The sequence below is a fragment of the Pantoea sp. At-9b genome, from assembly GCF_000175935.2.
In the GTDB taxonomy this organism is placed as follows: Bacteria; Pseudomonadota; Gammaproteobacteria; order Enterobacterales; family Enterobacteriaceae; genus Pantoea.
Genome location: NC_014837.1, coordinates 2528472 through 2586142, shown reverse-complemented (window position 1 = coordinate 2586142; position 57671 = coordinate 2528472). Strand labels below are relative to the sequence as shown.

At 54.1% G+C, this 57671-nt stretch carries 48 protein-coding genes and 1 tRNA gene (1 of these 49 only partly in view); 28 read left to right on the top strand and 21 right to left on the bottom strand.

The annotated features are described in order from the left end of the window. Both PAT9B_RS11980 and PAT9B_RS11975 read left to right on the top strand, forming a co-directional pair. Positions 1-2821, top strand: partial view of a glycosyltransferase family 2 protein gene (locus PAT9B_RS11980; RefSeq protein WP_013509530.1) — the 3' portion only. Its footprint begins 608 nt before the window's first position; 2821 of the gene's 3429 nt are visible here — the last part of the coding sequence; its start codon lies off the left edge, out of view; it ends in the stop codon at positions 2819-2821. Between the two features lie 34 nt (positions 2822-2855). Continuing rightward, positions 2856-4007, top strand: coding sequence for a DegT/DnrJ/EryC1/StrS aminotransferase family protein (locus tag PAT9B_RS11975; protein WP_013509529.1), 1152 nt, complete (start codon positions 2856-2858; stop codon positions 4005-4007). Between the two features lie 80 nt (positions 4008-4087). Here PAT9B_RS11975 and PAT9B_RS11970 read toward each other — a convergent pair whose 3' ends face one another. Beyond that, positions 4088-4690 (bottom strand): acyltransferase, encoded by a 603-nt coding sequence (locus tag PAT9B_RS11970; RefSeq protein ID WP_013509528.1) that lies wholly within the window; start codon positions 4688-4690, stop codon positions 4088-4090. 319 nt (positions 4691-5009) lie between these two features. On the opposite strand from PAT9B_RS11970, the gene PAT9B_RS11965 reads away from it, so the two are divergent. The 9 genes from PAT9B_RS11965 (at position 5010) to PAT9B_RS11925 (ending at position 13650) form a co-directional block, all read left to right on the top strand. Then, a complete protein-coding gene (locus PAT9B_RS11965; protein ID WP_013509527.1) occupies positions 5010-5978 on the top strand; it encodes an HNH endonuclease signature motif containing protein in 969 nt (322 codons plus the stop codon). Positions 5979-6121: 143 nt separating this feature from the next. Further along, positions 6122-6844 carry an RNA polymerase sigma factor FliA gene (locus PAT9B_RS11960; protein WP_013509526.1) on the top strand — a complete coding sequence of 241 codons (723 nt, stop codon included), beginning with the start codon at positions 6122-6124 and terminating at the stop codon, positions 6842-6844. Positions 6845-6893: 49 nt separating this feature from the next. Continuing rightward, entirely contained in the window at positions 6894-7397 is a 504-nt protein-coding gene (fliZ, locus tag PAT9B_RS11955; protein ID WP_013509525.1) for a flagella biosynthesis regulatory protein FliZ, read from the top strand. 131 nt (positions 7398-7528) lie between these two features. After that, a complete protein-coding gene (locus tag PAT9B_RS11950; RefSeq protein WP_013509524.1) occupies positions 7529-8515 on the top strand; it encodes a D-cysteine desulfhydrase in 987 nt (328 codons plus the stop codon). A 101-nt stretch (positions 8516-8616) separates the two neighbouring features. Beyond that, positions 8617-9417 (top strand): cystine ABC transporter substrate-binding protein, encoded by an 801-nt coding sequence (gene tcyJ / locus PAT9B_RS11945; RefSeq protein ID WP_013509523.1) that lies wholly within the window; start codon positions 8617-8619, stop codon positions 9415-9417. After that, complete coding sequence (gene tcyL, locus PAT9B_RS11940) at positions 9417-10085, top strand: cystine ABC transporter permease (protein ID WP_013509522.1); 669 nt, start codon at positions 9417-9419, stop codon at positions 10083-10085. The genes tcyJ and tcyL overlap by 1 nt, the downstream gene beginning before the upstream one ends. Next, positions 10082-10834: an L-cystine ABC transporter ATP-binding protein TcyN gene (gene tcyN, locus PAT9B_RS11935; RefSeq protein WP_013509521.1), complete on the top strand. Its 753-nt coding sequence runs from the start codon at positions 10082-10084 to the stop codon at positions 10832-10834. Before tcyL ends, tcyN begins: the two co-directional genes overlap by 4 nt. 226 nt (positions 10835-11060) lie before the next feature. After that, a complete protein-coding gene (locus PAT9B_RS11930; protein ID WP_013509520.1) occupies positions 11061-12152 on the top strand; it encodes an acyltransferase family protein in 1092 nt (363 codons plus the stop codon). A 415-nt stretch (positions 12153-12567) separates the two neighbouring features. After that, positions 12568-13650 carry an acyltransferase family protein gene (locus tag PAT9B_RS11925; protein WP_013509519.1) on the top strand — a complete coding sequence of 361 codons (1083 nt, stop codon included), beginning with the start codon at positions 12568-12570 and terminating at the stop codon, positions 13648-13650. A gap of 34 nt (positions 13651-13684) precedes the next feature. Here PAT9B_RS11925 and putA read toward each other — a convergent pair whose 3' ends face one another. Further along, positions 13685-17629, bottom strand: a complete 3945-nt coding sequence (putA, locus tag PAT9B_RS11920) for a trifunctional transcriptional regulator/proline dehydrogenase/L-glutamate gamma-semialdehyde dehydrogenase (RefSeq protein ID WP_013509518.1) — start codon at positions 17627-17629, stop codon at positions 13685-13687. A gap of 299 nt (positions 17630-17928) precedes the next feature. On the opposite strand from putA, the gene putP reads away from it, so the two are divergent. Both putP and phoH read left to right on the top strand, forming a co-directional pair. Further along, on the top strand, positions 17929-19413 hold the full coding sequence (gene putP, locus PAT9B_RS11915; RefSeq protein WP_013509517.1) for a sodium/proline symporter PutP: 1485 nt from the start codon (positions 17929-17931) through the stop codon (positions 19411-19413). A 705-nt stretch (positions 19414-20118) separates the two neighbouring features. Further along, the gene (phoH, locus tag PAT9B_RS11910) at positions 20119-20907 is read left to right on the top strand and encodes a phosphate starvation-inducible protein PhoH (protein ID WP_013509516.1); all 789 of its coding nucleotides are present in this window, start codon (positions 20119-20121) and stop codon (positions 20905-20907) included. A 302-nt stretch (positions 20908-21209) separates the two neighbouring features. On the opposite strand, the gene PAT9B_RS11905 is transcribed toward phoH, so the two are convergent. Continuing rightward, positions 21210-21297 (bottom strand) — tRNA-Ser (locus tag PAT9B_RS11905). 245 nt (positions 21298-21542) lie between these two features. On the opposite strand from PAT9B_RS11905, the gene phoA reads away from it, so the two are divergent. Further along, on the top strand, positions 21543-22949 hold the full coding sequence (gene phoA, locus PAT9B_RS11900; RefSeq protein WP_013509515.1) for an alkaline phosphatase: 1407 nt from the start codon (positions 21543-21545) through the stop codon (positions 22947-22949). Positions 22950-23020: 71 nt separating this feature from the next. Here phoA and PAT9B_RS11895 read toward each other — a convergent pair whose 3' ends face one another. Continuing rightward, the gene (locus PAT9B_RS11895) at positions 23021-23443 is read right to left on the bottom strand and encodes an NUDIX domain-containing protein (protein ID WP_013509514.1); all 423 of its coding nucleotides are present in this window, start codon (positions 23441-23443) and stop codon (positions 23021-23023) included. A gap of 648 nt (positions 23444-24091) precedes the next feature. Between PAT9B_RS11895 and PAT9B_RS11890 the strand changes: the two genes are divergently transcribed. Next, positions 24092-25303 carry a YaaW family protein gene (locus PAT9B_RS11890; protein ID WP_013509513.1) on the top strand — a complete coding sequence of 404 codons (1212 nt, stop codon included), beginning with the start codon at positions 24092-24094 and terminating at the stop codon, positions 25301-25303. A 10-nt stretch (positions 25304-25313) separates the two neighbouring features. Then, positions 25314-26900: a hypothetical protein gene (locus PAT9B_RS11885; RefSeq protein ID WP_013509512.1), complete on the top strand. Its 1587-nt coding sequence runs from the start codon at positions 25314-25316 to the stop codon at positions 26898-26900. 112 nt (positions 26901-27012) lie between these two features. Here PAT9B_RS11885 and ychF read toward each other — a convergent pair whose 3' ends face one another. Together ychF and pth are read right to left on the bottom strand one after the other, a co-directional pair. Next, positions 27013-28104, bottom strand: coding sequence for a redox-regulated ATPase YchF (ychF, locus tag PAT9B_RS11880; RefSeq protein ID WP_013509511.1), 1092 nt, complete (start codon positions 28102-28104; stop codon positions 27013-27015). A 112-nt stretch (positions 28105-28216) separates the two neighbouring features. Further along, entirely contained in the window at positions 28217-28804 is a 588-nt protein-coding gene (gene pth, locus PAT9B_RS11875; protein WP_013509510.1) for an aminoacyl-tRNA hydrolase, read from the bottom strand. Positions 28805-29065: 261 nt separating this feature from the next. On the opposite strand from pth, the gene ychH reads away from it, so the two are divergent. Continuing rightward, the gene (ychH, locus tag PAT9B_RS11870) at positions 29066-29341 is read left to right on the top strand and encodes a stress-induced protein YchH (protein ID WP_013509509.1); all 276 of its coding nucleotides are present in this window, start codon (positions 29066-29068) and stop codon (positions 29339-29341) included. Position 29342: 1 nt separating this feature from the next. Here ychH and PAT9B_RS11865 read toward each other — a convergent pair whose 3' ends face one another. From PAT9B_RS11865 to lolB, 4 genes are all read right to left on the bottom strand, one after another. Further along, complete coding sequence (locus PAT9B_RS11865) at positions 29343-30512, bottom strand: GGDEF domain-containing protein (protein ID WP_013509508.1); 1170 nt, start codon at positions 30510-30512, stop codon at positions 29343-29345. Between the two features lie 224 nt (positions 30513-30736). Then, positions 30737-31684: a ribose-phosphate diphosphokinase gene (gene prs / locus PAT9B_RS11860; RefSeq protein WP_013509507.1), complete on the bottom strand. Its 948-nt coding sequence runs from the start codon at positions 31682-31684 to the stop codon at positions 30737-30739. A 139-nt stretch (positions 31685-31823) separates the two neighbouring features. Continuing rightward, positions 31824-32681 carry a 4-(cytidine 5'-diphospho)-2-C-methyl-D-erythritol kinase gene (ispE, locus tag PAT9B_RS11855; protein ID WP_013509506.1) on the bottom strand — a complete coding sequence of 286 codons (858 nt, stop codon included), beginning with the start codon at positions 32679-32681 and terminating at the stop codon, positions 31824-31826. Then, positions 32678-33301: a lipoprotein insertase outer membrane protein LolB gene (gene lolB / locus PAT9B_RS11850; protein WP_013509505.1), complete on the bottom strand. Its 624-nt coding sequence runs from the start codon at positions 33299-33301 to the stop codon at positions 32678-32680. The genes ispE and lolB overlap by 4 nt, the downstream gene beginning before the upstream one ends. Positions 33302-33518: 217 nt before the next feature. On the opposite strand from lolB, the gene hemA reads away from it, so the two are divergent. The 6 genes from hemA to kdsA are packed head-to-tail and all read left to right on the top strand — an operon-like array spanning position 33519 to position 38821. After that, positions 33519-34775 (top strand): glutamyl-tRNA reductase, encoded by a 1257-nt coding sequence (hemA, locus tag PAT9B_RS11845; RefSeq protein ID WP_041525806.1) that lies wholly within the window; start codon positions 33519-33521, stop codon positions 34773-34775. A 35-nt stretch (positions 34776-34810) separates the two neighbouring features. Then, positions 34811-35893: a peptide chain release factor 1 gene (gene prfA, locus PAT9B_RS11840; RefSeq protein ID WP_013509503.1), complete on the top strand. Its 1083-nt coding sequence runs from the start codon at positions 34811-34813 to the stop codon at positions 35891-35893. Further along, complete coding sequence (prmC, locus tag PAT9B_RS11835; protein WP_013509502.1) at positions 35893-36723, top strand: peptide chain release factor N(5)-glutamine methyltransferase; 831 nt, start codon at positions 35893-35895, stop codon at positions 36721-36723. Before prfA ends, prmC begins: the two co-directional genes overlap by 1 nt. 13 nt (positions 36724-36736) lie before the next feature. Next, positions 36737-37135, top strand: coding sequence for a SirB2 family protein (locus tag PAT9B_RS11830; protein ID WP_013509501.1), 399 nt, complete (start codon positions 36737-36739; stop codon positions 37133-37135). Further along, entirely contained in the window at positions 37132-37941 is an 810-nt protein-coding gene (gene sirB1 / locus PAT9B_RS11825) for an invasion regulator SirB1 (RefSeq protein ID WP_013509500.1), read from the top strand. Before PAT9B_RS11830 ends, sirB1 begins: the two co-directional genes overlap by 4 nt. A gap of 25 nt (positions 37942-37966) precedes the next feature. Next, the gene (kdsA, locus tag PAT9B_RS11820; protein ID WP_013509499.1) at positions 37967-38821 is read left to right on the top strand and encodes a 3-deoxy-8-phosphooctulonate synthase; all 855 of its coding nucleotides are present in this window, start codon (positions 37967-37969) and stop codon (positions 38819-38821) included. A 460-nt stretch (positions 38822-39281) separates the two neighbouring features. On the opposite strand, the gene chaA is transcribed toward kdsA, so the two are convergent. After that, a complete protein-coding gene (chaA, locus tag PAT9B_RS11815; RefSeq protein ID WP_013509498.1) occupies positions 39282-40373 on the bottom strand; it encodes a sodium-potassium/proton antiporter ChaA in 1092 nt (363 codons plus the stop codon). Between the two features lie 368 nt (positions 40374-40741). Here chaA and chaB point away from each other — a divergent pair, with 368 nt between their 5' ends. Then, the gene (chaB, locus tag PAT9B_RS11810) at positions 40742-40972 is read left to right on the top strand and encodes a putative cation transport regulator ChaB (protein WP_013509497.1); all 231 of its coding nucleotides are present in this window, start codon (positions 40742-40744) and stop codon (positions 40970-40972) included. A 236-nt stretch (positions 40973-41208) separates the two neighbouring features. Continuing rightward, complete coding sequence (locus PAT9B_RS11805) at positions 41209-41886, top strand: gamma-glutamylcyclotransferase (protein WP_190274633.1); 678 nt, start codon at positions 41209-41211, stop codon at positions 41884-41886. On the opposite strand, the gene PAT9B_RS11800 is transcribed toward PAT9B_RS11805, so the two are convergent. The 8 genes from PAT9B_RS11800 to PAT9B_RS11765 all read right to left on the bottom strand — a co-directional run bounded on the left by PAT9B_RS11800 (position 41883) and on the right by PAT9B_RS11765 (position 50868). After that, positions 41883-43298: a serine/threonine-protein kinase gene (locus PAT9B_RS11800; protein ID WP_013509494.1), complete on the bottom strand. Its 1416-nt coding sequence runs from the start codon at positions 43296-43298 to the stop codon at positions 41883-41885. The genes PAT9B_RS11805 and PAT9B_RS11800 overlap by 4 nt on opposite strands. A gap of 62 nt (positions 43299-43360) precedes the next feature. Continuing rightward, positions 43361-44311 carry a hypothetical protein gene (locus PAT9B_RS11795; RefSeq protein WP_013509493.1) on the bottom strand — a complete coding sequence of 317 codons (951 nt, stop codon included), beginning with the start codon at positions 44309-44311 and terminating at the stop codon, positions 43361-43363. 12 nt (positions 44312-44323) lie between these two features. Beyond that, on the bottom strand, positions 44324-45100 hold the full coding sequence (locus tag PAT9B_RS11790; RefSeq protein ID WP_013509492.1) for a PP2C family serine/threonine-protein phosphatase: 777 nt from the start codon (positions 45098-45100) through the stop codon (positions 44324-44326). Continuing rightward, complete coding sequence (gene tagH / locus PAT9B_RS11785; protein WP_013509491.1) at positions 45097-46215, bottom strand: type VI secretion system-associated FHA domain protein TagH; 1119 nt, start codon at positions 46213-46215, stop codon at positions 45097-45099. Before tagH ends, PAT9B_RS11790 begins: the two co-directional genes overlap by 4 nt. Before the next feature lie 35 nt (positions 46216-46250). After that, positions 46251-46949: a type VI secretion system-associated protein TagF gene (tagF, locus tag PAT9B_RS11780; RefSeq protein ID WP_013509490.1), complete on the bottom strand. Its 699-nt coding sequence runs from the start codon at positions 46947-46949 to the stop codon at positions 46251-46253. Positions 46950-46962: 13 nt separating this feature from the next. Beyond that, complete coding sequence (tssM, locus tag PAT9B_RS11775) at positions 46963-49077, bottom strand: type VI secretion system membrane subunit TssM (protein ID WP_013509489.1); 2115 nt, start codon at positions 49075-49077, stop codon at positions 46963-46965. Next, positions 49077-50291: a type IVB secretion system protein IcmH/DotU gene (icmH, locus tag PAT9B_RS11770; protein WP_013509488.1), complete on the bottom strand. Its 1215-nt coding sequence runs from the start codon at positions 50289-50291 to the stop codon at positions 49077-49079. Before icmH ends, tssM begins: the two co-directional genes overlap by 1 nt. Before the next feature lie 85 nt (positions 50292-50376). Further along, positions 50377-50868, bottom strand: a complete 492-nt coding sequence (locus PAT9B_RS11765) for an SH3 domain-containing protein (RefSeq protein WP_190274632.1) — start codon at positions 50866-50868, stop codon at positions 50377-50379. A gap of 892 nt (positions 50869-51760) precedes the next feature. Between PAT9B_RS11765 and flhB the strand changes: the two genes are divergently transcribed. From flhB to PAT9B_RS11750, 3 genes are read left to right on the top strand one after another with little or no spacing between them, the layout of a single operon-like run. Continuing rightward, positions 51761-52915, top strand: a complete 1155-nt coding sequence (flhB, locus tag PAT9B_RS11760; protein WP_013509486.1) for a flagellar biosynthesis protein FlhB — start codon at positions 51761-51763, stop codon at positions 52913-52915. Beyond that, positions 52908-54995, top strand: coding sequence for a flagellar biosynthesis protein FlhA (gene flhA / locus PAT9B_RS11755; protein WP_013509485.1), 2088 nt, complete (start codon positions 52908-52910; stop codon positions 54993-54995). Before flhB ends, flhA begins: the two co-directional genes overlap by 8 nt. Position 54996: 1 nt before the next feature. Next, the gene (locus tag PAT9B_RS11750; RefSeq protein WP_013509484.1) at positions 54997-55392 is read left to right on the top strand and encodes a flagellar protein FlhE; all 396 of its coding nucleotides are present in this window, start codon (positions 54997-54999) and stop codon (positions 55390-55392) included. 36 nt (positions 55393-55428) lie between these two features. Here PAT9B_RS11750 and argS read toward each other — a convergent pair whose 3' ends face one another. Together argS and PAT9B_RS31350 are read right to left on the bottom strand one after the other, a co-directional pair. Further along, on the bottom strand, positions 55429-57159 hold the full coding sequence (gene argS / locus PAT9B_RS11745) for an arginine--tRNA ligase (RefSeq protein ID WP_013509483.1): 1731 nt from the start codon (positions 57157-57159) through the stop codon (positions 55429-55431). 178 nt (positions 57160-57337) lie between these two features. Further along, positions 57338-57460, bottom strand: a complete 123-nt coding sequence (locus tag PAT9B_RS31350; RefSeq protein WP_013509482.1) for a hypothetical protein — start codon at positions 57458-57460, stop codon at positions 57338-57340. Between the last annotated feature and the right edge of the window lie 211 nt (positions 57461-57671).

The following is a 57671-nucleotide window of genomic DNA, read 5'->3' as shown; positions in this document are numbered from 1 at the left end:
TGGCACGGCGTTGTTGGCGATTTTGTGTGGCTGCCCAGTAGTCGGCCTGACGGCACCGGGTTACGAAAAATATGCTATGACAGCAACAACCCTGGCTGAATACGGGGGTGTCGGCTTCTGTTGGGATGATCATCCAGCCACGCTTGAGGCGGCACGGACCAATCTGTGGCAAATGCGTGACACCTTACTGGCGCGCCGCGAACAGACACAGGAGCAGATACAGCAACTGGTTGATATGACGCAGCAAAAATTGCGTCAGCACCAGCAGGCATTGCGGCAGGGGCGTCTGGAAAACTGGTTGGTGCAGCGCCATCTGACCCCCAACCTGCGTGACCGGCTGACCTTAGCCAGTCCGCCGCGCATGCTGGTGGCGGTGTTTGACGATCCTGCGCAGCCTGATCATCTGTTGCTGACGCTCGACACCCTGGCACAACGGCCTGCCTTCGTTCAGGTGGTGGTGATTGCGGCGCAAAACATGGCCGTTCCCGCAGACATGCTGGTGATGCCTGCTGATGAATGGCACAGCTGGTTGCAACAGGCGACTGCCGAATGCGCATTCGACTGGTTACAGTGCATTCCCGCAGGCAGTTTTTACAGCGCGGAAAGCTGGCCAGTACTGGCCCATTTTCTCAGCAAACAGACGGATGCCCTGGCGGTATACAGCGACGAGCTGTGGCTGAACGCGGCAGGTGATGCGGTGCCGCATCTGAAGCCACACTGGGACTGGGATCTGTTCAGCGCAGCGCCTGCGTCCTATCTGAAGCGTTGTTTGTTGTCACGTCAGGCACTGCAACGCTGGTCTGGCGAGGCGCAGCAATATCCTCAGGCACTGGAAGTGGCTCTGATGCAGCGGATTGCGTTGCATGGAGGCGCAGAGGCAATCCGGCACTATCCAGATATGTTATGTATTTTGCCGGAACCGCAGTTGAGTGAGGACGAGAGCCTGGAGACGGCGCAGGTGCTGGAACATAGTTTGCAATTGATGGGATATCCCGCTGCGTCGGTGCAAATCCAGCCAGGTATGACCATGCAGTTGTTATATGGTCACGCCGCGTTACCCCGGGTTTCGTTGATCCTGCTGGCGGGCAGTTCACTGGCAACGCTGGAGCGTGCTATCACCAGTTTGTTGCAACATAACAACTGGCCGCATACCGAACTGCTGGTGGTCAATCATCGACATGACGATAGCACGCTGAATAGCTGGCTGGCGGGACTGGCAACTATCGATCCGACACGTATTCGCGTGATTGACGTGGTGGTTGACTGGCAGCCGGTGGCACTGCGCAACGCCGCAGCCGCACAGGCCACTGGCGAATACCTGTGCTTTATCGAACCACAGCTGATTTTTTTGTTGGATAACTGGCTGGCAGCGTTGATGAACCATGCGCTGCGCCCGGAAGTCGTGTTGGTGGGGCCGAAACTGATCCACACCGAACAGCATATTCTCTCGGCGGGCCTGATTGCCGGTTATCGTGGGCTGGCGGGTCATATCGGTCAAGGTGAGCGCTGGGATTCTCTGATCAGAGGTGGTTATCTGCAAAGCGATCGCCAGTCGCGGCTGTTAAACGGACAGTGCTTGTTGGTGCGTAAAGATTGCTGGCAGCAGTTGGGCGGATTGGATGAACGCTATGCCGATCTTGCCGTGGCGGAGATCGACTTTGCGCTGAAAGTCGCTCGGGCTGGCCATCGTGCTATCTGGACCCCTCATAGCGTGGTGGCAACGGATGGCAAGGCACGCGTATTGAATGCTATGTCAGCAGAAGCCAGTAAGCTGTTACAGCACTGGGGACGTGATTTGCTGTGTGATCCCGGTTATCCCCTGAATTACTCGTTGTACGGTGATGCTTTCAGCGTAGACGAAAGCCTGAAACAAATCTGGCCAGCGTTTAGCGAGGCGCAGGTACCCCGCGTGGTGTTTGTGCATGGCGATAAAAGTCAGCCGAACAGCGCGCGTCTGTTGCAGATACTGAATGCGATGGCAGAGCAACAACAGATTGCACTGTTGTCCTATGACGCTCTGGCACCGTGGGTGGTCATGCGCCTGCAACCGGATGTGTTGATCTTCGCCGCCGACGTCGCTGAACGACAGCGGGAAAACATTGCAACGATGGTGAGCATGCATGGCTGTCGCTGCTATTGCCTGCCAGAGGCCCGTTTCAGCCAGCAATCTGGCTCAGATCTGTTGCAGGCCAGCTGGCTCAACGGCTGGCTGGTATGGAGCGAAGAGTTACAGCAATGGTTGCAGAAGCGTAAACAAACCACTTTCCCGTTGCCACCGTTGGTCGCGATGCCGGACATGCCGCCGGTTCGTGCACCGCGTCATTCACGTTTACGGGTGTTGTGCGAAACCAGCCAACTCAGTGCGGCTGATGTGCGCTTTTTTGCCCGGGTTGTCAGTGAAACCGCCACATTTATCGATTGGGTGATCCGTGGAGCCGCACCGGCCAGCTGGATCGAATCGATCAGCGAAATCCATCGTACTGAATCGGGAGCGGTTACGGCCAATGAACTCATCAGCCTTAACGTGGATATGGCAGTGCTGTTCCGGCTCAATCAGGACGAAAACCGTGGCAAAGATGATTTGTCTTTACTTGATTATCAGGCTGCGGGTCTGCCGGTGCTGTGTAGCGATATTACGTCACTTCGGCACCGTGGGACAGCCAGCTATGTCCGTAACAAAGAGCATCTCTGGGTAACCGCACTTCTCGACTGGCATCAGCAGGCAGAATGGCCGCCGGTTCTGGCACCCGATCCCGTGCATCAGTTAACCGCTGACGAGCTTGCGACCTTCTGGCAGCAAGCTGGTATCCATTTTTCCTGACCGTGACACATAACACCGCCCACAGGGGGTTTTGATGAAAAAGATCGCGCCACAGTACGACAATAAAAACATTCTGGTGACCTGCCCGTTATTACCACCGCTTGAGGAGTTTATTCCTTATCTGGAGGATATCTGGCAGAGCAAATATCTCACCAATGGGGGGCCTTATCATCAGGCACTGGAAGCGGCGCTGGCGGAGTACCTGGGGGTCAAACATATCTGCTTGTTCTCTAACGGTACGCTGGCATTAATGACCGCATTGCAGGCATTGCGCGTGGGTGGGGAGGTGATCACCACACCTTACTCCTTCGTCGCGACGTCGCACTCGCTGTTGTGGAATGGGATCAAACCGGTGTTTGTCGATATCGATCCGGTAACCTGTAACCTTGATCCGGCCAAAATTGAGGCGGCTATCACGCCGCAAACCAGCGCGATCCTGCCGGTACATTGTTATGGCATTCCTTGCGATACTGACGCAATTGCACGCATTGCCGATACCTACGGGCTGCGGGTGATTTATGATGCCGCCCATGCCTTTGCGGTGAAGCGTGAGGGGGTCAGCATCCTGAATCACGGTGATTTATCGGTTCTGAGCTTCCATGCAACCAAGGTCTTCAACACCTTTGAGGGCGGGGCGATCATCTGTCCAGATGAGAAAATTAAGCGACGTATCGATTATCTCAAGAACTTCGGCTTCGCCGATGAAACCACCGTGGTGGCGGCGGGTATCAACGGCAAAATGAGCGAGTTTCAGGCAGCGTTTGGCATGTTACAACTCAAACACGTTGATGCGGCATTTGCGGTGCGTCGGCGGATATATCAACGCTACGTTGAAGCGTTGTCTGCCGTCCCTGGTATATCGTTGTTACACAGCGATGCGCAAACTGAGTGGAACTACGCCTATTGCCCGCTGTTTATCCAGCCAGACCGCTTCCCGCTGTCGCGCGATGAACTCTACCAGCGCATGAAGGATGAGGGGATCTACGCGCGGCGTTACTTCTATCCGCTGATTTCAGAGTTCCCGATGTATAAAGGCTATGATTCATCTCATTCCGATAATCTGCCGGTGGCGACTGAAACCTCGCAACAGGTGCTGTGCCTACCAATCCATCCTACTCTGACCGATGCGGAGCAGACGCGGATCATTGATATTGTGTTGGCCGCCAGCCAGTTCGCGGCAGCCTGAAGCTAATATCTCCCCTGACAGGGGAGATATAACTAATACATCCCCTTGGTTTGGTCCAGGTATTAGCTGCGCAACATTTATCAGGAGGAAGACCTGGTTTTTGCCTGTTGTGATAAAAATTCACGCTCCAGTTCAAGCAGGTTTTTCTTCCGGTTTTTTATTTTGCTTACCGGTGCGCCAAAATAGACTCCCCATTCTGGCAGGTTCTTGGTGACAAGAGATAATGCACCTACGGACGAACCCTCCCCGATCGTCACGCCAGGAAGAATAACCGTGCCTGAGCCAACAATGACATGGCGACTTAAAATAACCTCTCCGCAAACAACCCCCGTATATTGGGGATCGACTGTCGGATTAGTTAAGTGCTGACCCGTGTAATCATCTGTTTTACTGTAAATTTTAACACCTTGAGATATACCACTAAAATCATCCATTGTGATGCCAGCACCTGCGGATAATAAAGAGTATCCTCCTATATGAATAAATGATCCTAAATTCAAAAAGCCATTGCCATTGGCAACTATGGTTGTGTATCCGTCAATCCTGACATTATCACCAATCGAAATATTACCCAACCCTATGATTGTGCAATTTTTGGCAATGGCGATGTTTTTTCCTAGCGCTTTGAAACCGAAATCTTTTAATTCATGTTCAGTGTAAAAACCAACGTCAAATGGATTCATTTTTAACCTACGTCAGCAAGTGAAAAAGTCCTGGGATTAAAGCAGATTGTTTACATTAACTCACAGATTCTGAAAACGATTCTCCAACGAGTGACGTTTCAGTGGGCTTGTCAGAAGCATAAATGATCACAGGGTATGCCTTTGTGGAGTGGTCAATCGAACGAATAGCCGTCTGGAAAGGGATGTATCGTTGACATTGATGAGCAAAATCTGTCTTGCAACTGACAGATGAATCCATTACAGAACGCGCCAGCGCTGCCGATAATGATGAAAAAGCAAAGTTGCCAGTTTGTTACTTTTTCCATTTTCTGGGGTGTCTATGCGCTTCAATTATGACTTGTTACCGGGTGAGCTACTGACTTTCGAAGAGATCGCGTTGCGTTACATGCAGCAGCATCCTGACGAGAAAGAGCTTACCGCACGTGGGTTGCTGAGCCCGTCAACCAGCTATCGCAATTTAGTGATCCGCGCGGTGTTTGCCCAGCAGGAGATTAATAGCCCGATCGAGGATCTGCTGTTTGTCTCGGACGACAATGAACGCAAAAACTATCTGCGTCGCTTTGAACATTACCTGAAAAACCAGCAAGCCTTCCTGTATTTCCGCCGCACGGATGAAATCAAGAAGGAGAACCGCTGGAAGGTGGTGGGGGAAACCCGTGTCTACGCCATGCTCGATCCCCATTCGGCGGAAGCACAAAACCTGCTGGCGAGCCGTGGCTTTAAACTGGTGTTGATGCGCCAGAATGAAGAGGATGAATACTGGCAGTTGTTCGATCCCCAGGCGCACCCCTGTTTCCCGTTATCACGCAAGGTGCAATTTCTGGTGGTACTGAGCACGCCGCAACATAAGGTGCCGAGTGCGGTGATGCCGGGTACCGAAGTGGGCAGGCGTGTGAAAGCCCGCGTGTTCCAGCGTGCCAGCCAGGCCGAATTTAGCGCGGCGGTGAAAGCGCGCTACGGTGCCTGCGTGATCACCGGTACGCGGCTGACTGAGCGACACAGTTGGCCGTGGGTGGAAGCCTGCCATATTGATACTCAGGAAAATGAAGAAGGATTTCTCGCCGATAATAGCGTGGATAACGGTTTGTTCCTGCGCAGCGACTTACAGCGGCTATTTATTAATCGCATGTTGAGCATTAATGCTGAAACCGGTCAGGTGGTGTTCAATACCCAGTTGGAGAGCGATGAGAACATAAGTCCTTTCTATCAGTCGCTTGAGGGGAAAACCTGCGTGTTATGGGACAATGTCCCCCCCGGCACACGCCAACGCCTGCGTAATCTGCGCTAACCGGTGGTTTGTATGGCGGCGTATCGCGCCGCCATCAATTACAAATTGAAATAACCGCGCTTTGCCCGCCTATTCCTCCAATCAAAACGCCCTACAGAATTAGATAATCATGCCGATAACTTTATTAACGCAGGGTAGTCAACGTGAACGATCTCTATACCGCCGATGGCGTGATGGATAAACATTCGCTCTGGCAGCGCTACGTTCCTCTGGTGCGGCATGAAGCGTTGCGCCTGCAGGTACGGTTGCCCGCCAGCGTTGAGCTTGACGATCTGCTGCAGGCCGGTGGCATTGGTTTACTGAACGCCGTGGAGCGCTACGACGCGTTACAGGGTACCGCCTTTACCACTTACGCCGTGCAGCGTATCCGGGGAGCAATGCTGGATGAATTGCGCAGTCGCGACTGGGCACCTCGTAGCGTGCGCCGTAATGCGCGTGAGGTGGCTGGCGCCATGCATCAGGTAGAGCAAGCGATGGGGCGCGCGGCTACCGAGCAGGAAGTGGCTGATCAATTGAATGTTTCGCTGGAGGAGTATCGGCAGATTCTGCTGGATACCAACAACAGCCAACTCTTCTCCTACGACGAGTATCGGGAAGAACACGGTGACAGCGCAGAGCTGGTGACGGAAGGGCATGAAGAAGCCAACCCGCTTCATCAACTGATGGAAGGGAATCTGCGTGAGCGCGTAATTGAAGCGATCGAGGCCTTGCCCGAGCGTGAAAAATTGGTGCTGACACTGTACTACCAGGAAGAACTGAACCTGAAGGAGATTGGCGCGGTGCTGGAAGTGGGCGAATCCCGCGTCAGTCAACTGCACAGTCAGGCGATCAAACGCCTGCGTGCCCGTTTAACGGGAGCGCGCTGACAGACTCAGTTCCTGGCGATCCAAAAATAATAAAACCGGGGACTCAGCAATGGGAGCCAAATCCAAAGCCAGACCTTTAAGTCGCTACCTTAAAGACTACAAGCACAGCCAAAGCAATTGTTCACATTGTGGCAAAGTTCTTGACCGAATGGCGTTAGTATTCCGTGGCCAGATCATCAATAAAGAGGCCATCGCACGGATGGACCAAATGATTGATGATCAGGTGTGGATGAAACTCCAGCCGGAATTGACTGCGTTGTGCCGTTTTTGCAGCGATATTTTTTGTAATACTCATCCGAATTACTTCGATATCATGGCGTTCAAGCAATACCTCTTTGAACAGACTGAGATGAGTCACAGCACCATTCGTGAGTATGTGGTGCGGTTACGTCGACTCGATGACATGCTCAAGGCGAAAAATTTCCCGGCAGAACGTTTGCGGGGCAACAGCTGGCATGAGTGTCTGGAGAACGATTTACCTGATGCCGGTAATAACAACTACCGCATCGCTTTGCGCAAATATGACCAGTTTTTAGGCTGGCAGCGCAGCTAACTGTGATCCTCCCCTTGTTGTTGTCGAAGACGCCAGCAACAAGGGCTGCACCCGGTGAATTCCGGGTGCGACTTTTCTCATCTTCTGCAACACTGTAAGAATAATTGCAATTTGCCCGAATGGAGGCTGCATTGTCCTTACATCTATTGCACCAATTCCCTCGTCTTGAGTTGTTGGGTGCACCCACACCGCTAGAACATTTGCCCCGTCTTTCTGACTATCTTGGCCGTGATATTTTCATCAAACGCGATGATTTCACCCCGGTGGCACTTGGCGGTAACAAACTGCGTAAACTTGAATTTCTTGCCGCTGACGCGCTGCGTGAAGGCGCTGATGTGCTGCTGACTGCCGGGGCGATTCAATCAAATCATGTGCGCCAGACGGCGGCGGTGGCGGCGCGTCTCGGCCTGAAGTGCGTGGCGTTGCTGGAAAATCCGATTGGCACCGATGCGCCCAATTACCTCAGCAACGGCAACCGCCTGCTGTTGGATTTGATGGATGTTGAGGTGGTGATGGTGGCGGCGTTGCATAATCCGGCGGCGCAGTTGGCGGAGCAGGCTGAACGCCTCGAAGCGCAGGGTTTTCGTCCTTATGTGGTGCCGGTCGGCGGCTCCAATGCGCTGGGTGCGCTCGGTTATGTGGAATGCGCTCAGGAGATCGCTCACCAAAGCGAAGGGGTGGTGGATTTTGCTGCTGTGGTGGTGGCATCTGGTAGTGCTGGCACCCATGCCGGTCTGGCGATTGGTCTGGAGCAGTTGCTGCCGGACAGCGAGCTGGTTGGCGTGACGGTGTCGCGTAAAGTGGCGGATCAATTGCCGGTGGTTGAGCGCATTCGCACTGCACTGGCACAGCAGCTGGAAGTGGAGGCGCATGCGCCGATTACGCTGTGGGATGATTATTTTGCCCCACGCTACGGCGAGCCGAATGAAGAGGGTATGGAAGCCGTAAAACTGCTGGCGCGCCTGGAAGGCATTATGCTTGATCCGGTATATACCGGAAAAGCCATGGCGGGCTTGATCGACGGCGTCAGTCAGCAACGTTTCCGGCGCGAAGGTCCGCTATTGTTTGTGCACACCGGCGGATCGCCAGCGTTATTTGCTTATCATCCTTCGGTCTGAGACACGGGTAAAAAAAGGTTTATAATCCGGCCGTTATTTACCTGACCCGGTGGAATAACGCACACAACACACACAACTCACAAATAATAAATGGGGTAATTATGGCTTTCTCACAAGTTCGTCGCCAACTGGTGATGGGAGTGATGGCGGTGGCGCTGGTCGCCGGTTTCAACGTGAAAACCTTTGCGGCAGAAAATCTGCTGAATAAAGTGAAAGAACGCGGCACGCTGCTGGTGGGCCTGGAAGGCACCTATCCGCCGTTCAGCTTCCAGGACGAAAACGGCAAGCTGACCGGTTTCGAAGTGGAGTTTGCTCAGGAGCTGGCACAGCATCTGGGCGTGAAAGCCAGCCTGAAGCCGACCAAATGGGACGGCATGCTGGCGTCACTGGATTCAAAACGTATCGATGTGGTGATCAATCAGGTCACGATTTCGGATGAGCGCAAAAAGAAATATGACTTCTCCACCCCGTACACCATTTCCGGTGTCCAGGCGCTGACGCTGAAGAAAAATGCGGGCAGCATCAATAAGCCGGAAGACCTCTCTGGCAAGAAAGTGGGTGTGGGCCTCGGTTCCAACTACGAGCAGTGGCTGCGTGATAACGTGAAGGGCGTGGACATTCGTACCTATGATGATGACCCGACCAAATACCAGGATCTGCGCTCTGGCCGTCTGGATGCCATCCTGGTAGACCGTCTGGCCGCGTTGGATTTAGTGAAGAAAACCGGCGATACCATGGCGGTAGCTGGCCCGGCCTTCTCTCGTCTGGAATCCGGTGTCGCACTGCGTAAAGGTAATGATGATCTGCTGAAAGCGATTGATGCCGCGATTGCCGATATGCAGAAAGATGGCTCCCTGAGCAAACTTTCTGAGAAATGGTTTGGCGCGGACGTTACGAAATAATGCAGGAAAGCCTACAACTGGTGCTGGATTCAGCACCATTTTTACTCAAAGGCGCGGTGTTTACGCTGCAACTGAGTATCGGCGGGATGTTCTTTGGCCTGATACTCGGTTTTGTGCTGGCATTAATGCGCCTGTCACACTTCTGGCCGGTCAACTGGCTGGCGCGCTTCTATGTGTCGATCTTCCGTGGCACGCCACTTATCGCGCAGCTGTTTATGATTTACTACGGTCTGCCGCAGTTTGGTATTGAGCTGGATCCCATTCCTTCCGCCATGATCGGCCTGTCGCTAAACACCGCCGCTTATGCTTCGGAATCGCTGCGTGGCGCAATCGCCGCTATCGAACGTGGTCAGTGGGAAGCCGCAGCCAGTATCGGTATGACACCGTGGCAGACATTGCGCCGGGTGATCCTGCCGCAGGCGGCCCGTACCGCGCTGCCGCCGCTGGGCAATAGCTTTATCAGCCTGGTGAAAGATACCTCGCTGGCTGCCACCATTCAGGTACCGGAGCTGTTCCGTCAGGCGCAGCTGATCACCTCACGTACCCTGGAGGTGTTTACCATGTATCTGGCCGCCTCGGTGATTTACTGGGTGATGGCGACGGTGCTCTCCGCCTTGCAGAATCGCCTGGAAGCGCATGTTAATCGTCAGGATCGGGAGGCGAAATGAGTGCCATTGAAGTACGTCAGCTGGTGAAGCAATTTCACGGCCAGACGGTGTTGCACGGCATCGACCTGGACGTGGCTTCCGGCGAAGTGGTAGCCATTATCGGGCCGAGCGGCTCCGGTAAAACCACCTTATTGCGCAGTATCAACCTGCTGGAAGTGCCAGATAGCGGCACCATCCGCGTGGGGGACATTACGGTCGATGCTGCGTTGGGTATCAATAAGCAGAAAGACCTTGTGCGCCGGTTACGTCAGCAGGTCGGCTTTGTGTTCCAGAACTTCAATCTGTTCCCTCATCGATCGGTGCTGGAAAACATTATTGAAGGACCGGTGATCGTCAAGGGTGAACCGAAAGCAGAAGCCATTGCGCGAGCGCGTTCACTGCTGGAGAAAGTGGGGCTGCACGGGAAGGAAGAGAGTTTTCCACGCCGTTTGTCCGGCGGGCAGCAGCAACGTGTCGCCATTGCGCGTGCGCTGGCGATGCGGCCGCAGGTGATCCTGTTTGATGAACCCACTTCAGCGCTGGACCCGGAACTGGTGGGCGAGGTATTGAACACCATCCGAGCTTTAGCGGAAGAGAAGCGCACCATGGTGATCGTTACCCACGAGATGAGCTTTGCCCGTGACGTCGCCGATCGTGCCATCTTTATGGATCAGGGGCGTATTGTGGAGCAAGGCGTTGCGAAAGCGCTGTTCAGCAATCCGCAGCATGCCCGAACCCGACAATTTCTCGATAAATTCCTTAATCAATAATCTTAAGCGCCGCAGATGATTTGCGGCGTTTCTTCTGCATTCTCCTCATCAGTTTCTTCCGAAAATAATTTGCTGTGCATCTCTATTGCATTGATTCAATGAGCTTAATTTTATTGTCTCTGATACGACCAGGATCTTAAGGTCTTTTTAAGAGTCAGTCTGATTGTGATGAATTTATAAATAAAAATAATTATTTACAAATTCATGACACAATCAGGACTTGATAATGACGTCAGCCAGGCAAGAGGTACTTTGGATCAACACGCTAAAAGGCGGATGTATTTTACTGGTGGTGCTACACCATTCGATCATCACCACCTTTGCCCCATCGTTGCAGTATCTGTCCGCCGGCATCATCCCTGCTGAAGGCTGGGTGACCTTCAATAAATACCTCTCTCCGTTACGTATGCCCGCCTTCTTCTTTGTCTCCGGCCTGTTAGCGGCCAGTGCCGTCAGCAAAAAAAGCTGGCAGGAGGTGTTTACGAAGAAGTTCAGCAACATTCTGTACCTCTATCTGCTGTGGGGCGTGATTCAGTGGCTGACTATCCACTATATATCGACGCAATTGATCGGTGACCGCTTATCAACGGCGAAAAACGCCGCCTACGCGGATTCGCCGGTGCAGTTCATCAAGCTGCTGCTGCTGTCGATGACCAGCTTGTGGTATCTCTATGCGCTGGCGGGTTTTTTCCTGTTCACCAAACTGTTTCATCGCCAGAAAGTGGCACTGGTGCTGCTGGCGATCGCGGCGAACTATGCGGCACAACTCAATTTAATCCCCGGCTGGGGACCCGCCAGCGTGGCGCAGAACTATCTTTACTTCCTGCTGGGCGTTTTCTTTAGCGAGAGATTGATCGCCATCAGCAGCCTTCAGCGTCAGCACTGGCTGCTGTTGGCCGGTATTGCACTGATCGGCGTGGCACATCATGTCGGTGGTAGTTACAAAAACCCGTTCTACAGTCTGCTGACCATCGTGTTTGGCATTGTGCTGTGCCGCTTCCTCAATCAGCGTTTCAATATGGCATGGCTGAACTGGATCGGGCGTAATACGCTACAGATCTATGTATTGCATCGTATCTTTATCGAGTTGCTGGGATTAAGTGCGTTGAGCCTTGCGTTGCATTACGGCTGGTTTACTCATGTGGCGTTTAGCTGGGCATGGGCATTACTGATGCCGCTGACTGGCGTGGCAATCTGCACCTCAGTGTCGCTAATAGTATGGACTTTACTGAATCGTGGACCGGGCCGGATGCTTTTTCTCTATCCGCGTTTACTGCGTAAACAACCCGCTGAAGCGAAATCAGCACCGTTACCCTAACCGTATGCGGGCCAGCGAAAGCTGGCCAATTTTGTTGTTTCAACCAGCACAGGCAGAAATTTTTTTCTTAACCCTATGCCACATCGTGGCGATTGTTGGCTTTATTTTATTATCGCCTGGGTTGAAAGCGGGTGAATAAATCTGAATTATTTAGTGCGTATATTTGCGGTTGATGTGTATCGATATTCACTTTAATGGTTAAATAAATAGATAAAATTATTAGCCTGCTTAGTTGTGCGGCGCGGCATCACGACGTAACGCATTGTTATATAGGGCCAGTAAAAATTTTTTAAGACTTTCGCTACAGTCAGATGGTCCCGCCTGTTTGATAATCCCTCTCACTATTAAAAATGTCATAGCTCATTTCTCAACGTCAAATTTCGCGTTCCAGACTGACACAGTGGGAGTTAATCATATGAATAACACCAGGACCGATGAGATATTATGGGTGAACACCCTGAAGGGCACCTGTATTTTATTGGTGGTGCTCTATCACACGGTTTTACCCGGGTTCGAAAACACCGTGCATTATCTGTCGGCAGGATGGTTGCCAGCGGAAGTATGGGTGAAGTTTAATACGATTCTATCGCCACTGCGAATGCCCGCCTTTTTCTTTGTCTCGGGACTGCTGGCGGCGAACGGTATTATGAACCGCCCGTGGAAGCAGGTTTTCACCAGCCGTATTACCAATCTATTCTATCTCTATATTTTGTGGGGATTTATTCAGTGGTGGTCAATCGATGGTATTTCATCGGAAATCACCGGTCAGCGTATTTCTGATAATACCAATGCCGCCTATGCTGGATCGCTGTTGGAGTTCCTGAAACTGACATTCCTTGCCATGAGTACCTCCTGGTATCTCTATGGTCTCGGCATTTATTTCCTGTTAGCGAAGATCTTTCGTCAGCAGAAAATGGCCTTGCTGGCCGTGGCGGTGGTACTGAATTACCTGGCGGTAGTGAAAATCATCCCCTTCTGGGGGCCGCAAAGCGTGGCGCAATACTTCCTGTTTTTCCTGCTGGGGGCGTTCTGGAGCCCACTGATGTTGCGGCTCAGTAGCTGGAATCGCGAAAATATTGTGCCCTGGGCGTTGCTGGTCGCCTTTGCCGGGGTAAACATCATCTTTGGTGTGGGCAGGAATCTGTTTCTGTGCATCATTGCGGTGCTGTTGAGTGTGGCGATTTGTCGCTGGTTAAATGCACATTTCCGGATGACCTATCTGAACTGGATAGGGCGCAACACCCTGCAAATTTATGTCATTCATCGCATCTTTATTGAGTACTTCGGCATGTCCGCCATTTTGTTTGCACAGCGTCATCACCTGTATGAGCAGGCGTGGTTCTCGGTGCTCTGGGCATGCCTGTATCCCATCGCCATCGTAGCCATCTGTTCGTTGTGTTCTGTGCTGGTATGGTCGGTGACTAACCGTGGGCTGGGGCAGTCGCTGTTTGTGTTCCCGACATTGATTGGTATGAAGCGCAGGAAGAGCGCCGCGTAACCAAGAAGGGCGGCCCGTGGGCCGCCCTTCTTGGTTAACCTATGGTCATGAGACTGGCGTTACCACCCGCTGCTGCAGTGTTGACGCTGAGCGAACGCTCAATCAGCAAACGCTCCAACAGCAGATTGGTTTCCCCACGGGCGAAGCCCTGTACGGAAACAATCGCCCCGTCACGTGCCGCCACCTGCTCGCACAGGCTACGTAACTGATCAGCATCACCGTGGTAGATCACCGCATCAAACTCACCGGCCAGCACATCTTTTGCCAGTGTGATACGTTGCTGTACCGCAGTCGGCAAGGTGGCGCGTAATGAACGATGCAGTTCATCATCCGGCCACAGCGCCTGACTGCCGACACTGGTAACGGCGGCCAACTGGGTCAGCACATCCGGCTCGTTGTCGGCAATACACAGTACCTGTTCACGCGGCAGCAGGGTAAAGGTATTGCGCTCACCGGTTGGGCCCGGCAGCAGACGGACAGTACCGGCTTGTGCCAGTTGGTCATAACGTTGAGTCAGGGCCAACAGTTCGGGTTTATCTTGCGCCCATTGTTGCAGTGCCTGATGTGCACTCAACAGCGCGCTGCGCAGGGTCGCCTCCACCGGACGTTCAGCATCCTGGCGATCAAAGGTAGTAAGCAGCGCATCGTCCGGACGGTTCGCCAGCAGGCGATAGAGATACAGTGGCCCACCGGCTTTCGGACCCGTGCCGGATAAACCTTCCCCGCCGAACGGCTGGACGCCGACCACCGCTCCCACCATATTACGGTTAACATACAGGTTACCGACTTTGGCACCTGCCGTGACCTGGGCAATGGTTTCGTCAATACGCGTATGGACGCCCAACGTCAAACCGTAACCGGAGGCGTTGATGTGATCGATCAACTGCGGCAGTTTGCTGCGTGCGAAGCGCACCACATGCAGCACCGGGCCAAAGACTTCTTTGTCCAGATCGCTAACCTGCTCCAGTTCAATCAGCGTCGGTTTCACAAAGGTGCCTGTCGCCCACTCTTTACTGTCCTGCGGGTTTTCCTGCGCCGCCTGGTAGACGGTGAAACCTTTATTGCGCATCGCCTGGATGTGACGCTCGATATTGGATTTGGCTTCGGCATCAATCACCGGGCCGATATCGGTGGATAAACGCTCAGGATTGCCCATGCGGCATTCAGCCATCGCACCACGCAGCATTTTCAGCGTGTGCTCGGCAACGTCTTCCTGCACACACAGCAGACGCAGCGCAGAGCAACGCTGGCCTGCGCTATCAAAGGCGGAAGCAACGATATCCACCACCACTTGTTCGGTAAGTGCCGAGGAATCGACGATCATCGCATTCATGCCGCCAGTTTCCGCAATCAGCGGGGTAGGGCGGCCTTGTGGATCGAGACGTCCGGCCAGATTACGTTGCAGCAGTGTGGCAACGGCGGTAGAGCCGGTGAACATCACGCCGCGCACGCGGTCATCGCCGGTCAATTGCGCTCCGACGGTTTCACCGAGACCTGGCAGCAGTTGCAACACGCCAGACGGCACACCGGCATCCAGCATAATCTGTACCGCCTGCGCGGCAATTAATGGTGTCTGCTCGGCCGGTTTGGCCAGCACGCTGTTGCCTGCGGCGAGGGCGGCGGCGATCTGGCCGCTGAAAATCGCCAGCGGGAAGTTCCACGGGCTGATACATACAACCGGCCCGAGGGGGCGATGGGTTTCGTTGTCGAAATCATCGCGTACCATTCCGGCGTAGTAGTAAAGGAAATCTACCGCTTCGCGCACTTCGGCAATCGCGTTGTTATAGGTTTTACCCGCCTCGCGGACCAACAGGCCAATCAGTTGCTGCATCTGGCCTTCCATCATCTCAGCAGCGCGTTCCAGAATGGCGGCACGCTCCTGCGGTGGCGTAGCAAACCAGATCGGACCGGCATTAACTGCGGCATCCAGCGCCTGCGAAACCTCTTGCGAGGTGGCTTCACGAACGCGGCCCACCACATCGGCTGGGGCTGAAGGGTTGAGTACCGGATTGCTGCTGCCGACCGCCAACTCGCCTTCAATCAGCGGCTGAGCCTGCCACGGCTGGCTGGCGCTGTTGAGTAATGCGCTGGAGAGCGATGCCAGACGGTGTTCGTTGGCCAGGTCGAGACCCGCCGAGTTAACACGTTTCTCTCCGTACAACTCACGCGGTAACGGGATTTTGGCGTGAGGCAGACCAATCGCGCCTTCATTTGCGCCGATTTTCTCTACCGCAGCCACCGGGTCAGCGACCAGTTCATCAATCGGTAGCGAGGTATCGGCGATGCGGTTAACAAATGAGGTGTTAGCACCGTTCTCCAGCAGGCGACGTACCAGATAGGCCAGCAGCGTTTCGTGGGTTCCCACCGGTGCATAAATACGGCACGGACGATTGAGTTTACCGTCGGCCACTTTACCCACCACCTGTTCGTACAGGGGTTCACCCATGCCATGCAGGCACTGGAATTCGTACTGCCCCGGATAGTAGTTATTACCCGCTAACTGATAAATCGCCGCCAGGGTATGCGCGTTGTGGGTAGCGAACTGCGGGTAGATCAGATTCGGCACCGCCAGCAATTTGCGCGCGCAGGCCAGATAGGAGATATCGGTGTACACCTTGCGCGTATATACCGGGTAGCCCTCCAGCCCGTCCATTTGGGCGCGCTTGATTTCACTGTCCCAGTACGCCCCTTTCACCAGACGGATCATCAGGCGACGGCGGCTGCGCTGCGCCAGATCGACCAGGTAATCAATCACGAACGGACAGCGTTTCTGGTAAGCCTGGATAACAAAGCCGATACCGTTCCAACCTTCCAGTTCCGGTTCGAAGCAGAGTTTTTCCAGCAGATCGAGCGACAGTTCGAGGCGGTCAGCTTCTTCGGCATCGATGTTAATACCAATATCATACGAGCGAGCCAACAACGTCAGCGACTTCAGCGTTGGGTAAAGCTCTTCCATTACGCGCTCATACTGGGCGCGGCTGTAGCGCGGGTGCAATGCCGACAGCTTAATTGAGATGCCCGGACCTTCATAAATACCACGGCCATTGGAGGCTTTGCCGATAGCGTGAATCGCCTGCTGATACGACAGCAGGTAGGCTTTGGCATCGCTGGCGGTCAGTGCGGCTTCACCCAGCATGTCATAGGAATAACGGAAACCTTTCTCTTCCAGTTTGCGCGCGTTGGCTAAGGCTTCCGCGATGGTCTCACCGGTGACAAACTGCTCACCCATCAGGCGCATCGCCATATCCACACCTTTGCGGATCAGCGGTTCACCGCTCTTACCGATAATGCGGTTGAGTGAACGCGACAGGTTCGCTTCGTTGTGAGTGGAAACCAGACGGCCGGTGAACAGCAAGCCCCAGGTCGCGGCATTCACAAACATTGATGGGCTACGGCCAAGGTGGGATTGCCAGTTGCCATTGCTGATTTTGTCGCGGATCAGCGCGTCACGCGTGGGTTTATCCGGAATACGCAGTAAGGCTTCCGCCAGACACATCAGCGCCACGCCTTCCTGTGAGGACAGGGAGAACTCCTGCAACAGACTTTGCACCATCCCGGCGCGTCCGGTTGCACCTTTCTGATGCCGCAGTTTTTCAGCGAGGGTATACGCCAGCTGATGAGTCTTCTCCGCCAGCGGGGCAGGGAGACGGGCTTGTTCCAGCAGCATGGGCACTGCATCGGTTTCCGGGCGACGCCAGGCGGCGGTAATGGCGGATCGCGTCACTGACTGCGGCAGAATCTGTTCGGCAAAATCAAGGAAAGGTTGCACCGACTCTTCCGGGGCGTGATCTTCCGATGCACCATCGATAAGTTGCACCGGAATTTCCGGTAAAGCGTCACCGGATTCCAGCTGTGCCAGGTAGTTAAAGATCGCCTGTTTAATCAGCCAGTGCGGCGTGCGGTCAATCTTCTGTGCCGCCAGTTTAATGCGATCGCGGGTAGCCTCATCCAGCTTCACCCCCATCGTGGTGGTTGCCATGCTTGCCTGTTCCTCAAAAGAATAGAGAGATCTGAAGTGACCAGCACTATCACTCATGTTGCAACTTTGTGCAACCTTGTTAAATGTGTGCCATGGTGCAAACAAGTGATCCGCTGCAAGATTCTCGCCAGGGTTGCAACTTCATTCGTGGTTTTTTATTCCGGTGCAACCCAATGGTGTCGCGATCACAATCTGCCAATCGCCGTTAACTCCGCGTAATCAAAGGCATTGTGCCTGAGGTCGCTTTGCGGCAGGATACCGCGCCTAAATGGAGATCCAATAACAAGTGGAGAGACGGAATGAGTGTCAGTACACCGATGCTGGTGACTTTTGTTGTATATATCCTCGGGATGGTGTTGATAGGTTTCGTGGCTTACCGTTCAACCAAAAACTTTGATGACTATATTCTGGGTGGCCGTAGTCTCGGCAGCGTAGTCACCGCGCTCTCGGCCGGTGCATCCGATATGAGCGGCTGGCTGCTGATGGGCTTGCCAGGTGCGATTTTCCTGTCCGGGATTTCTGAAAGCTGGATTGCCATAGGCTTGACCCTCGGTGCCTGGCTTAACTGGAAGATTGTCGCCGGTCGTCTGCGCGTTCAGACCGAGCATCACAATAATGCGCTGACGCTGCCGGACTTCTTTACCAGCCGCTTTGAGGATCACAGCAAGATTCTGCGAGTGATTTCGGCGCTGATTATCCTGATCTTCTTCACCATCTACTGCGCCTCGGGTGTGGTAGCGGGTGCTCGCCTGTTTGAAAGCACCTTCGGCATGGATTATCAGACCGCGCTGTGGGCCGGGGCTGCCGCGACCATCCTGTATACACTGGTCGGTGGTTTTCTTGCCGTCAGCTGGACCGATACCGTGCAGGCCAGCCTGATGATTTTTGCGCTGATCCTGACCCCGGTGATTGTCATCGTCGCGGTGGGGGGCGTCTCCGATTCGCTGGCGGTGATTGAAGCCAAAAGCCTCGAAAATCTCAATATGCTGAAGGGCCTGAATTTTGTGGCGATTGTCTCGCTGTTGGGTTGGGGACTGGGCTATTTTGGTCAGCCACATATCCTGGCGCGATTTATGGCGGCAGATTCGCATCGCTCCATCCGTACCGCGCGCCGTATCGGTATGACCTGGATGATCCTGTGCCTTGCAGGTGCCGTTGCGGTCGGTTTCTTTGGCATTGCCTACTTCCAGAACCATCCGGAGCAGGCGAGTGGTGTCAGTCAGAATGGTGAGCGCGTGTTTATCGAACTGGCGCGCATCCTGTTCAATCCGTGGATTGCCGGTATCCTGCTGTCAGCGATTCTGGCGGCCGTGATGTCGACCCTGAGCTGCCAGCTGCTGGTGTGCTCCAGTGCCTTGACAGAAGATCTTTATAAAGGGTTCCTGCGTAAAAATGCCAGCCAGAAAGAACTGGTCTGGGTTGGACGTCTGATGGTGCTGGTGATTGCGTTGATCGCCATTGCACTGGCGGCAAATCCGGAAAACCGTGTTCTGGGTCTGGTGAGCTATGCCTGGGCGGGATTTGGCGCGGCATTTGGCCCGGTGGTGTTGTTTGGCGTGTGCTGGCAACGTATGACGCGTAACGGTGCTCTGGTTGGAATGATCATTGGTGCTGCCACCGTGTTGGTCTGGAAACACTATGCCTGGCTGGATCTGTATGAAATCATTCCTGGCTTCCTGTTCGCCAGCATTGCGATTGTGGTCGTCAGCCTGATGGGCCGTGCCCCCTCGCAGGCTGCACAGCAGCGCTTTGCCGCGGCAGAAGCGGAATACCTGACCAAATAAGCTGCTACTCAGCCCGTATCCTTGTAAGGTGCGGGCTTTTTTGTTGCTGGTTGCTCCCCGGCTTTATTGGCGGCAATCTTTCCCGGCGCTGCATTCTTTTTTCGTCACCTCGCTTACACCTCGTTGATTAATAAATGCACAGCTTGATGGTGCAACAACTGACTGCATTCGAAGAGGCTGGATATTGCTAAGGCGCATTGGCTGGCCGCTATGATTTACGAATCCTCCTAAAAAGTTGCGAGACGGGGCAATTAATCATTCGTTTGATAAACAAAGAAAATTTAATTTAAGGTGTGACTTGCTCGCGGACAACGCTCACTTTTTGTTGCTCAGCAGGTAAAATTAGTGTTGCAAATTACCGCAAATATGATGCATTTTAATCATAAGCGTTGTCAGATGTGTGGCTGAGGTCACTGGAGTTCGCGCATGATTCGGTCCTTCAAAGGACAGGTAAATACCCTTCAAGATACGCAGTACACTGCGGGGGATTTCTTCCCTCGAAAGTTTCCTCTCCACTTTTCAAGCTTCGTTCTTTTTCAATCTCATATTTCTTACCGGTGCGTAGCAGCGTTTACGCGTTGTTGCTCGCTATTCTCAATGGCTCGAAACGGCTTACAAGGAAGCCACGTCAACCTCTAAAGCGTTCACGTCATCGCAACGGGATAATCCTGCGGCGATAAATGAAACCAACTGTAAGGTGCCACTATGGGAAGACAGAAAGCAGTGATCAAAGCGCGTCGTGAAGCCCGCAGAGTGCTTCGTAATGACTCTCGCAGTCATCGTCAGCGTGAAGAAGAATCGGTCACTTCGCTGGTGCAGATGGGTGGGTTGGATGCAATTGGCATGGCACGTGATGTGCGGGACAGTTCGCCAATTGAAGCCAGAAATGATGCTCAGGCGCACTATCTTAAAGCCATAGAAACGAAACAGCTTATTTTCGCGACCGGTGAAGCGGGCTGCGGAAAAACCTGGATCAGCGCAGCCAAAGCGGCTGAGGCCCTGATACATAAGGATATCGACAGGATAATCGTTACACGCCCGGTCCTGCAGGCGGATGAAGACCTCGGTTTCCTCCCCGGAGATATTTCCGAGAAGTTCGCCCCGTATTTTCGACCGGTCTACGACGTTCTGGTTAAACGTCTCGGCTCTTCCTTTATGCAATACTGCCTGCGTCCGGAAATCGGCAAGGTAGAGATCGCGCCCTTCGCTTATATGCGTGGACGTACCTTCGAAAATGCGGTGGTGATTCTTGATGAGGCACAAAACGTCACCGCTGCGCAGATGAAGATGTTCCTGACACGTCTCGGTGAGAACGTGACAGTCATCGTCAACGGCGATATTACCCAGTGCGATTTACCGCGCGGTGTGACATCCGGACTCGCGGATGCATTGGGACGTTTCGAAGAGGATGAGATGATCGGTGTAGTCCGTTTCGGCAAAGACGACTGTGTGCGCTCGGCACTGTGTCAGCGTACTCTCCATGCTTACAGTTAACCATTGAGATCTTCGTAAGCAAAACCCGGCTCAGGCCGGGTTTTTTTGTGCGCTTTGTGTAGCTCAGCGAATGATGCAAATAAAAATGCCCAGCGATTAACTGGGCACTTTTATATAAATGATGGCGGTGAGGGGGGGATTGATTCGCTGCGCTCACCCTACGGGCAGCGTCGCAGGCTCCGCTGTCCAACCGGCTGACGCCGGTTGTCGAACCCCCAGTCGGGGATTCTCACCCCCCCTTGTTCAGGGAATGATGCAAATAAAAATGCCCAGCTATTAACTGGGCACTTTTATATAAATGATGGCGGTGAGGGGGGGATTCGAACCCCCGATACGTTGCCGTATACACACTTTCCAGGCGTGCTCCTTCAGCCACTCGGACACCTCACCACATTTTTTTCGCTAACCTCAGCGGGTCAACGGGGCGCTACTATAGGGAGTTAGCTGAAAAGGGTCAAGCTCTATTTTCTCCTTTTTTTCTATTCGCTTAAGCTCTGAGCGGATTGCATTAGCCTTGTGCATTTTGTCGATTCTGTCATCAAAACGTTGCGTCTCAGTCACAAAAGTGTCACGGCATTGTCGCAGACTTGTCCGCGGAAACATTTGGTTATATTTGTGAATAAGGATGCTTATAAATGAAAACGATACCTTTGATGACGGTTCCACTGATCACTTCACTGTTGGCGACGGCAGCGATTGCGGATACAAACAATTACACGCGGGCGGCCAGCGGTGATCTGACGCAGCATGGCGGTGCGCGTCGTCTTAGCGGTGACCAAACCGAAGCCCTTAAAGCCTCTCTTAGCAACAGCACGGCGAAAAACGTCATTCTGTTGATCGGTGATGGGATGGGGGATTCAGAGATCACTGCGGCACGCAATCAGGCGATGGGCGCAGGCGGCTTTTTCCCGGGTATTGATGCATTGCCTTTAACGGGTCAATACACCCACTATTCACTGGATAAGAAAACCCACAAACCCAACTACGTCACTGATTCTGCGGCATCTGCTACCGCCTGGGCAACCGGCACCAAATCCTACAATGGTGCGATTGGCGTCGATGTAAACGGTAAAGATCAAACCACGCTGCTGGAACTGGCGAAAGCCGCTGGCAAGGCAACCGGTAACGTTTCAACCGCTGAGTTGCAGGACGCCACGCCAGCGGCACTGATCGCCCATGTGACCTCGCGTAAATGTTATGGCCCGGAAAAAACCAGTGAGCTATGCCCGACCAATGCACTGGAGCAGGGTGGAAAGGGTTCCATCACTGAGCAAATGCTGAAGACCCGTGCCGATGTCACCCTCGGCGGTGGAGCGAAATCCTTCAGCGAAGTAGCAAAAGCAGGTGAGTATCAGGGCAAAACCCTGCGTGAACAGGCTCAGACGCTGGGCTATCAACTGGTGGATAATCTCGAGGGTATGAATGCCGTTCAACAGGCCGATCAGAGCAAACCGCTGCTGGGGCTGTTTTCCGAAGGGAATATGCCGGTGCGCTGGCAAGGCCCGAAAGCCAGTTATCACGGCAATCTGGATAAACCGGTAGTGACCTGTGAAGTGAACAAGGAACGTCCGGCGAGCACGCCAACGCTGGCTCAGATGACTAAAAAAGCGCTGGATCTGTTGAGCAAAAATGACAAGGGCTTCTTCCTGCAAGTGGAAGGTGCATCCATTGATAAACAGGACCATGCGGCGAATCCTTGCGGCCAGATCGGTGAAACGGTTGATCTCGATGAAGCCGTTCAGCAGGCGCTGGCGTTTGCCCGTGAGCATGGCGATACCCTGGTAGTGGTGACAGCAGACCACGCGCACAGCAGTCAGATCGTTGAAAATGGCACTAAAGCACCGGGGTTGACCCAGGCCCTTAACACCAAAGATGGGGCGGTGATGACCATCAGCTACGGTAACTCGGAAGAGGAGTCGCAGGAACATACCGGCACTCAGTTGCGTATTGCGGCTTACGGTCCTCATGCGGCCAATGTGGTCGGTCTGACTGACCAGACAGATCTGTTCTTTACCCTGAAGGATGCCATGGGGATTAAGTAACCCCTTAACTGCAGGTCATAAATAAATCCACGCGTGTGCGTGGATTTATTTTCTTTGTCAGGAAAAAAAGATTATTTCTGCTGTGCCAGATAACCGTGGATATACTGTCGATACTCCTCCGCCATATTTCTGGGTAATTCTTCAGAGGAGAAAAATGTCAGCTCATCACTTTGGCTGGGATCATGAATCATCACACCGGACCACTCATCAACCTGATAGAGCGCAGTGACGACATCGGCCTCTTCGGTATGTATCTGGCTAAACGTGTATTCAGGGCCGGAAAAGTAACCTAATAACTGTATCCGGTGCACATCCAGATTCGTTTCTTCTTTGGCTTCTCGCCGTACCGTTTGTTCCGGCGACTCTCCGGGGGCCAGCCATCCTCCTGGCAGCCCCCAGCTCCCGTCCTTCCTCAGCTGCAATAGGATGCGTGCACCGGCCAGCAGTAATAAACGATGGCCAACCAGGCCGGGCATGTTTTCAACGTGATTCACTTCACTTTCCAATCAGAGGATAATTAATCAAGGCAAATTGCAACAGTCCTGATTGCAGGACAAAGATATTACATATTCGTTGTAAGCTTTATTTCTATTGATTTAATGTGGCGAGGCAACGCCAGAATAAATGCGCAATTAAGGTATAACAAGGGCGGTAGAGATTGAATAGAGAATGCTCTGGCGCGCGTTGAGGAAATTCCCGGGAGTGTATTTAATCAGTAAGCTGTCATTGAAGATAATTGACAAAATATCGGAGATTGAGCAGTGGCATAAAAAGGACCGCCTAAACAGTCCTGCCACAGACTAATAGGGCAAACGATTATATCCATCATTTCCTTGTCGGCGCACGCCTCAACGTTAAGCCATACCCACAGAAGAATATTTGCATGCGACACAGGATGTCGCATCCCTCTGACATGCTTAGCGTATTCATTATCTGACGGGTAATAAACCCGTTAAGTATGACGGATCGCTGCCGATAAACCTGAAATGCATAAGTGTGTTACGCATGCAGGGAGCGGTTACCAGAGCCGTAATGTGCGCACTAATCGCGCCAGCTTGAAGGATTTGTTGCCACTTTTGGCACTGCCATCAGTGATATTGGCCGCGACACAGACAATGTAAGTACAGAACAGGAAAACGACGATGAGTACAGGTGATAGTCAGCTGCTGCCGTTATTGCGCAACGCATCAGATAGTGAATTAGCGCCGCTGGTGGCATACATCACCAAGGCATTCAGCAGCGGCCTTGAGAGCAAAGCACGTTATAAAACTCATTATCCGGCACACGGTCAATATGCTGACTTGATTGCACACGAGCTATGCGAGTTTGGTGGTAATACCTTCGTCAATCTGTTTCGCGGTGGCGGTCCGGAGTGGAAAACCGTGGTAATCGATGTTGCGGAAAAGCTTGATGCGGCCTACCAAAAAGAGTGGAGTGTTGAGCGTATCGAACTGGCGGTGCTGGCGGCGATAACCCGCAAGGCGTGGTCTGATATGGACGAAGCGCAGCGCAAAAATCTCCTTGCCCAAATGGATCTCAGCCAAAGCAACACCCTGTTGTTCCCGGAAGAGAAATTAATAAAACAGTTACAGTCAAGCCGCTTTTCCAGTCTGCTGTTGGCTTCGCTGATTGCTAATGTCTTTTCCAGCCAACTACTTGGACGAACGGTGGTGATGTCTGCCGCTTCTTTTGTGACTGCCCGAGGAGCCGCTTCTTTCTTGGGGCCTATTGGTTGGGTGATCACCGGGTTGTGGACGGCCTTTGATCTGTCTGGCCCGGCGTTTCGCGTGACGGTCCCAGCCGTGGTGCAGGTGGCATTACTCCGTCAGCGCATTCATGCTACCCCAGAAGCCGACAAAGTATGGTGGGAATATCACCGCTGGCAGGACGAGAAAGATGCCGATAGTTGGGTAGCAAACCTGTTCCGTATGGTGGGATTGTCTACTGATGCCAGCGTCCGTCGTGAGCGCAACAAGGCGTTTGAGCAGGGGGTCATGGCCGGGCAGCAGCAGACGACGGAAGAGTACGCCGATCAAGTCCTGAGTAAGATGGAAGAAAATCAACGCTTTGAAAAACGCTGTGAAGTGATGCTGGCGATTGCCTTCGCCTGTGCAAAAGAGGAGGGCGTCGCATTGTCTGAGGTGCGCAGCGATATTGAAACCTGTTGTCTGGGGATGATGGGTGGGCATCTCTCTCTCGCGTTACAAACTGCCATCAAACGCCTGATGGCAAATCCACCTGATATCAGTGCCGCACTTGCGCAAGCATCAGGTCAGGGTATCCCGGAGGAAGAGATCACAGCGTTAACCACCGTGTTGCGTGAGGCATTTTGCCAACGCACCAGCGCGCATTAGGGAGGCCGTGATGGACAAAAAAGCACTTTTACTCAAGCTGAATCAGCAGCGCCAACAGCTGGCGAGTGAGCCCGTTCCGTCTGAGACAGCGGTGGCACCCAATATGACTCACGGCAATCCGTGGCAGGCGTATCAGCGCGTTCAACAATATCGGCAGCAATGGCGCAATGAACAAACTACCCTGATGCTGACCGAATGCCGCCAGCGTCTGCTCCACAGTATTATTGGCCCGTTCGGGCTGGGAACCCTTGTTTCGGCATGGGACAAAGTCGGAGGGAATGTTGACACGATCCACAATGCTCGCGCCGGGGTATATGCCACTGAAGAGGAGCAGGCACGTTATGACAACCGGGGTAAATACAACAGCGATCCCTACCATAAGCATGATAACTACAAAGAGGCTAACGCCAAAAACAGAGAAAGGCAGGACGCGGGAGAAGCAGTAGATGCTTATACCGGGCAGGCTCTGGGGAGGAACACTGATGCGGAACAGGATCATCTGATTTCTGCCTTCTCTATCCATCATGACCCTGCGGTCTGGCTGGCGGAAGCCAATGGTGCGGATCTGGCGAACCACCAAACGAATCTTCATCAGACGCACCACTCGATCAACGAATCCAAGAAGCAAAAGAGCGCGGAAGAGTACATTGCCTGGCTGAATAAAAACCGGGAGGCTCGCGATATCCAAATCGCCAAACTGGAGGAGAAGGCTAAAACCGAGCCGTTAACCCAAAAAGAGCAGAATGCGCTGGAAAAGTGCAGGCAGCAAAACGCCGTCGATCAGGAAACAATGCGAAAACTGGATGAGGTTGCACGTAAACAGTATGAAAGTAGCTTGCGCTGGGGTTACTACGGTAGCGCAAAGTTCGGCCACTATTTACTGAAAACCAGTGCTATCGAGGCAGGTAAAATGGGGATGCAGCAGGCAATTGGCCTGGTCCTGACAGATTTTGTCGATGGTTTGTTACTGGAAGTGCACGACAGTTGGCATAACGGCTTTTGCGATGGCGTGGATCAGGAGTCTATCTGGGAAGCGCTAAAAATCCGCGCCGGACGGGTAGCGAAAAGCTGTCTCGATAACTGGCGCAACGTATTGGTCGCGTTTCGTGACGGGGCTATCAGCGGAATTATCAGTAATCTGATGACAACACTGATCAATACGTTCTGCACCACCGCCCGCAATTTGGTTCGGATGATCCGTGAAGGGGTCTTTTCATTGTTCCGTGCGGCCAAAATCGTTTTGATGCGCCCGGAGGGCACAAGCCGTGCCGCAGCGCTCGACGCGGGACTGAAAATTGCGGTCAGTGGTGCGTTTGTTATTGGCGGCGTGTTGCTGGAAGAATATCTGAGTAAAAGCCTCAACACGCTGCTTGCGGTGTTGCCCGGCGCTCTGGTTACTACCCTCACGGCAGTGCTGACTGGCTGCGTCACTGGCCTTGGCACTGTGCTGACGGTCTATATGCTGGATCGCATCGATCTGTTTGGCGCGCAACATGAGCGGGAAGACAATGCGGTGCTGGCGATGTTGCAAGACAGTAAAACGCAGGCTGAGGCCCGTTTGCAGGCGCTACTGAACACGAACCCCAAAACGACCTGAAAGAAAAAGGATGCGGCAGTTTCTCAATAAAAAAATCCACGCAGCTGCGTGGATTTATACGTTTTTGCCGTCGTCATAGGATTTGATAAATCCCAGAGACCACTGTAGCGATTTAGACGTTAAACAGGAAGTTCATGATATCGCCATCTTTAACGATATATTCTTTCCCTTCAGAACGCATTTTCCCCGCTTCTTTCGCACCTTGTTCGCCTTTATAAGTAATAAAGTCATCAAACGCGATGGTTTGGGCGCGGATAAATCCTTTCTCAAAATCGGTGTGGATTTTACCGGCAGCCTGCGGCGCAGTGGCACCGACCGGGATAGTCCAGGCACGGACTTCTTTCACGCCAGCAGTGAAGTAAGTTTGCAGGTTTAACAGGGTATAACCCGCACGAATCACACGGTTCAGACCCGGTTCTTCCAGACCCATTTCCGCCATAAACTCAGCGCGCTCATCATCTTCCAGCTCCGCGATATCTGACTCAACTGCGGCGCAAACCGGCACAACGACCGAACCTTCCGCGTCTGCAATCGCACGGACCTGGTCGAGGTAAGGGTTGTTCTCGAAGCCATCTTCGTTGACGTTAGCGATATACATGGTCGGCTTCAGCGTCAGGAAGCTGAGGTAACGGATGGCGGCCTTCTCGTCGGCATCCAGATCCAGTGAACGCAGCATGCCAGCATTTTCCAGATGCGGCAGGCACTTTTCCAGCGCCGCCAGCTCAGCTTTGGCGTCTTTGTCGCCACCTTTGGCTTTTTTCTGCACGCGCTGGATAGCACGTTCACAGGTGTCGAGGTCCGACAGTGCCAGTTCGGTGTTAATGATATCGATATCTTCTGCCGGGTTTACTTTGCCCGCGACGTGGATAATGTTTTCATTCTCGAAGCAGCGCACCACGTGGCCGATAGCATCCGTTTCACGAATGTTGGTCAGGAATTTGTTGCCCAGACCTTCACCTTTGGACGCGCCTTCAACCAGGCCAGCGATATCCACGAATTCCATCGTCGTTGGCACGACGCGTTGCGGTTTAACGATCTCGCTCAGTTGGTCAAGGCGCAGATCGGGCATAGGCACGACACCCGTGTTCGGCTCGATGGTGCAGAACGGAAAGTTGGCTGCTTCAATACCCGCTTTGGTCAGCGCGTTGAACAGGGTAGATTTACCGACGTTCGGCAGGCCCACAATACCGCATTTAAATCCCATGATCTGATTACCTTTCTCGCTGAGTGTGCAGCGTTGACCGGCAACGCTGACAGATTCAAAAATTTTCGCGCATTATACACAGATTTAGCCCTCTGCGGCGCGGGATTTGACCTTAACCGGCTTTGAAAGCGTGCAGGCGGTTCATCGCCTTGATTTTATCTTCTTTCAACCACAGTTCGGTGCAGCGCACCGCTTCATCCACGGCATCATCAATCAGTTTCTGCTCACTGGCAGGGGGTTTACCCAGCACGAATCCGGTGACTTTATTGCGGTCGCCGGGGTGACCAATGCCAACACGCAAACGGTGAAAATTATTGTTGTTGCCCAATTTGCTGATGATGTCTTTCAGGCCATTGTGCCCGCCGTGGCCGCCGCCTTGTTTGAATTTCGCCACACCCGGCGGCAGATCCAGTTCATCGTGCGCCACTAAAATTTCCTCTGGCGCAATCCGATAGAAAGTCGCCATCGCTGCCACCGCCTTACCACTCAGGTTCATAAAGGTGGTGGGAACCAACAGACGTACATCTTCACCTGCCAGTGATAATCGGGCGGTATAGCCAAAGAATTTGGGTTCGTCTTTCAGAGACTGATTGTTGCGCTCCGCCAGCAGATCCACATACCAGGCGCCTGCGTTATGGCGCGTAGCGGCATACTCCGCACCGGGATTTGCCAGTCCCACAATCAGTTTAATGCTGCTCACGATGATTATCCTGTCTCGACCACGAAAGGGCGTAGTTTACTGCGTGGCAGGGGAGATGACAAAGGGCGCAGGTGAGGAATAGTGCCGTTACGTTACTTATCATTTTCTATCGAAATCAACCCGATAAGCGGTAAAGTTTCGTCAGGATTGTGAAAGATGTGTGATCCTGTACGCATCTTATCCACAGGTCATTGCCTACACTTATGGCTAGTTAACCTTATGTGCTGTTTTTGGCATTGCTGAAAAGGATGGAGGTGAATTATGAAACGTCATCACTCTCGCTATATCGGTAACGGCCTGATGTGTCTCGGTTTACTCACCATGGTACTCGGTGTCGGTTACTCGATCATTAATCAAATACCGTCTTTAAATCTGCCACAATTCCTCGCGCATGGTGCGATGTTCAGCATCTTTATCGGCGCATTATTGTGGTTGGTGGGCGCACGCGTGAGCGGGCGTGAAAAAGTGGAAGATCGCTATTTTTGGCTGCGCCACTACGGCGATAAACGTTGCCGCCGCAACACCCACCACTCGTAAGCTACACCAGCGTAGCCTGATTAAATGGCTGTAACTGCGTCAGATATTGTTCGGTGCGGTTACGGCCACTGGCTTTTGCGCGATACAGTGCTTCATCCGCCAGCGCCAGCAATGTCGGGAAGTGAAGATCTTCCTGGCTGGAGGTCGCGTAACCGATACTGACGGTATAGCTGATATTATCCGGCAGCGATAACTGTGTTGCGACACGAATGCGTTCACACACCATCTGAGCCTGCTCACTGTCGCCGGGTAGAATCGCGGCAAATTCCTCCCCGCCCAGACGGGCAAACTGACCTTCCTCAGGCAATAAGCTCTGAGCGATCTGGCAAAAATCAATTAAGACCCGATCACCCTGCTGGTGACCGTAACGGTCATTAATGCTTTTGAAGTGATCAAGGTCGAATAATACTGCCGTGAAGGGCAGTTGCTGACGCAAACGGCGCGCAATGATTTTTTCCGCTTGGGCAAATAATGCGCGGCGGTTCCACACGCTGGTCAGGGGATCATGCAGTGATGCCAGTTTATGCGCGATTTGCGTCCGCTCATTGACCATTGCCAGAATGGTAAACGTCAGACCAATCACAAATAAAATCGACTCCAGAATGACGTAAACGGAAAAACTGGAACCACCAATGGCCCCGTGTACTGGGGTAGCGACCGCATCATCGAGGAAAATCCGCGCGACATGGAACAGCAGATGTATCCACAACAACATCTGCGCAGGCCAAAACGTGACGGTGAGGGAGGCGCGTGCGCGCCATAGCAGTTGAATTAATGCTCCGGTGTAAATGATACACAGCAGGCAAACCACCAACACGCGTTTCGGCATGCTGAAATAAAAGGCCGGGAAAATACACAGAATGGCCCAGAGGAGCGCGCCTGCCAGCCAACTCAGGCCAAGCGGCTTGTTACAAAATACCTTAAAGGCATTTAACAGGTTGCCATAGGCCAGCATCATCACCACGTTGCCCAGTGCGATCGGCAGGAACTGGAATCCAGCGGCGCGCAGGCTGCTGAGAAACACCGCTGTCAGGGTTAAAATCAGCGTCAGCGTGGTGAAGCCCAGCACGCGATCGTACTGCGAGCCAATCCAGGCAAAGACCATAATGATGCTTAAAAACCCCAGCACATAGAGCTCGCAAACAAAAAGTGTGTAGATGTCGAGAGCCATAGTGGTCGGAGTTCTCAAAAAAAGTGTGGTGAAAAATACCACTAAACCCAGGGCGGCTAAAGTCCGGATATCAGTGTTAATTGAAAACAGTGAATGGCAACGAGAATAGCGAATTTTAACGAAAATTATCGCGAAAATAGCAGCGTCCGAAGCGGCTTAATCGGTAACCGTTGCTGCAATCAGGCAGGAAAAACAAACCGGGCCATGGGCCCGGTTTTGTTCGATTAATGTTCGAACATGGCAGAAATAGATTCTTCGTTGCTGATACGACGAATGGCTTCGGCCAGCATACCGGACAGTGTCAGGGTACGCACATTCGGCAGCGCTTTCATCTCGTCAGACAGCGGGATGGTGTCGCAGACAATCACCTGGTCGATGACAGACTTACGCAGGTTTTCTACCGCGTTGCCGGAGAAAATCGGGTGGGTCGCGTAAGCGAAAACACGTTTCGCGCCACGCTCTTTCAGCGCTTCAGCCGCTTTGCACAGCGTACCGCCGGTGTCGATCATATCGTCGACCAGTACACAGTCACGGCCAGCGACGTCACCGATGATGTGCATCACCTGAGAAACGTTCGCGCGCGGGCGGCGTTTATCGATGATGGCCATATCGGTGTCGTTCAGCAGTTTGGCAATCGCACGGGCACGTACCACACCACCGATATCCGGTGAAACCACGATCGGGTTCTCCAGACCAATCTGCAACATATCTTCCAGCAGAATCGGGCTACCGAAAACGTTGTCAACCGGGACATCAAAGAAGCCCTGGATCTGCTCGGCGTGCAGGTCAACCGTCAAAACACGGTCAACACCTACGCTGGAAAGGAAATCCGCGACTACTTTAGCGGTAATGGGCACACGCGCGGAGCGCACACGGCGGTCCTGACGAGCATAGCCAAAGTAGGGGATAACGGCAGTAATACGACCAGCAGAAGCCCGACGCAGCGCGTCGACCATCACAACCAGCTCCATCAGATTATCGTTGGTGGGGGCACAGGTGGACTGGATGATGAAAATATCACCACCGCGTACATTTTCGTTAATCTGTACACTCACTTCACCATCGCTGAAACGACCGACAGCGGCGTCTCCGAGGCTGGTGTAAAGGCGGTTGGCAATACGTTGTGCTAGTTCCGGGGTGGCGTTACCAGCAAATAGCTTCATATCAGGCACGAGAAGAACCTCAGGCTTTGCGTCCAGCGAATGAACGACGCTGCGATAACCGGCGAATACCGCAAGGCGTGTTCAGACAGGTGTGTTGATGCGTCGCGTGCTGTATCTGGAACAGGGGGTGACACAGTCACGCAAACGCTTAAATCCCGGAAAGAGTACGCTGCAACGGCGAGACATTCAGCCCGCGCGCCACAAATCCTCGTATCCATCCCGGGGCAAGCTCCAGCACCTGACGAGCTTCGGATTCGGTGTTAAATTCAGCAAACACACAGGCCCCGGTCCCAGTCAGGCGCGACGGCGCGTATTCTAGCAGCCAGGAAACCAGCTCATCAACCTCACGAAAACGTTTTCTTGCCACAGACTCACAATCATTGTGGAAAGGGCGCTGCAAAAGTTCATCAAGTGAACGTTTCGGTGAATCACGCGTCAGTTCGGGATCACCAAAAATCGTCGGTGTCGCGATACTGACCCCCGGATGCGCAACCAGATACCATTTTTCATCCGGCTCAGCGGGTTGTAATTGTTCACCCACGCCTTCCGCAAAAGCGGCATGACCGCGCACAAAGACCGGAACATCGGCACCCAGTCGCACACCCATGGTGGCCAGTTCATCCACGCTCAATCCGGTTTGCCACAGATGGTTTAAGGCCACTAACACGGTGGCGGCATCCGACGAACCCCCACCTAAACCTCCGCCCATCGGCAGACGTTTTTCCAGGGCAATCGTCGCGCCAGCCTGCGCTGGCAAGGTGCCGCGTTCCGCTGCTGCGCACATTAGCGCACGCGCGGCACGCACAATCAGGTTCTGTTCATTGGGAACATCGTCCAGCGGCGTCAAAAGACGAATGTCGCCACTGCTATCCGGGGTGATGTTCAGCGTATCGCCGTAGTCCAGAAACTGAAACAGGGTTTGCAGATTATGATAGCCGTCGGGACGACGGCCAGTGATGTACAAAAATAAGTTCAGCTTCGCGGGGGCTGGCCAGGTGGTGATCATTGTACGGTCCAGCTATCCATCCGCAGCTTAATGCGCTGTCCGCCTTCGGTCAGCTCCAGATTGGCCGGCAGCGGAGGCGTGACTTTGCTGTCGTAATCAGCGATGGTCACTTTCCATTGCTGACCATTGCGGCTGTAGTTCAGGCTTTGCAGTTGATACTGATCGTTTAACTGGTAATCGGTCGCATCACCCGGCAGGCCCATCATCCACTGACGCAGGTTAGCAAGAGGGATATCCATGCCGGTCAGCTGCGAAATCATCTTTTCTGCATCATTGCTGACGTAGCGTTTACCTTTGTTATCCACCACCTGCACCACAGAACCCTGGGCATCAAGTTGTAACTCGGTGCTACCCAGCGGGTTAGTCAGCAGCAGACGATAACGATCAGCGGCAGTTTGTTGCCAGTTAAAGCGGGCGTACACTTTCTGGCGATCAGAAATGTAAGCGAAAGCACCGCGTGTCTCATAATGGCTGACTTTTGCCACGGCCTGTTGATGTTGTTGCCACTGTGGCGCGGTGGTGCTTGGGCCAGGTCCCTGCGGTTTGTTGACGCTACAGGCGGCCAGCAGCACGCTGGCAAGGGGCAAAAGGCGCAACAGTTTGCGCGAAGGCATCGGCATCACGTGGTCATCTCCTCAGACACGTTTTTACTTCGTAACCGGTAACGCTAACCATCCGCATCTAAGCCGTCAATGCTGTTGTACGGATTATTGCGCACGATCAGTTTAATCTTATTACAGTCATAGGCTTTGTATGGCTTTTCTTGATCTGTGGCATCTTGTAGAATGCGCTTCACAAAACCCTGACAATAATTGGGATATCCCAACCCGAATCACCATGACGCTGCTCGCTCTCGGAATCAACCATAAAACCGCACCCGTTGCACTGCGCGAACGTGTCTCGTTCACGCCGGATACGCTGGATCAGGCACTTAGCAGCCTTTTATCCCAGCCGATGGTGCAAAGCGGAGTGGTGCTTTCCACCTGTAATCGCACTGAACTCTATCTGAGCGTAGAGCAGCAGGCCGATTTGCAGGAGAAGCTGGTGCGCTGGTTGTGTGACTATCACCAACTGCGCGAAGAAGACGTGCGCAAAAGTCTGTACTGGCATCAGGATAACGCGGCGGTCAGCCATCTGATGCGTGTTGCCAGCGGTCTGGACTCGTTGGTGTTGGGGGAGCCACAAATCCTCGGTCAGGTGAAGAAAGCCTTTGCCGACTCACAGCGCGGTCAGGCGTTGTCGAGTGAACTGGAGCGGATGTTCCAGAAAACCTTCTCGGTTGCCAAACGGGTGCGTACTGAAACGGAAATCGGTGCCAGCGCCGTCTCTGTGGCATTTGCTGCCTGTTCTTTAGCACGCCAAATCTTTGAATCGCTCAGTACGGTTAACGTGCTGCTGGTGGGCGCGGGTGAAACCATCGAATTGGTGGCTCGCCATTTGCGCGAACATCACGTGCAAAAACTGATGATCGCCAACCGCACACGCGAACGCGCGCAGCTGCTGGCTGATGAGGTCGGTGCTGAGGTGATTGGGCTGGCGGATATCGATTCGCGGCTGGCCGATGCTGATATTATTATTTCTTCCACCGCCAGCCCGTTACCGATTATCGGCAAAGGGATGGTGGAGCGAGCGTTAAAAGCGCGCCGCAACCAGCCGATGCTGCTGGTGGATATTGCTGTGCCGCGCGATGTTGAGCCGGAAGTCGGCAAACTCGCCAATGCGTATCTTTACAGCGTGGATGACCTCCAGGCGATTATTGAGCAGAACATGGCGCAGCGTAAAGCGGCGGCAGTGCAGGCTGAAAGCATCGTGGTACAGGAAAGCGGTGAGTTTATGGCCTGGCTCCGCGCGCAAAGTGCGGTCGACACCATTCGTGAGTATCGCTCGCAGGCTGACGACGTCCGTCTTGAATTGCAGGAGAAGGCGCTGGCCGCCTTGCGCCAGGGCGCGGATGCCGAAAAAGTGTTGCAGGAACTGGCACACAAACTGACCAACCGTTTAATTCACGCTCCAACCAAATCACTACAGCAGGCCGCGCGCGATGGCGACAGCGAACGCCTGCAGATCTTACGTGACAGCCTCGGTCTCGATTAGGCTGTCACGACCTTTTACGGGATACCCTCAATTACATGAAGACCTCTATTGTTGCCAAGCTGGAAGCACTCCAGGAACGCCACGAAGAAGTGGAAGCCCTGCTGGGTGATGCTGGCGTGATCGCCGATCAGGAGCGTTTCCGCGCCCTTTCACGTGAATATGCGCAGCTCTCTGATGTGACCCGTTGCTTCCGCGAATGGCAGCAGGTGCAGGAAGATGTTGAGACGGCGGAGATGCTGCTCGACGATCCTGAAATGCGCGAGATGGCGCAGGAAGAACTGAAAACCTCACGTGAAAAGCGTGAAGTGCTGGAGCAGCAGTTGCAGGTATTGCTGCTGCCGAAAGATCCTGATGATGAGCGTCCCTGCTTTGTCGAAGTGCGTGCGGGTACCGGCGGCGATGAAGCGGCGATTTTCGCGGGTGATTTGTTCCGCATGTACAGCCGCTATGCCGAGGCGCGTCGCTGGCAGGTGGAGATCATCAGCAGCAATGACGGTGAACATGGTGGCTATAAAGAAGTCATTGCCCGTGTAACCGGTGATGGCGCATACGGTCGGTTCAAATTTGAATCTGGCGGGCATCGTGTGCAGCGCGTACCGGAAACCGAATCGCAGGGACGTATCCACACCTCAGCGTGCACCGTGGCCGTAATGCCGGAGTTGCCGGAAGCCGAGCTGCCGGATATCAACCCCGGCGATCTGAAAATCGACACCTTCCGTTCTTCGGGAGCAGGTGGTCAGCACGTTAACACCACCGATTCCGCCATCCGTATTACCCACTTGCCGACCGGGATCGTAGTGGAATGCCAGGATGAGCGTTCACAGCATAAAAACAAAGCCAAAGCGCTGGCCGTGCTGGGCGCACGTATCCACGCGGCAGAGATGGCGAAACGTCATGAAGCGGAAGCCTCTACGCGGCGTAACCTGCTGGGCAGCGGCGACCGTTCGGATCGTATCCGTACCTATAACTTCCCGCAGGGGCGCGTGACCGACCACCGCATTAACCTGACGATTTACCGTCTGGATGAGACGATGGAAGGCAAGCTGGATAGCCTGATCGAACCTATCGTGCAGGAATACCAGGCCGATCAGCTGGCTGCGCTGGCTGGACAGGATTAATGGATATTCGCCATTGGCTGAAGCATGCCGTCGCCACCCTCAGTGGCGGCGACAGTCCCAAACGCGATGCCGAAATTTTGCTGGCGTTCGTTACCGGCAAATCGCGTAGCTGGCTGGTGGCATTTGACGATGCATTGCTGGATGACGTGCAGTTGCAACAACTGGCAACGTTGCTCGCCAGGCGCGCCCAGGGTGAGCCGATCGCCCATCTGGTCGGGGAGCGTGAATTCTGGTCGCTCCCCCTGCGCGTCAGCGACGCAACGTTGATCCCGCGCCCGGACACGGAAGTGTTGGTTGAGCAGGCGCTGGCCCATTTGCCCGCCACTGCCGCCACCATTCTTGACTTAGGGACGGGCACCGGGGCTATCGCGCTGGCGCTCGCCAGCGAACGGCCTGACTGCCAGGTCACCGGTTGCGATCGCGTTGAAGCCGCGGTGGCGCTGGCGCAGGACAATGCGCAGCGTTTGCACATCACCAATGTACAATTTTTCCTCAGCCACTGGTTCGCCGCACTCCCCAGCCAACGTTTTGATCTGATTGCCAGCAATCCCCCTTATATCGATGCCGCAGATCACCACTTGCAGCAGGGCGACGTGCGCTTCGAGCCGCTGAGTGCGCTGGTGGCAGAGGAAGCTGGGTTGGCTGACTTACGAGAGATCATTACCACGGCGCCGGCCTGGTTGCTCCCCGGCGGTTGGTTATTGCTGGAGCATGGCTGGCAGCAAGGCGAAGCGGTACGCACCTTGATGACCCAACAGGGTTACCAACAGGTCAATACAGTGGACGACTACGGCGGTAACCCGCGCGTCACACTTGGGCAATATTTCTGATGAAGGAAGCAAGATGGCTAGCTGGTATCCGCTGATTAAACATGTGCACTTGCTCACGGTGCTGATCACCATCAGCCTGTTCCTGGTGCGTTTTTACTGGAAATGCACCGGTTCTGCCCAGCTCGATCGCCGCTGGGTGCGCATTGCCCCGCACATCAACGATACGTTTTTGTTGTTGAGCGGTGTGATGTTGGTCGTCATTACCCACTTTTATCCGTTCTCACCACAAGGAAGCTGGCTGACTGAGAAGCTGTTAGGGGTTATTATCTACATCGCCTTAGGTTCCGTGGCCTTGAGTCGTCGCCCACGAAAGATGAGTACCCGCTGGATTGCCTGCCTGATTGCGATAGTCGCGTTACTGGTAGTGATTAAGCTGGCGATGACCAAAATGCCGTTATTGGGGATAGTATGACCTCGCCAGAGCAACTCGATTACAGTCAGACACCGTTATGTGAAGCGGTTATTGGCGCAACCTGCGCCATCCGCGAAGATTTTTCCGCTCAATCCGTAGAGCAACAGCTGGCCGCGTTGGTGGAAGAAGCACGCGCGTATGTCAGCAGTGCCACCGATGCCGATCTGCAACTGGAGAAGTTGCTGGAACTGTTTTATCGCCAGTGGGGTTTTGGCGGTGCCAGTGGCGTCTACAATCTATCCGATGCCTTATGGATCGATAAGGTATTGAAAAGCCGCCAGGGTACCGCCGTGTCGCTGGGGGTGATTCTGCTGCACATTGCTGAAGAGCTGGAGTTGCCGCTGATGCCGGTGATTTTCCCGACCCAGATGATTCTGCGCGCGGACTGGCTGGACGGTGAGATGTGGCTGATCAACCCGTTTAACGGCGAAACCCTGGATACCCACACGCTGGAAGTGTGGCTGAAAGGGAATATCAGCCCGACGGCCAAGCTCTATCAGGATGATCTCGATGAAGCGAAAACCGTCAGCGTGATGCGTAAAATGCTGGATACGCTGAAAGCGGCGCTGATGGAAGAGAAAAAGATGGAGCTGGCGTTGAATGTGAGCCAGGTGCTGTTGCAAATCGATCCGGATGACCCCTACGAAATTCGCGACCGTGGTTTGATCTACGCGCAACTGGAGTGCGAACATATCGCGCTCAACGATCTGACTTACTTCGTTGAACAGTGCCCGGAAGATCCGGTTAGCGAAATGATTAAAGTGCAGATCCACGCAATTGAACAAAAACAGGTCACGCTGCACTAAGCGTACCTCTGAAAAAGGAAAGGGCATGACACAGAAAGTAGTCAGTATTGGTGATATCAAGGTCGCAAACGATCTGCCATTTGTTCTGTTTGGCGGCATGAACGTGCTGGAATCGCGCGACCTCGCCATGCGCATCTGCGAGCATTACGTAACCGTGACCGACAAACTCGGTATCCCTTACGTGTTCAAAGCCTCTTTTGATAAAGCCAACCGTTCTTCCATCCACTCATACCGTGGTCCGGGTCTGGAAGAGGGGATGAAGATTTTTCAGGAGCTGAAACAAGCGTTTGGCGTGAAAATCATTACTGACGTCCACGAACCGGCGCAGGCACAGCCTGTGGCTGATGTGGTTGACGTGATTCAGTTGCCAGCATTCCTCGCCCGCCAGACTGACCTGGTGGAAGCGATGGCGAAAACCGGCGCGGTGATTAACGTGAAAAAACCGCAATTCGTTAGCCCGGGCCAGATGGGTAACATCGTCGATAAATTCGCGGAAGGCGGTAACGACAAAGTGATCCTGTGTGACCGTGGCAGCAACTTCGGTTATGACAACCTGGTGGTTGATATGCTGGGCTTTAACGTGATGAAGAACGTCACCAATAACAGCCCGGTGATTTTCGACGTGACGCATGCCCTGCAAACCCGTGACCCGTTTGGTGCGGCTTCGGGTGGTCGTCGTGCGCAGGTGGGTGAACTGGCGCGTGCCGGTATGGCGGTCGGCATTGCCGGTCTGTTCATCGAAGCACATCCAGAGCCAAACAGCGCGAAATGCGATGGCCCGTCAGCACTGCCGCTCGACAAACTTGAGCCGTTCCTGGTGCAGATGAAAGCAATTGATGATCTGGTGAAAAGCTTCCCGGAACTGGATACCAGCAACTAATTAGCGTGTGGGTAAAAAAGTCGTCGTAAGACTAATGCTGGTCAGATAAGGCCATATTCGGGTAAGGCTGCCATTTTTTAAGGAATGGCAGCCTTTTTTCATGCGTACTCTGCTGTGGGCCATCGCCCCTCTGCTGCTGCCGGGCAGTCCTCGCGCCGCCGACGCGGTGCCTTCGGCTTCAACGTCGCGCCGACGGACCGTTCGGGGAAGTCCATCCCTGTCCACCCCGAACTGACTCACGCATCCCTGCGTGAGTCTCCTGGCACAACGTTAAAGCCTCAGCGCTGCGGATAGCCCTTTGCAGCAGCAGAGGGGCGATGGCCTTCACGATTGTGCCCTTTCTGACAACACACACCGACCCTTCGGAGCGGCACCAGACTGCGTTATCACCTATTGCTTAACTGACCAGCATTAGTCGTAAGACGCCTTTTTCATTGGTGCTGCGGCACATCCCGACTTGCTACAACATAATTGTCATCAAATAGCCGACAAACAATGCCAGGTGCGCTGCGCCATTCAGCACGTTAGTGCGTCCGGTTGAAAACGAGATATGGCACAGGATCAGCACCGCACTCATTACCACCATATGTGGCGGCTCCAGACCAAACACCAGCTGCTGACCGGTCAGGGTGGCAATAATGGTTACCGCTGGCACGGTAAGGGAAATGGTCGCCAGCACTGAGCCGAAAAACAGGTTCATCGCGCGTTGCACCTGATTCATCAGCACCGCTTTAATCGCTCCTAATCCTTCTGGTGACAGGATCAACAGTGCCACGAGGAAGCCGGTGAACTGCTGAGGTGCGTTCAATTCGGTTAACAGATGCTCCAGCGTATTCGCGTTCATCTTGGTCACGCTAATCACCGCAATCAGATGCACGATCAACCAGGCGGTATGCCATAGCGAGCTGTGCGCCGAAGGTTTGCCGTGGTGCGGATCGCCATCATCACTTTCGTCCTCATGTTCATAGACAAACAAGTTTTGATGCGTTTTGGTTTGAATCAGCAAAAATACGCCGTACATGGCGGCAGAAATTGCCGCAATCAGCAGCGCCTGCGCAGTAGAAAAATTGCCGCCCGGTAGGGCATTCGGGAACACCAGCACCAGAATCGCCAGCGGGAAAATGGCGATCAGGTACTGTTTCACCCCCACCAGATTGACATACTGCGTCGCGAACTTGCGTCCGCCCAGCAGCAGGGCAAAGCCCACCAGCCCGGCGGTGACGATCATGATGATAGAGTAGAGCGTGTCGCGCATCAGCGCGGGTGCAGCATCGCCGGTTGCCATTAGCGCGGAGATCAGGCTGACTTCAAGAATCACCACGGACAGGCTGAGTATCAGCGAGCCATAGGGTTCACCCAGTCGGTGCGCCAGCACGTCAGCGTGGCGCACCACACTAAATGCACTACTCAGAATAGCGACCAGTGCGAGCAAATTAATGCCAATCACCGGCAACAGGCTGGTTTGCGCACCATAAAAACTCAGTACCCCCAGCGCGATGATAGGGAAAATCAGGGAATACTCAGTGTGTCGGGTCTTTTCATGTGCAGCCATTCACCATCCTCTCCGGAAAAAAGAATAAAATCAGGCAGTCAGTGCCTGATAAATATACTTACTTTTGCAGCGTTGCGCAGTGTAACTTTTCATCACCTTGGATGTCGGTTTTTTACGATTTTTTACTATTCATCAAAAACACCTTTTTGTCGATAAAAAGTCAAGTTATCGCCGCTGAATTTTTAATTTTCATTGTGTTAATGATTGCATGATAAGAATTTATTCAGGATAAAAGTGTTAGTTTGCCGCGCTTTGGCTGTTTCTAATAAGCGGTATTTCCCGTTTTTATACCAAACTGGATAAAACCAGCAGTTTGCATTTTTTCTTCTCTGTTCCAGACTTAATACGTGGTTAGAAAAGGAGGATTTATGCCTTATTCATCAACACGTGAATTGCCGGACAGTGTACGCCACGTGCTACCGGCGCATGCGCAAACCATCTACCAGAAAGCGTTTAACAGTGCCTGGGACGAGTACCGTGAAGAGGATGATCGTCACGGTGATGATTCGCGCGAAAAGGTTGCTCATAAAGTTGCCTGGGCTGCGGTCAAAAAAAACTATCAGAAAGGCGATGATAACAAGTGGCATCCTAAGCACTGATTTTGCGGGCCACTGCGGCCCGCTTCACACTTCTCCGCTCTTCCCGTCAAGTTTCATGCCAGGCAGCCGATGCTATTTACAGGCAATTTACCCTTTGTGATCGGCATCAACCTTGAAAAAATTGTGACAAATGCATTAATGTCTTCTGACAAGGCGCTGCATTGGGTGCCGTCGTCATGAAATCAGTATCAGGGGAGCCAAACCGACAGGATGTCAGGGCAGTTGAGGAGGTTGCGTTGCTAACACGGGAATTCTTATTAAAAGCGGATTGTAAAACGTCATTCGGTGATATCGAAGATACGCTGCTGTGGAGCTGCGAACAGCGTGCCGCCTCGCTCGCCGCGACACTCGCCTGTCGACCTGACCAAAGTCCGGTATGGATCTTCGGTTACGGCTCATTGATGTGGAACCCGGTGTTTGAGGCCGAAGAAGTTTCCTCCGGTCAACTTGATGGCTGGCATCGGGCTTTTTGCCTGCGGCTGATTGCCGGACGCGGCACCGCGACGCATCCTGGCCGGATGCTGGCGTTAAAAGAAGGCGGTAGTACCAGCGGTCTGGCGTTTCGCTTGCCGGAAGCGCGCCTGCATGAAGAGCTGGAATTGCTGTGGAAGCGTGAGATGATCACCGGTTGTTATCTGCCCACCTGGTGTGAGCTGAAACTGGATGATGGCCGCAACGTCTCGGCGCTGGTGTTTATTATGGACCCGCGTCATCCGCTGTTCGAAGCGGATTCCTGTCCGGGCACCATTGCTCCCCTGATTGCCCAGGCCAGCGGTCCGCTGGGGACCAACGCGCAATATCTGTTCTCACTGGAGCAGGAGCTGGCAAAACGCGGTATGCAGGAGGAGGGGTTAACGGTTCTGGCGACCCAAGTCCGGGCGCTGCAACAATGCACAGCGCGCGTATCCTCTTAATTGGCGAAATTAATCAGCCAGGTACCAGGTTTATCAATCGTCAGTGACTGACTGTGAATCTGGTTACCATTGTGTACTTCAATCAGATATTGACCTGCCGCCAGATGCAATGAGGCAAAACCGTTGCTGGCCGGTTTCACCTCCTGCGGCTTACCGTTCAGCACAATATTTTCCCCGCTTTGCAAGCGCAGATAAAGGGTAGCCAGCATTGGGGCCGCACTCGCCGGTTTGCTGACGTTGGCCGCGGCTGCTGGCGCGCTGGATGCCGTTAATCCGGCGTCCGCACTGCGATGATTAACCTTCCATACCGCCACGATCACCGCCAGAATCGCCACTGCGGCGACAGCCAGCAGGCCGGGCGATAAACGACGGACATGACGTGGCGTGACCGGTTCGATGGCAGCGGCCGCGTGGTTGACCGCCATTACCTGCGGCTCGGGCACGTAGATCGGGGCTTCAGGTTCCAACGGCGGTTCGCTCACCATGGTGAAACCGGAGACCAGTTCTTCTACATCGCTCACCGGTAGATCGATCAGGCTGGCAAATGCATCAATGGTCTGCGGGCGATCGCTCGGTTTCATCGCCAGCGCACAGTCAATCGCATGCAGTAACGGCAACGAATATCCTGCAGGTTTACGTTCTACCAGCGGTTGATAATTGTCTTCAATACAGCGCACCACAGAAACCGGTGGGGCATAACCGGTGATCAGATTGTGCAACACCGCGCCCAGTGCGTAGATATCGGTCCACGGACCTTGCTCACCTTCGCCTTCTTCGCTGTATTGCTCAATCGGCGCGAAGCCGGGTTTCAGCATGATTTCAGTTTCATCAGAGAGATTGCCAATCTCCTTGCGCGCCGAACCAAAATCGAGCAGCACCGGCAGCTGATTTTCCTGAATCTGGATGTTGTCCAGCGAGATATCACGATGCAGATATCCCGACTGATGAATCGTATTAATGGCACCAAACAGCGGTGGCAGCAGACGGCGTATCCACGCCTCATCAATGCTTTCCGGACTGGTGAGCTGCCACTCTTTCAGCGTCATGCCGCTGTAATACAGCGTGCCCATGTAGGCGGTGCCATTTTCTTCCCAAAAACGCAGAACGTGCAGCAAACCGGGATGATTAAAACGCGCCAGCAGGCGGGCTTCCTGAATAAAGCTGTTGCGACCGGCGTTAAACAGTTTCTGGAAACGTTCGCCGCGTAGCTCCAGTGACAGGTCGGCAGCACGCACCGCCAGCGATACGGGCATGTATTCTTTAATGGCGATGGTCCGTTCCAGCTGATGATCCCAGGCACGGTAAACAATGCCAAAACCACCACCGCCAATTACATCCTTGATTTCGAACTCATTGAACCGGTAGCCCGCAGGCAGGGCGTTGGGTATCTTTAGATTATCGTTTGCCGACATAGTGAACTCTCTGAACACGTCCTGTAGCCCGCCCGGAAACTACTACGGGCAACGGCCACTCGTTAATTAATGTTACGCCAGGCACCGATAGCCGGATCCGCGAGATCCGCGTGCAGGGTGTCAATCAGTAACACAGTCACTTTTTGCTGTGGCATAAACTGCGGCAACCAGACGCCACGTAACGCTTCAACCCGCTTTTTAACCGCATCGGTATCCTCGCCAGCGGTCTTGTCCATTTTGATCAGCAGCGTACCGGTAAAACGCCAGAGATGCTGTTGTGCATCAAAGGGCAGCACCAGCCAACTGTCGTCGGCATCCGGGCGTGTCACAATCATGCGTTGGTTATTGACGGCCACCACCTGCAACGGCGTCCCGCTCAGATTGAGATTGGCGATCGGATAACCCTGGTAAAAATTGACCGCCAGTTTGTGTGGCTGACCGTTGTTCAATTGCGTCAACTCGCTGTTGCCTTCCAGCCAGCCTTCAGACGAACAATGTTGTTGGGCCATGTCAGGGATAAATAGCGATGCCCCTTTATCATCCCACCAGGTTCGGAAATGGCAGCCACTCGGTAGGGCAAATTGTTGCAATGGACTGCTGTCGGCCGGACGTGATAAATCGAGTGGTGCTGCATTGCCGGTGCTGGCATTGGCGGTCGCGTCATTAAGTACAATCGGCCGCCAGTTTTGCAATTTGGTGGCGCTGCCGTTAGCCAGCACGCTGCCATCTTTATCGGTCATCTGCCAGGGGATCACATCCAGCGTGCCACACTGATTCGCCAGCAAGGTACCGACACGCGGCAAAAAACTGGTCAGAACGCTGGAGTCAGTGCCTTTGCCGGAGACAATACGCAACGGCAGCGTCTCTTTACACCAGTCGTTGGGGGCATTACTTGCCACGTCATCGATATACACTTCCAGCGAAAGACTCGGGGAGTAGACCACCCGATAATCTTCAGCCTGTGCATTCAGGGCCAGCAGCAGCGTCGCTAAGCCCGGCAACCACAATTTCATATAAATCCTTGGTCAATAACGTGACGGCAGAAAACGTGCCGCATCAGCCTGGGAATAAAGCAGCGTGGCTTCCTGTGGTTCGCCAATCCAGATCGCCAGAGCGCTCAGATTGTCGCTTTTTACGCTGCGGTTAACGGCTTGCTCCATCAATGCCAGCCACTCTTCGCAGGCATTCACCATGCGCAGGGCCTGTTCCATTTCGTCAGTGGTCAGATTGAGCCAGAATCCGTCGGTGCAGACCAGAAAGGCATCGCCATCCTCCAGCGCAATAACCTCACTAAAGGTGGCCGGACGCGCCGGTTCAACGCCGAGCGCATTATAGAGTAAATTACTGTTAATACCGGTATTTTCATAGCCAGCTTCGCGTAACTGTTGGGCCAGACTATGATCGCGTGTCACCTGATGGAGTGAGCCATGGCGAAAGTGATAAACCCGGCTGTCACCGGCGTGCGCCCACCATGCCTGTTGTTTTTCCCGGTCGATAAATAGCGCGGCGAGCGTAGTACTCATGCGGGAAAAATTCGGATTCTTTCCCTGTTCCTCCAGCAGCACGTGCTGACAAAGTTTGATCGCCTCTGCGGTCACCGCGGGCGTGAAGTCATCGTGTTGTTGTATCGCGTCAAGTAAGGTGTCACGCACCAGTTGTGCGGCGCGGTCACCCCCTGGCAGACCCGCGACGCCGTCGCACACCACAAAACAGGCTTTGTGGTCATCCAGTTGTGCGCCGGTACGGTCCTGATTTTCATCGCGCATACCTTGCTGGCAGCGGCTGGCAAACATCATCTTCATGTGTCTTCCGTCCGCGTTTGTGAATCTTTGTATTGGTTGACTTCCATATCGTAGGCGTGCAAAAAGGCTTCGCCGAACAGGGTGTGGAAATCATCCTCAATCTCGCCAGCGGTGCGTTGATAATGACGGGAAAAGTGGTCCCACAACGCGGCCTTACGGGTATTCGCAAACGGCATTTTGGGTAGGGCACCATCTTGCCGTGCCTGGTCTTCCAGACGCTGAGGATTGAACGATTGCAGCATCGCCGCGATGATGGCGCGAATACCGGCGATCATGCCTAATTGATGGGCCTGCAAATCCACCAATGCATCCCGCACCGCAGTTTCCGGCGGCATAAAACCAGGCATCTGGCTTTGGTACATCTGCATCAGCACCGTTTTACCAGAAGGCAGAATCTTGAAGGGATTATTGGCCTCGTTGAGGATCATCGTCATATCCGCTTTGACGCCGCGTTTCAGTATCGATCGCGAGGAAAGCAGCGCCACGGTGCCCTGCGAGAACAGGCTCAGCATCCGGCCCGTAATCCGCATCTGATCTTCATTCATGGGCGTTTGATGGCCGTTGTTCAGCCCCATTCCTTCCAGCAGCGCGAGAATCAATTTATCCTGGTCGGTACCAGGAAGCACGGTGGGTAGGGCTGGGGAATTCTCCTGTGGATCGATCGCCAGGCGCGCATCGTTGTGACGTTCGGGGCGAGACGCCACAGGCTCAGGCGTGACGTGTTGGATGCTCTCCAGCATGCCAAGTGGGTCACTTTCTGCCGGGGAAAAGAACGCCAGGGGATCATCTTTTTGGCTCGCCGCACGTGCCGGATCGCGCACCTCTAACCCGTATTCCCCAATCGTTAATGCATCGCCATGTTGCAATGGTGCTTGCGCGCCGCGCGGTAATGGCACGCCATTCAACACCACCGAAGTGACGCTACCCTGATTGGTTAGACGGCATTCGCCATCCGGCGACAAGTGTACCAGTGCCTGCAGGCGAGAAATGGCCCGCGATTCATCCGGCAGCACCAGATCATTATCCTGGCTGCGGCCGATGGTGCCGCCCGGCGGCTTAAAGGCCACCGTTTTTGCCGGCACATCGGTATTGCACTGCACAATGGTAAATTCCATGAGTTTTCCCGTTTACAAAGGGCAAACGTCGCGGTCTATTCGAACATCGGCGGATAGAGACCGTTACGTCCCGGCTGCGCACCAGAGGCCGGGTTGAACAATAACGCAAAAAGTTGCGCGGTGAGCGGGCCACTGTGTTTATGCGTGGCGTGTGCAAAGCCGTCACTGCGGTTACTCCACCAGTAGCTAATGTGCTCGTGGGGGTCAAAATGGTCTGCGACCTCCCGCCAGCTCAACGAACTGGGCAGGTCGGCAAAGCCAATCACATCCATGATGTCTGTGCGACGTTTTTCTGGCACCAGCAGTGGGGCCAGCTGTTGTATTGCCTGTTCCAGCACATCTGCGCTCTGTGCATCCCGCACCGCGCGCAACAACGTCATGCCCAGTTCCTGAAACCAGTCACCGGACAGCGACAGCTGGGCCGGATGCCACTGGCTCAGGGGAAAGCTACGCAGCGCCAGCAGTGGCCAGGCGCGTCCGACGCGATCACAGGAGGGCAGCAGGCATCCCATTTGCACCTGTGGGCGCAGCGGTGAAATCGGCAAAACAAAATTCCACACCGGCGCGGCAAGGAAGTGTTGCGTCGTGGCATTCTCCTGCTGATGCCAGTACAGCAAACCCTGCTGAAACCAGTGGCTCCAGGAGGTGACACTGTTCTCACTAAGCCGCTGGCGCAGGAAGTCACCGGTTGTCGGCAACTTCCCGTACCAGCCCGGGGCGGTATGGGTCGCCATCGTTACCTCACCATTACTCACGGTGTCCGGTCAATCGCTGTGCAGCGTTTAACGGTGCGAGCGTCAGCGTATTGCCGTTCTGACCGGCATTTTTCAGATTTTCCGCAAGCTTACGCATCATCAACGCGTTGTCGCGGGCATAAGGCGAAGACTGAATCTGCTGATCCAGCAATTGACTGAGGTGCCAGTCCAACTGCTGTAAATCACGTGCGCTGACGTTATCAGGCAGGGTGCGTTGCAGATTTTGCATCAGCCAGCCGCGCAAAAACTCGCCGTCATAATTGCGCGGCTGATACAACATCTGATAAGCCCGGAGGGCATTGCGACTGTATTCGTTATCGGTGCCCGGGTCGTCACGCAGCAGATTGGTGATTTGCTGCGCCACGCGTGGCAACAATAAAGACTTAAGGGCATTTTGATAAAGCACCCAAGCCGCATCGCTCACCTGATTACCGCGATACAAGCCTGCACGCATGGTAAGCGGAGGATTATCGAGAGAAAAACGATCAGAAAGCGGCAACTTGACCAGGTTATTTAAGAAGGGTAGCAGATCAAAAATATTATCCGCAGGCTGATGGATGACCTGCTGGCTCTGTTGAGTGATCGGTGCGACTCGCGCGCTGACCTGGTCAAGGTAGCGTTGATTCTGGAAATAGCTGACCAACCACAGGCAGGAAATCAATAACAACGCCCCGGTGAGTGCGCCATAGCCAATCCAATGGAATAAGCGGTTACGGTGCTCCCAGTGGCGATTGCTGCCCGCCAGTCCGCTTTCCAGAAACACCAGTTCGCTCAGTAGATCGCGGATAAAAAAGCTTTGGCCCCGGGTGCCGGGGATAGGGCTACTGCGATTGACACTGTCCCAGGCGGCGATGCTGTGTTGACCCGCCTGCGGCAACTGAAGTTTGCGGTTTAACTCACCCATGATGCGGTCAAAAGGCAAGCCTTCCTGAGTACCGCTGGTGAAAAACAGCCCACGCGCTGACCAGGCAACCGCGTCCTGATGCCCCGAAAATACCACATCAAGGTACTCGTTCAGTAACGGACGCAGCGAGCTGAATTCCTGTGGAAAGAGGAAGCTATCAGCGCGCTGGGTCAGGTCACGATCCCGCGCCATAACGTCGGCTAACTGCTGATGCAAGCGCTGCTCAAGCCGGTGATACTGCTGACTGAAGCTACGATGCCAGTCATCCTTATGCGGTTTCCCCGGTTCCCACGGAAAGGTGAAGCCCCAGATCGCGTCGCGCTGCTGTTTACTCAGGCTGCCATAAAAACTCATAAAACCTTTCAGCAGATCGGTTTTGGTTACCATCACGTACACCGGAAAGTGAATACCGGTTTGCTGGTGCAGTTCCACCATGCGCTGGCGTAATGCGGTGGCCTGTGCGTGGCGAGCTTCAGCCGAATCGGTGAGCAGATCAGCGACACTGATGGTCATGATCACGCCATTGATGGGTTGTCGGGTGCGGTAGCGTTTCAGTAACTGGATGAAGTTATGCCATTCGCTGGCATCGCGCGCCCGTTGGCTCTCCTGTAAGGCATAACGACCGGCGGTATCGATCAACACTGCGCTGTCCGTAAACCACCAGTCACAATGGCGTGTGCCGCCCACGCCGCGCACTGCGGTGTTACCCAGGCTGTCGGTTAACGGAAACTCCAGTCCGGCATTCAATAAAGCGGTGGTTTTACCGGCACCAGGCGCACCAATAATCACATACCACGGTAGCTGGTAGAGATAGTGGCTTTGAAAGCGGGCCAGCCAGCCTTGTCGCTGGCGTCGGCCAAACGGGGTACGTTTCAGGCGCTGTGCCGCTTCACTGAAGCGTTGCGTGAGCAGCGTCTCCGTCATCTGACGGTCGGACATCTCTTCGCTACTGACTTGCTGGAGGCGGGTCAACAATTTGCTATTGAACCACGCACGCCAGATGGCAGGGATAAACTGGAACAGGACCCAACAGAAATAAAGGATACCGACCACCAACTGACGTGGTAACAGCGGTTCAAGCGGGCGGGTATCACCCCAACTCCACAGTGGGCCGAGGATCCAGAGTACGCAACTCAGTGCAGTGATGCCGATAAAGCTCCACAACAGACGGTGCGTCAAAACATGCTGAAGTGAGGCGCGCATCACTGGCCTCCCTGGTGATTGCTAAGGGTTTCCGGTGCGGCAAACAAGGTGATCTCCACCCGGCGATTACGGGCGCGGTTTTCATTGCTGTCATTAGGCAACAGCGGATTGCTATCGCCACGACCTTCGGCTTTTACGCTGTGCCCCTCGGCCAATTGCGGATTAAGCAATTGCGCGATCGCGCGGGCGCGGGCAAAGGAAAATTCATAGCTGGAGACAAAACGTCCATCGACCGGGCTATTATCGGTATACACCGACACCAGCACCGTCCCTTTTACCGTTTTCATCGCGCTGGCTACGTGCGCCAGCAGTGCACGCCCAACCTGATTGACCACGGTCCCATCGGCAGCAAACAGCTTATCGGCGGGGATGATCACTTTACTGCCGAAGGCACCATCGCTCACCTCCAGCTGTCCAGCTGCGATAACATCGTTCAGGCGCTGATGCAGATCGAGCAACGCCTGTGGTGACGTTGGACGACGGCCCGGCGTAATCTGCGGCAAGGGTGTTTGATAGATGGCCCGCAGCAGGGGTTCCGCCGCATTGCCAAGACGCCAGTTCAGGCCGCTGTAAATCAGGCAGGCGACCAGTGCCGCCAAAGTGACGCAGGCCCAGAGTGGTACCATGGGGCGTGACAGGCTGCTAACCAGCGGATGCACCTCAACCAGTTGCGGCGACTCAGCGCTATACCCCGGACGGGTTTCTGCAATCAGGTGGGCGAGGCGCTTACGAATAATTTCACATTGTGCCTGGCCATTTTCGCTGCCGCGATAGCGGCCTTCGTAGCCCAGCAGCAGGCAATAGTGGATCACTTCCAGCAACCAAAAATGTTGTTGGGGGTTTTGCGAGATGCGTGACAGCAGCTGGAATACCTTTTCGCCGCCCCAGCTTTCGTTGTGGAAAGTCACTAACATGCCGTTACCTGACCAGACGCCGCGCGTGCCCCATGGGGTTTGTGCCGCCGCTTCATCCAGCAGGCTGCACAGGCAATAGCGTGCGCCAATGATCATCTCAAACGGCAAGCCAGCCATTTTACAGCGTTGTTCAAACTGACGGATTTCATCGATCAACAACTGACGTAAGCCAGCGGGGTCGTCATGTGTAGCGGCCTGCCGAATCTGTACGACGGCATTGAGGATCGGGGCTGCGGCAGTCAATAAAAGGTTATCATTGCCCGCGATGGTCACGTCTCGTGCCAGGGCTTCCTGAGTCATTAAATCTCGTTCTTCCAGGCAATAGTGGAACCCTCTGCCCGCAGAGAGTAAGGCGTCTGCGGGCAATATGCGCCGGATTTCATGTTTAGTCTAAGATCCAGGTCGCGGTATCGTTGGTGCGGCACGCCTTGCTGGCGCCCCCCACGTCAACACAGACCTGTTTGTTGCGGCGGGGACGCGGGCGGTCACTTCTCACGGTGGCATCATAGCGGCTACTCTCGACGCCTGCTTTGGGCGGCACATAACCGATCAACTGCCCCTGGGCTTCATCAGCAATCGCCAGCCAGCTGTGCTCAACCCGGCCCAGCACCTCAAAGGTCTTACCGGTCTCCAGGTAGCGCACCACTTTGCCGCCATAATCAGGCGTAGTCATGATGGATGCGCCGTACAATGCCCGGAAGCTCTCATTGACCGGCGTGAATTCGCCAGGTGCTGCCACCGCATGACGATGAACCAGTTTAACCCCATTGATTTCACTGGTTACCAGGGTGTCATCTGTGACTGGCGGCGGAGGGGCTTTGCAGCCCGCTAACGTGAGCACCGCCAGCAGTGTTAGCACAAGACTTTTGTTCACCATGATCCTCAAATTTCATCAGATTAATTGCATAATGCCTTGCTTTTTACACCGGAAAGCCTTTGCAGACGGGCAGATTATGCAGTGAGAAAGCCATCAAAAAAAACAGTCAGATTACAGAAAGATAGTGCTCCCGTCAGTCTACCTAAGACTTTTGAGAATTCAAACCATTGCACCGTTGGAAATCCCGTGCTACCGGGCAAAATGACCGGATTCGGCGGTGATAAAAAAAGCGTGCGTGTGGGGATAGTTAAGCCAATTTAACTTATTTGTAGCCATTCGGCGCGCCAGCCTGCGTAGCGGCTTTTGGCCGATGTTAGTACCAAAGAAATTTGGTAAATAATATTAATCTATTTTCTGGGGTAAAAAAAGATTGCGGCAGTAAACAATTTTCTTACTTTCAGAATTAACGCGCCGGATTCAGCCAGTGGCAAATCCAGTTCCGGCATGGCTTTTGCTAAGACTTTTACCTAACTGGAAAGGGGGATGTCATGCACAGGGTTGCACAAAATATGTGCGCATTTTGCGTCGGTGTAGTGCGTTGTGGCTGGGGTATTAAGCGTTTCGGCTGATAAATAGCTGAAAAAACAGCCATGCCACCCTGGCACAGCCTTTGCTTTATTCTCCTGACATTGCGCATTTGTTGTGCCCACTGCGGCAGAACGAGTGCTTTGGATAAAGGCGTCCGGCCCCATGCGATTGCAGGTGGAAGGACGCCTTTTTTTATGGCGTTTCTCCGGGGATACGGCTGCATCGGTGGGGCAATCCACCCTGTGCTGCTGCGGCGATTTCCCTTATGGCTAAATAAACTGATATTTTCTCCCCTTAATCCACGCTTTAGCCTCGTCACCTTTTGGCATCCTATGCTCAGAATTCCTGCCAGCAGAGGTATGCCGTGGCTGACGAGAGTAGCGACGAGGACAAAACAGAATCGCCCACAGCGCACCGACTTGAAAAAGCACGGCAAGACGGGCAGATTCCGCGTTCGCGCGAGCTGACATCGTTATTGATGATGCTGTCCGGCATCATGATTTTATGGCTGGGTGGCACCAGCATTGCACGTCGGCTGGCGTCCATGGTGGCGACTGGCTTTCGTTTTGATCATGGCATGGTGACCGATGACAAGGTGATCGTGGCCCATATCAGCAGCCTGATTGGTCAGGCGGTGCTGGCGGTGCTGCCGCTGATGGCCGGACTGGTGCTGGTGGCCATCGCGGCCCCGATGTTGCTGGGGGGGATTGTCATCAGTGGCAAATCCCTCAGTCCGGATTTCACCAAACTCAATCCGTTGAGCGGCCTGAAACGCATGGTGTCGGGGCAGACCTGGGCTGAATTGCTGAAGGCGATCCTCAAAGCGGTGTTAGTGGGGCTGGTGGCGGGTTGGTACATCTGGTCGCACTGGCCTGAGATGCTGCGCTTAATCAGCGAGTCACCGATGAACGCGCTGGAACATGGCATGGACATGATTGCCATCTGTTGCGTGTTGGTGATGCTCGGCTTGATTCCGATGGTGGGCTTCGACGTTTTCTGGCAGCTGTACAGCTACTTCAAAAAGTTACGGATGTCGCGTCAGGATATCCGTGATGAATTCAAACAGCAGGAGGGCGATCCGCACGTCAAAGGGCGTATTCGCCAGGCTATGCGTGCCGCGGCTCGCCGCCGCATGATGGCCGATGTACCCAAGGCGGATGTGATTGTCACCAACCCGACGCACTACTCCGTCGCCCTGCAATATAACGACAAGAAAATGAGCGCACCGAAGGTGATTGCCAAAGGTGCCGGGGAAGTGGCGCTGAAAATTCGTGAACTGGGCAAGGAACATCGCGTCCCGATTCTCGAAGCACCGCCGTTGGCGCGTGCGCTTTACCGCCACACCGAAATTGGTCAGTTCATTCCCGGCGCGCTTTATGCCGCGGTAGCGGAAGTGCTGGCGTGGGTCTGGCAGCTGCGACGCTGGAAGCGTGAAGGCGGCCTGATACCGAAGAAACCTCATAATCTGTCGGTCCCGGCAGAGATGGACATTCCAGGAGAGAACAGAAACGATGGCTAATCTGGCCGAAAAGCTGCGGTTACCGGGCAACTTTAAAGACACACAATGGCAGGTGCTGGCCGGTCCGGTACTGATCATGATGATCCTGTCGATGATGGTGCTGCCGTTGCCGGCGTTCATCCTTGACCTGCTGTTCACCTTTAACATTGCGTTGTCCATTATGGTGCTGCTGGTGGCGATGTTCACCCAGCGCACGCTGGATTTTGCCGCTTTCCCTACCATTCTGCTGTTCTCCACCTTACTGCGCCTCGCGCTGAACGTGGCCTCCACCCGTATCATCCTGCTGGATGGTCATACCGGTGCGGCCGCCGCAGGCCGGGTCGTGGAAGCCTTTGGTCACTTCCTGGTCGGCGGTAACTTCGCCATCGGTATCGTGGTGTTTATCATCCTGGTGATCATCAACTTTATGGTCATCACCAAGGGTGCCGGACGTATCGCCGAAGTGGGAGCGCGTTTCGTCCTCGACGGCATGCCCGGCAAACAGATGGCGATTGACGCCGATCTTAACGCCGGTCTGATCCGTGAAGATGAAGCTAAAAAGCGTCGTGCAGAAGTGACGCAGGAAGCCGACTTCTATGGTTCGATGGACGGTGCCAGTAAGTTTGTGCGTGGTGACGCCATCGCCGGGATCATGATCATGGTGATTAACGTCATCGGTGGTCTGCTGGTCGGGGTGGTACAGCACGGGCTGGATCTGGGACACGCGGCGGAAACCTATACGTTGCTGACCATCGGTGATGGTCTGGTGGCACAGATTCCGGCGCTGGTGATCTCAACCGCTGCTGGTGTCATCGTAACGCGCGTCAGTACCGATCAGGACGTGGGCGAGCAGATGGTCGGGCAACTGTTTAACAATCCGCGTGTACTGATGCTGAGTGGCGGGGTTATCGGGTTGTTGGGTCTGGTGCCGGGCATGCCGAACTTCGTGTTTCTGCTGTTTACCGCCGCGTTGCTGGGACTGGCCTGGTGGTTGCGTGGACGTCAGATGCAGCCGAAGAAACAGCCGGAAGCGTCCAGCGTGGTGAAAAACCAGGAAACGCCAGCGACGGTGGAAGCTTCATGGACCGATGTTCAACTGGAAGATTCGCTGGGCATGGAAGTGGGTTATCGCCTGATTCCGATGGTCGATCACCTGCAAAATGGTGAACTGCTGGGACGTATTCGCAGTATCCGTAAAAAAGTGGCGCAGGAGGTCGGTTTCCTGCCACCGGTGGTGCATATTCGTGACAACATGGAACTGCCGCCAGCGCGCTATCGTATTCTGATGAAAGGGGTCGAGATCGGCAGCGGTGATGCCTATCCGGGACGCTGGATGGCGATCAACCCGGGTACGGCCGCCGGTACATTGCCGGGTGAAGCTACCGTCGATCCGGCGTTTGGGCTGGCAGCGATCTGGATTGACAGTGCCCTGAAAGAACAGGCACAGATTCAGGGCTTCACGGTGGTGGAAGCCAGCACCGTGGTGGCGACGCACCTGAATCACCTGATTGGCCAATACGCCAGCGAGCTGTTCGGTCGTCAGGAAGCGCAACAACTGCTGGATCGTGTGACGCAGGAAATGCCGAAACTGACCGAAGATCTGGTGCCGGGCGTGATCACCCTGACCACGTTGCACAAGGTGTTGCAGAACCTGCTGACCGAACGTGTGTCGATTCGCGATATGCGTACCATTATCGAAACCCTGGCGGAACATGCTCCGGTACAAACCGATGCGCAGGAACTGACCAGCGTGGTGCGTGTGGCACTGGGCCGCGCCATTACGCAGCAGTGGTTCCCGGGCAATGGTGAAGTACAGGTGATTGGTCTGGATGCCACACTGGAACGTCTGCTGTTGCAGGCCTTGCAGGGGGGGGGTGGTCTTGAACCGGGCCTGGCTGACCGTCTGTTGCATCAGGCACAGGATGCGCTGCAACGCCAGGAGATGCTGGGTGCACCGCCGGTGCTGCTGGTTAACCATCCGCTGCGCGCATTACTGGCACGCTTCCTGCGCCGTAATCTGCCGCAACTGGTGGTGCTGTCCAATATGGAGCTGACTGATAACCGTCAGATCCGTATGACGGCCACCATTGGAGGCAAATAAGATGCGTCGGGTATGGCCGGGTTTGTTCCTGCTGCTGCCCCTGTGGGCGGTGGCCGCCGACGGCGCGTGGCATGCCAGCGTCAGTGGACCGAGCCTCGGGGCGCGTGGCAATTGGGCCAGTTCGCCGCCGCTGCGCGCATCAGGTACGGTACAGGGCTTTATCTCTCAGGTTAGCTGGCGATATAAGCTGAGTCGTCCGGCCCCGTCCGGGCTGGTCGTGCGCTTGTGTGCCAACCAACGCTGCGTGTTGCTGGATGGTGCCAGCGGCACCACCCGCGGTTTGGCGCATGTGGCTGCGGATGAAACCCTGCATTTGGCGTTTGGCTTTAATGGCAAAGGGGCGGTGCCACCGGGTTTACGGGTGGTCAGCAGCGAAGTGACGGTGAATTATCAGTAGCCATTAAAAAACCCGCCATCTGGCGGGTTTTTGGTGTTACATACGTTCGACGGTTTTAATACCGAGGGTATCGAGGCCCTGCTTCAGGGTTTTCGCCGTGAGCGCCGCCAGTTGCAGGCGACTGTTGCGTACCTGCTCCTCTTCTGCCGTCAGAATCGGGCAGTGTTCATAGAAGCCAGAGAACAGGCCTGCCAGGTCGTAAAGATACGCACACATCACATGCGGCGTACCATCGCGTGCCACCTGAGTGATCACATCTTCGAATTGCAGCAGGCGGGTTGCCAGTTGCGCTTCACGCTCCTCAGACAAGACGATCTCGCCTTGCAGGCTGTCGGCAGCGATACCCGCTTTGCGGAATACCGACAGGACACGGGTGTAGGCATACTGCATATAAGGCGCAGTGTTACCTTCGAAGGCCAGCATGTTATCCCAGTCGAAAATGTAATCGGTGGTGCGGCTTTTTGACAGGTCGGCATATTTCACCGCACCAATGCCCACCACTTCCGCCAGCGCCTGCAATTCGTCGCTGGACATCTCCGGGTTTTTCTCGCTGACCAGCGCCAGGGCGCGTTCAACCGCTTCGTCCAGCAAGTCGGCCAGTTTGATGGTGCCGCCACTGCGGGTTTTGAACGGACGGCCATCTTTACCCAGCATCATGCCGAACGCGTGGTGCTCAAGCGGGACAGATTCCGGCACGTAACCGGCTTTACGCACGATGGTCCAGGCCTGTTGCAGGTGCTGATGCTGACGTGAATCGATGTAGTACAGCACGCGGTCGGCATGCAGGGTTTCGTAACGGTATTTCGCACAGGCAATGTCGGTGGTGGTGTAGAGGTAACCGCCATCTTTCTTCTGCACGATCACGCCCATCGGTTCACCTTCCTTGTTTTTAAACTCATCAAGGAACACCACGGTGGCACCTTCGCTGATCACCGCCAGACCTTTTTCTTTCAGGTCAGCGACGATGCCCGGCAGCATGTCGTTGTACAGGCTTTCACCCATCACATCTTTACGCGTCAGGGTGACGTTCAGGCGGTCATACACTTTCTGGTTCTGACTCATGGTGATGTCGACCAGTTTCTTCCACATGGTGCGGCAATATTCATCACCACCCTGCAATTTCACCACATAGCCACGGGCGCGCTCGGCAAAGGCTTCATCTTCGTCATAGGTGCGTTTGGCTTCACGGTAGAAGGCTTCGAGATCGGCCAGCGCGATATCTTCATGATGTTCGCTCTGCTGCTTCTCCAGATACGCAATCAACATACCGAACTGCGTACCCCAGTCACCGACGTGGTTAGCACGAATCACATGATGGCCGAGGAACTCCAGGGTACGCACCGCAGCATCACCAATGATGGTGGAACGGACGTGACCGACGTGCATCTCTTTGGCGACGTTCGGCGCAGAATAGTCGATGACGATGGTCTGCGCTGCCACGCTGCTGACACCAAGGCGCGGTAACGTCAGGGCCTGGGCTGCCTGATCGGCCAGCCACTGGCGATCGAGGAAAATGTTGATGAAGCCAGGGCCCGCGATTTCAACCTTGCTGGCAATACCCTGCAAATCGAGATGCTGGATCACCTGTTCAGCCAGCTGACGCGGTGCCTGACCGAGCTTTTTCGCCACGGCCATGATACCGTTCGCCTGGTAGTCGCCGAATTGCACTTTCGCGGACTGACGGACCTGTGGTTCGCAATCGACAGGCGCACCTGCCGCGATCATTGCCTGACCGACTTTGTCGGAAAGAAGAGCCTGAATATTCACCGCGTTACCTTCATATGCTGAAATAGCCCGCCTGCCATGTGCGAGCCGATGTCGTCATCCCGCAGAGTCGTTTTCGGGCTGGCGGGACGGAAAAAATAAGAGGGGAAGTATACGTGAAATGTTAGAGTGCGTCAGCTATCGGATCTAGCCGGAAAGAGACAGGAAACTCCAGCGCCGATTAACGGCGCCGTTGAAAGCGACGAGGATTTTTGACGCTTTTGTCTTCACGCACCTTCCAGTGGCGGGAAATAGCAAATCCCATCAATGCAATCAGGACCGCGACAACAATGAGCATAGACATAGAGCCATTCCTTTTATTTGTGTAGCCACAAATTTATAAGAAAGGATTTCAGGCTGCAATTGTTCGCAGGCTAAATAAGACTTATCTCATTGTATTAATTATTGTTATATTAAACATGTCGTTAAGGTACTTTCATAAAGTAAAAACTGGACCTGTGCCTGCGATTAATCCTAATTCAAAGGCGCTTTTATGCGGTTTTACGGGGTTTTGG

Bases quoted from the DNA above. Each gene is read 5' to 3' on its own strand.
- ychF (WP_013509511.1), bottom strand. From the start codon at position 28,104: ATGGGATTTAAATGCGGTATTGTGGGCCTGCCGAACGTCGGTAAATCT.
- tagF (WP_013509490.1), bottom strand. From the start codon at position 46,949: ATGGCGACCCATACCGCCCCGGGCTGGTACGGGAAGTTGCCGACAACC.
- ispE (WP_013509506.1), bottom strand. From the start codon at position 32,681: ATGATCACCACCTGGCCAGCCCCCGCGAAGCTGAACTTATTTTTGTAC.
- prmC (WP_013509502.1), top strand. From the start codon at position 35,893: ATGGATATTCGCCATTGGCTGAAGCATGCCGTCGCCACCCTCAGTGGC.
- prfA (WP_013509503.1), top strand. From the start codon at position 34,811: ATGAAGACCTCTATTGTTGCCAAGCTGGAAGCACTCCAGGAACGCCAC.
- hemA (WP_041525806.1), top strand. From the start codon at position 33,519: ATGACGCTGCTCGCTCTCGGAATCAACCATAAAACCGCACCCGTTGCA.
- PAT9B_RS11890 (WP_013509513.1), top strand. From the start codon at position 24,092: ATGAGTACAGGTGATAGTCAGCTGCTGCCGTTATTGCGCAACGCATCA.
- tssM (WP_013509489.1), bottom strand. From the start codon at position 49,077: ATGCGCGCCTCACTTCAGCATGTTTTGACGCACCGTCTGTTGTGGAGC.
- flhA (WP_013509485.1), top strand. From the start codon at position 52,908: ATGGCTAATCTGGCCGAAAAGCTGCGGTTACCGGGCAACTTTAAAGAC.
- tcyN (WP_013509521.1), top strand. From the start codon at position 10,082: ATGAGTGCCATTGAAGTACGTCAGCTGGTGAAGCAATTTCACGGCCAG.
- phoA (WP_013509515.1), top strand. From the start codon at position 21,543: ATGAAAACGATACCTTTGATGACGGTTCCACTGATCACTTCACTGTTG.
- PAT9B_RS11795 (WP_013509493.1), bottom strand. From the start codon at position 44,311: ATGAAATTGTGGTTGCCGGGCTTAGCGACGCTGCTGCTGGCCCTGAAT.
- PAT9B_RS11975 (WP_013509529.1), top strand. From the start codon at position 2,856: ATGAAAAAGATCGCGCCACAGTACGACAATAAAAACATTCTGGTGACC.
- chaA (WP_013509498.1), bottom strand. From the start codon at position 40,373: ATGGCTGCACATGAAAAGACCCGACACACTGAGTATTCCCTGATTTTC.
- icmH (WP_013509488.1), bottom strand. From the start codon at position 50,291: ATGACTCAGGAAGCCCTGGCACGAGACGTGACCATCGCGGGCAATGAT.
- PAT9B_RS11790 (WP_013509492.1), bottom strand. From the start codon at position 45,100: ATGAAGATGATGTTTGCCAGCCGCTGCCAGCAAGGTATGCGCGATGAA.
- PAT9B_RS11800 (WP_013509494.1), bottom strand. From the start codon at position 43,298: ATGTCGGCAAACGATAATCTAAAGATACCCAACGCCCTGCCTGCGGGC.
- phoH (WP_013509516.1), top strand. From the start codon at position 20,119: ATGGGAAGACAGAAAGCAGTGATCAAAGCGCGTCGTGAAGCCCGCAGA.
- lolB (WP_013509505.1), bottom strand. From the start codon at position 33,301: ATGCCGATGCCTTCGCGCAAACTGTTGCGCCTTTTGCCCCTTGCCAGC.
- chaB (WP_013509497.1), top strand. From the start codon at position 40,742: ATGCCTTATTCATCAACACGTGAATTGCCGGACAGTGTACGCCACGTG.
- tagH (WP_013509491.1), bottom strand. From the start codon at position 46,215: ATGGAATTTACCATTGTGCAGTGCAATACCGATGTGCCGGCAAAAACG.
- kdsA (WP_013509499.1), top strand. From the start codon at position 37,967: ATGACACAGAAAGTAGTCAGTATTGGTGATATCAAGGTCGCAAACGAT.
- PAT9B_RS11885 (WP_013509512.1), top strand. From the start codon at position 25,314: ATGGACAAAAAAGCACTTTTACTCAAGCTGAATCAGCAGCGCCAACAG.
- PAT9B_RS11830 (WP_013509501.1), top strand. From the start codon at position 36,737: ATGGCTAGCTGGTATCCGCTGATTAAACATGTGCACTTGCTCACGGTG.
- PAT9B_RS11930 (WP_013509520.1), top strand. From the start codon at position 11,061: ATGACGTCAGCCAGGCAAGAGGTACTTTGGATCAACACGCTAAAAGGC.
- PAT9B_RS11750 (WP_013509484.1), top strand. From the start codon at position 54,997: ATGCGTCGGGTATGGCCGGGTTTGTTCCTGCTGCTGCCCCTGTGGGCG.
- tcyL (WP_013509522.1), top strand. From the start codon at position 9,417: ATGCAGGAAAGCCTACAACTGGTGCTGGATTCAGCACCATTTTTACTC.
- putP (WP_013509517.1), top strand. From the start codon at position 17,929: ATGAGTGTCAGTACACCGATGCTGGTGACTTTTGTTGTATATATCCTC.
- PAT9B_RS11965 (WP_013509527.1), top strand. From the start codon at position 5,010: ATGCGCTTCAATTATGACTTGTTACCGGGTGAGCTACTGACTTTCGAA.
- PAT9B_RS11925 (WP_013509519.1), top strand. From the start codon at position 12,568: ATGAATAACACCAGGACCGATGAGATATTATGGGTGAACACCCTGAAG.
- PAT9B_RS11865 (WP_013509508.1), bottom strand. From the start codon at position 30,512: ATGGCTCTCGACATCTACACACTTTTTGTTTGCGAGCTCTATGTGCTG.
- PAT9B_RS11765 (WP_190274632.1), bottom strand. From the start codon at position 50,868: ATGGTGAACAAAAGTCTTGTGCTAACACTGCTGGCGGTGCTCACGTTA.
- fliZ (WP_013509525.1), top strand. From the start codon at position 6,894: ATGGGAGCCAAATCCAAAGCCAGACCTTTAAGTCGCTACCTTAAAGAC.
- ychH (WP_013509509.1), top strand. From the start codon at position 29,066: ATGAAACGTCATCACTCTCGCTATATCGGTAACGGCCTGATGTGTCTC.
- PAT9B_RS31350 (WP_013509482.1), bottom strand. From the start codon at position 57,460: ATGTCTATGCTCATTGTTGTCGCGGTCCTGATTGCATTGATGGGATTT.
- putA (WP_013509518.1), bottom strand. From the start codon at position 17,629: ATGGCAACCACCACGATGGGGGTGAAGCTGGATGAGGCTACCCGCGAT.
- sirB1 (WP_013509500.1), top strand. From the start codon at position 37,132: ATGACCTCGCCAGAGCAACTCGATTACAGTCAGACACCGTTATGTGAA.
- tcyJ (WP_013509523.1), top strand. From the start codon at position 8,617: ATGGCTTTCTCACAAGTTCGTCGCCAACTGGTGATGGGAGTGATGGCG.
- PAT9B_RS11970 (WP_013509528.1), bottom strand. From the start codon at position 4,690: ATGAATCCATTTGACGTTGGTTTTTACACTGAACATGAATTAAAAGAT.